The 57,671-nt window shown below is 65.0% G+C and carries 45 protein-coding genes (2 of these 45 cut by a window edge); 26 read left to right on the top strand and 19 right to left on the bottom strand.

The window, feature by feature from the left end; translation table 11 throughout:
- On the top strand, positions 1–1,440 hold the 3' portion of the coding sequence (locus tag GXY47_11850) for a molybdopterin-dependent oxidoreductase (GenBank protein ID NLV31833.1). 963 nt of this gene lie to the left of the window's left edge; the window shows 1,440 of its 2,403 coding nt (coding positions 964–2,403); its start codon lies off the left edge, out of view; it ends in the stop codon at positions 1,438–1,440.
- Positions 1,441–1,603: 163 nt separating this feature from the next.
- On the opposite strand, the gene GXY47_11845 is transcribed toward GXY47_11850, so the two are convergent.
- Positions 1,604–2,542: a hypothetical protein gene (locus GXY47_11845; GenBank protein ID NLV31832.1), complete on the bottom strand. Its 939-nt coding sequence runs from the start codon at positions 2,540–2,542 to the stop codon at positions 1,604–1,606.
- A gap of 290 nt (positions 2,543–2,832) precedes the next feature.
- Between GXY47_11845 and GXY47_11840 the strand changes: the two genes are divergently transcribed.
- Positions 2,833–3,813, top strand: coding sequence for a tetratricopeptide repeat protein (locus tag GXY47_11840; GenBank protein ID NLV31831.1), 981 nt, complete (start codon positions 2,833–2,835; stop codon positions 3,811–3,813).
- Positions 3,814–3,845: 32 nt separating this feature from the next.
- Here the strand turns inward: GXY47_11840 and GXY47_11835 are convergent, their stop codons facing one another.
- Complete coding sequence (locus GXY47_11835; protein NLV31830.1) at positions 3,846–4,328, bottom strand: tryptophan-rich sensory protein; 483 nt, start codon at positions 4,326–4,328, stop codon at positions 3,846–3,848.
- 172 nt (positions 4,329–4,500) lie between these two features.
- On the opposite strand from GXY47_11835, the gene GXY47_11830 reads away from it, so the two are divergent.
- The 4 genes from GXY47_11830 (at position 4,501) to GXY47_11815 (ending at position 8,881) form a co-directional block, all read left to right on the top strand.
- Complete coding sequence (locus tag GXY47_11830; GenBank protein NLV31829.1) at positions 4,501–5,451, top strand: hypothetical protein; 951 nt, start codon at positions 4,501–4,503, stop codon at positions 5,449–5,451.
- 26 nt (positions 5,452–5,477) lie between these two features.
- Positions 5,478–5,894 carry a hypothetical protein gene (locus GXY47_11825; protein NLV31828.1) on the top strand — a complete coding sequence of 139 codons (417 nt, stop codon included), beginning with the start codon at positions 5,478–5,480 and terminating at the stop codon, positions 5,892–5,894.
- A 63-nt stretch (positions 5,895–5,957) separates the two neighbouring features.
- Positions 5,958–7,265 carry an MFS transporter gene (locus GXY47_11820; GenBank protein ID NLV31827.1) on the top strand — a complete coding sequence of 436 codons (1,308 nt, stop codon included), beginning with the start codon at positions 5,958–5,960 and terminating at the stop codon, positions 7,263–7,265.
- A gap of 59 nt (positions 7,266–7,324) precedes the next feature.
- Positions 7,325–8,881 (top strand): carboxylesterase family protein, encoded by a 1,557-nt coding sequence (locus GXY47_11815; GenBank protein NLV31826.1) that lies wholly within the window; start codon positions 7,325–7,327, stop codon positions 8,879–8,881.
- Between the two features lie 43 nt (positions 8,882–8,924).
- Here the strand turns inward: GXY47_11815 and GXY47_11810 are convergent, their stop codons facing one another.
- On the bottom strand, positions 8,925–9,128 hold the full coding sequence (locus tag GXY47_11810; protein ID NLV31825.1) for a hypothetical protein: 204 nt from the start codon (positions 9,126–9,128) through the stop codon (positions 8,925–8,927).
- A 220-nt stretch (positions 9,129–9,348) separates the two neighbouring features.
- Here GXY47_11810 and GXY47_11805 point away from each other — a divergent pair, with 220 nt between their 5' ends.
- The 9 genes from GXY47_11805 (at position 9,349) to GXY47_11765 (ending at position 19,057) form a co-directional block, all read left to right on the top strand.
- Entirely contained in the window at positions 9,349–9,741 is a 393-nt protein-coding gene (locus GXY47_11805) for a nuclear transport factor 2 family protein (GenBank protein ID NLV31824.1), read from the top strand.
- Positions 9,742–9,903: 162 nt separating this feature from the next.
- Positions 9,904–11,985 carry an FAD-dependent oxidoreductase gene (locus GXY47_11800; protein ID NLV31823.1) on the top strand — a complete coding sequence of 694 codons (2,082 nt, stop codon included), beginning with the start codon at positions 9,904–9,906 and terminating at the stop codon, positions 11,983–11,985.
- A gap of 169 nt (positions 11,986–12,154) precedes the next feature.
- Positions 12,155–14,539: a xanthine dehydrogenase family protein molybdopterin-binding subunit gene (locus GXY47_11795; protein ID NLV31822.1), complete on the top strand. Its 2,385-nt coding sequence runs from the start codon at positions 12,155–12,157 to the stop codon at positions 14,537–14,539.
- Between the two features lie 97 nt (positions 14,540–14,636).
- On the top strand, positions 14,637–15,254 hold the full coding sequence (locus GXY47_11790) for a DUF3795 domain-containing protein (protein ID NLV31821.1): 618 nt from the start codon (positions 14,637–14,639) through the stop codon (positions 15,252–15,254).
- 68 nt (positions 15,255–15,322) lie between these two features.
- Positions 15,323–15,571 (top strand): hypothetical protein, encoded by a 249-nt coding sequence (locus GXY47_11785; protein ID NLV31820.1) that lies wholly within the window; start codon positions 15,323–15,325, stop codon positions 15,569–15,571.
- Between the two features lie 227 nt (positions 15,572–15,798).
- Positions 15,799–16,296, top strand: coding sequence for a hypothetical protein (locus GXY47_11780; protein NLV31819.1), 498 nt, complete (start codon positions 15,799–15,801; stop codon positions 16,294–16,296).
- 10 nt (positions 16,297–16,306) lie between these two features.
- Positions 16,307–16,693, top strand: coding sequence for a DUF2118 domain-containing protein (locus tag GXY47_11775; protein ID NLV31818.1), 387 nt, complete (start codon positions 16,307–16,309; stop codon positions 16,691–16,693).
- A gap of 14 nt (positions 16,694–16,707) precedes the next feature.
- Entirely contained in the window at positions 16,708–17,856 is a 1,149-nt protein-coding gene (locus tag GXY47_11770) for a sodium ion-translocating decarboxylase subunit beta (GenBank protein ID NLV31817.1), read from the top strand.
- 184 nt (positions 17,857–18,040) lie between these two features.
- On the top strand, positions 18,041–19,057 hold the full coding sequence (locus GXY47_11765; GenBank protein NLV31816.1) for a hypothetical protein: 1,017 nt from the start codon (positions 18,041–18,043) through the stop codon (positions 19,055–19,057).
- 65 nt (positions 19,058–19,122) lie between these two features.
- Here GXY47_11765 and creD read toward each other — a convergent pair whose 3' ends face one another.
- Positions 19,123–20,505 (bottom strand): cell envelope integrity protein CreD, encoded by a 1,383-nt coding sequence (gene creD, locus GXY47_11760; GenBank protein ID NLV31815.1) that lies wholly within the window; start codon positions 20,503–20,505, stop codon positions 19,123–19,125.
- A 470-nt stretch (positions 20,506–20,975) separates the two neighbouring features.
- On the opposite strand from creD, the gene GXY47_11755 reads away from it, so the two are divergent.
- Positions 20,976–21,617 (top strand): superoxide dismutase, encoded by a 642-nt coding sequence (locus GXY47_11755; protein NLV31814.1) that lies wholly within the window; start codon positions 20,976–20,978, stop codon positions 21,615–21,617.
- A 72-nt stretch (positions 21,618–21,689) separates the two neighbouring features.
- Here the strand turns inward: GXY47_11755 and GXY47_11750 are convergent, their stop codons facing one another.
- From GXY47_11750 to GXY47_11730, 5 genes are all read right to left on the bottom strand, one after another.
- A complete protein-coding gene (locus GXY47_11750; GenBank protein ID NLV31813.1) occupies positions 21,690–22,544 on the bottom strand; it encodes an SPFH/Band 7/PHB domain protein in 855 nt (284 codons plus the stop codon).
- A 23-nt stretch (positions 22,545–22,567) separates the two neighbouring features.
- Positions 22,568–23,014 (bottom strand): NfeD family protein, encoded by a 447-nt coding sequence (locus GXY47_11745; GenBank protein ID NLV31812.1) that lies wholly within the window; start codon positions 23,012–23,014, stop codon positions 22,568–22,570.
- A 252-nt stretch (positions 23,015–23,266) separates the two neighbouring features.
- Positions 23,267–24,202, bottom strand: coding sequence for a cation transporter (locus GXY47_11740; protein ID NLV31811.1), 936 nt, complete (start codon positions 24,200–24,202; stop codon positions 23,267–23,269).
- A 27-nt stretch (positions 24,203–24,229) separates the two neighbouring features.
- Positions 24,230–26,329: an FAD-dependent oxidoreductase gene (locus GXY47_11735; protein NLV31810.1), complete on the bottom strand. Its 2,100-nt coding sequence runs from the start codon at positions 26,327–26,329 to the stop codon at positions 24,230–24,232.
- A 159-nt stretch (positions 26,330–26,488) separates the two neighbouring features.
- Positions 26,489–28,144, bottom strand: a complete 1,656-nt coding sequence (locus GXY47_11730) for an arylsulfatase (protein NLV31809.1) — start codon at positions 28,142–28,144, stop codon at positions 26,489–26,491.
- Positions 28,145–28,272: 128 nt separating this feature from the next.
- Here GXY47_11730 and GXY47_11725 point away from each other — a divergent pair, with 128 nt between their 5' ends.
- Together GXY47_11725 and GXY47_11720 are read left to right on the top strand one after the other, a co-directional pair.
- Complete coding sequence (locus GXY47_11725) at positions 28,273–29,856, top strand: FAD-binding protein (protein NLV31808.1); 1,584 nt, start codon at positions 28,273–28,275, stop codon at positions 29,854–29,856.
- Positions 29,857–29,956: 100 nt separating this feature from the next.
- Positions 29,957–31,432, top strand: coding sequence for a hypothetical protein (locus tag GXY47_11720; GenBank protein NLV31807.1), 1,476 nt, complete (start codon positions 29,957–29,959; stop codon positions 31,430–31,432).
- Between the two features lie 39 nt (positions 31,433–31,471).
- On the opposite strand, the gene GXY47_11715 is transcribed toward GXY47_11720, so the two are convergent.
- The 3 genes from GXY47_11715 to GXY47_11705 form a co-directional block, all read right to left on the bottom strand.
- Entirely contained in the window at positions 31,472–32,227 is a 756-nt protein-coding gene (locus GXY47_11715; protein ID NLV31806.1) for an energy transducer TonB, read from the bottom strand.
- A 207-nt stretch (positions 32,228–32,434) separates the two neighbouring features.
- Positions 32,435–33,724: a hypothetical protein gene (locus tag GXY47_11710; GenBank protein ID NLV31805.1), complete on the bottom strand. Its 1,290-nt coding sequence runs from the start codon at positions 33,722–33,724 to the stop codon at positions 32,435–32,437.
- Between the two features lie 45 nt (positions 33,725–33,769).
- Positions 33,770–34,552 (bottom strand): hypothetical protein, encoded by a 783-nt coding sequence (locus tag GXY47_11705; GenBank protein ID NLV31804.1) that lies wholly within the window; start codon positions 34,550–34,552, stop codon positions 33,770–33,772.
- A gap of 195 nt (positions 34,553–34,747) precedes the next feature.
- Between GXY47_11705 and GXY47_11700 the strand changes: the two genes are divergently transcribed.
- Positions 34,748–34,942, top strand: coding sequence for a twin-arginine translocase TatA/TatE family subunit (locus GXY47_11700; GenBank protein NLV31803.1), 195 nt, complete (start codon positions 34,748–34,750; stop codon positions 34,940–34,942).
- Between the two features lie 33 nt (positions 34,943–34,975).
- Here the strand turns inward: GXY47_11700 and GXY47_11695 are convergent, their stop codons facing one another.
- A complete protein-coding gene (locus GXY47_11695) occupies positions 34,976–40,927 on the bottom strand; it encodes a hypothetical protein (GenBank protein ID NLV31802.1) in 5,952 nt (1,983 codons plus the stop codon).
- A 326-nt stretch (positions 40,928–41,253) separates the two neighbouring features.
- Here GXY47_11695 and GXY47_11690 point away from each other — a divergent pair, with 326 nt between their 5' ends.
- Positions 41,254–41,766, top strand: a complete 513-nt coding sequence (locus tag GXY47_11690) for a peptidylprolyl isomerase (GenBank protein ID NLV31801.1) — start codon at positions 41,254–41,256, stop codon at positions 41,764–41,766.
- Between the two features lie 94 nt (positions 41,767–41,860).
- On the opposite strand, the gene GXY47_11685 is transcribed toward GXY47_11690, so the two are convergent.
- Together GXY47_11685 and GXY47_11680 are read right to left on the bottom strand one after the other, a co-directional pair.
- Positions 41,861–43,813, bottom strand: coding sequence for a TonB family protein (locus GXY47_11685; GenBank protein NLV31800.1), 1,953 nt, complete (start codon positions 43,811–43,813; stop codon positions 41,861–41,863).
- Positions 43,814–43,849: 36 nt separating this feature from the next.
- The gene (locus GXY47_11680; GenBank protein ID NLV31799.1) at positions 43,850–44,236 is read right to left on the bottom strand and encodes a BlaI/MecI/CopY family transcriptional regulator; all 387 of its coding nucleotides are present in this window, start codon (positions 44,234–44,236) and stop codon (positions 43,850–43,852) included.
- Between the two features lie 375 nt (positions 44,237–44,611).
- Between GXY47_11680 and GXY47_11675 the strand changes: the two genes are divergently transcribed.
- The 3 genes from GXY47_11675 to GXY47_11665 all read left to right on the top strand — a co-directional run bounded on the left by GXY47_11675 (position 44,612) and on the right by GXY47_11665 (position 48,793).
- Positions 44,612–46,072 (top strand): carboxypeptidase regulatory-like domain-containing protein, encoded by a 1,461-nt coding sequence (locus GXY47_11675; GenBank protein NLV31798.1) that lies wholly within the window; start codon positions 44,612–44,614, stop codon positions 46,070–46,072.
- 195 nt (positions 46,073–46,267) lie between these two features.
- Positions 46,268–47,551, top strand: coding sequence for an FtsX-like permease family protein (locus GXY47_11670; GenBank protein ID NLV31797.1), 1,284 nt, complete (start codon positions 46,268–46,270; stop codon positions 47,549–47,551).
- Between the two features lie 12 nt (positions 47,552–47,563).
- Entirely contained in the window at positions 47,564–48,793 is a 1,230-nt protein-coding gene (locus tag GXY47_11665; GenBank protein ID NLV31796.1) for an FtsX-like permease family protein, read from the top strand.
- A gap of 17 nt (positions 48,794–48,810) precedes the next feature.
- On the opposite strand, the gene argA is transcribed toward GXY47_11665, so the two are convergent.
- On the bottom strand, positions 48,811–50,160 hold the full coding sequence (argA, locus tag GXY47_11660) for an amino-acid N-acetyltransferase (protein NLV31795.1): 1,350 nt from the start codon (positions 50,158–50,160) through the stop codon (positions 48,811–48,813).
- Between the two features lie 206 nt (positions 50,161–50,366).
- Between argA and GXY47_11655 the strand changes: the two genes are divergently transcribed.
- Positions 50,367–51,356 (top strand): hypothetical protein, encoded by a 990-nt coding sequence (locus tag GXY47_11655; GenBank protein ID NLV31794.1) that lies wholly within the window; start codon positions 50,367–50,369, stop codon positions 51,354–51,356.
- A 195-nt stretch (positions 51,357–51,551) separates the two neighbouring features.
- Here the strand turns inward: GXY47_11655 and GXY47_11650 are convergent, their stop codons facing one another.
- Positions 51,552–51,824 (bottom strand): hypothetical protein, encoded by a 273-nt coding sequence (locus GXY47_11650; protein ID NLV31793.1) that lies wholly within the window; start codon positions 51,822–51,824, stop codon positions 51,552–51,554.
- A 41-nt stretch (positions 51,825–51,865) separates the two neighbouring features.
- The gene (locus GXY47_11645; GenBank protein ID NLV31792.1) at positions 51,866–54,136 is read right to left on the bottom strand and encodes a glycosyl hydrolase; all 2,271 of its coding nucleotides are present in this window, start codon (positions 54,134–54,136) and stop codon (positions 51,866–51,868) included.
- Positions 54,137–54,304: 168 nt separating this feature from the next.
- On the opposite strand from GXY47_11645, the gene GXY47_11640 reads away from it, so the two are divergent.
- Both GXY47_11640 and GXY47_11635 read left to right on the top strand, forming a co-directional pair.
- The gene (locus GXY47_11640) at positions 54,305–56,092 is read left to right on the top strand and encodes an ABC transporter ATP-binding protein (protein NLV31791.1); all 1,788 of its coding nucleotides are present in this window, start codon (positions 54,305–54,307) and stop codon (positions 56,090–56,092) included.
- A gap of 58 nt (positions 56,093–56,150) precedes the next feature.
- Complete coding sequence (locus GXY47_11635; GenBank protein ID NLV31790.1) at positions 56,151–57,329, top strand: MFS transporter; 1,179 nt, start codon at positions 56,151–56,153, stop codon at positions 57,327–57,329.
- A 21-nt stretch (positions 57,330–57,350) separates the two neighbouring features.
- Here the strand turns inward: GXY47_11635 and GXY47_11630 are convergent, their stop codons facing one another.
- Positions 57,351–57,671, bottom strand: the end of a protein-coding gene (locus tag GXY47_11630) for an aldehyde dehydrogenase family protein (GenBank protein ID NLV31789.1). The gene runs 1,038 nt beyond the window's last position; only the last 321 of its 1,359 coding nucleotides appear in the window; its start codon lies off the right edge, out of view; its stop codon occupies positions 57,351–57,353.

The raw sequence follows: 57,671 nt of genomic DNA, 5'->3' as shown, positions 1-57,671 counted from the left end.
AAAGTCGGTGTGAAAAAGGACGGCACGATCACCGCCTCGCATTGGCATATGATCGGAATCCGAAACCCGGCCATCGAAAAGACCCATGTCAGCACCAGGATTCCCAATATTCTCGCCACCCAGGAATGGGCGCTGATCAACAAGGGGCACTCCATGTGTATCCGCCACGGAGCGCACACCTGTGTTCCGCACAACGTCATGTTCGATCGGGTCTCCGCGGAACTGGGATTGGACCCCACGGAGGTCGCGCTGAAAAACGACGGCTGTAACGGCCATGACTGGGATTGGGTTACGCGCTATCAGAGGGAAAATGGTTTCCCCCAGCGATGGAGTCTCCAGGAAGTCATTGAAAAGGGGAAGTGGGCCATCGATTGGGACAGGAACTGGCATGAGCCCGGAAGCAGGAGATTGCCGAACGGCAGGATGCATGGAATGGGTTTCATGCATGTCAATGAATGGCATTGGCATGCTCCTATCCCGGGGATCTCCTTTGCCTGCGTGACCCTGCGCCACGGCAAGGCCGCCATCATCGGCATCCGGAGCGATATGGGGATCGATACGGAATCCGGCGCGCGCAAATGCGTGGCGACGGAGATCGGCCTCAAGTATGAGGACACCGTGATGCAGGAGCGCCGGTCGGACAACACGAACTATCATTTATGGCAGATCGGCGGTTCCTTCGGCACGCCCTATATCACGACCCAGTTGGTTTTGGCCGCCAGGGAAATCCGCAAAAAAATCCTGGACTATGCCGTCCGGACGAAACCGGGCCTCTATAACAGTCCGGCCCAGCCTCCGCTTTTTCCGAATTTAAGGAGCGGGGATCTGGACATCCGGGACAGCATCGTTTTTGAAAAGGCAAATCCCGAAAACCGCAAGACGGTACGGGAAGTCGCCGATCCGTTTTGGGTGACGGATCCACCGATCTCTCATCCGGTAGCCGGAGTGCTCTATGGGCTGACGGTCGACGGCAAGCCTCATCCGGAGCTGTTGGCGATGGCACGGCAGGCGCATTTCATAGAGGTCGAGGTGGATACGGAAACCGGGCAGGTCGAGGTGACCCAGGTCGTCTGCGTCAATGACGTCGGCCATCTGTTCAATCCACGGGGAGCCGCGGCGCAGCAGTACGGCGGATCGATCATGGGGTTGGGAAGAAGCGCCACCGAGGAGCATGTCTACTGCCCGCGGACCGGCGTCGCCCTGAATTATGATCTGATCGGATACCATCTGGGCACCATGAACGATTACGCGCGGGCCCGCTGTCTGATCAATGAGAGCCATCTGGGATACGCCGCATACGGCTCCTATGGGCTGGGGGAGAATGTCGGCGCCGCCATGTCCGGGATCACGGTATCGGCGATATACAACGCCACCGGCAAATGGGTGCTGGATTATCCCACGACGCCGGACAGGGTTCTCAAGGCGCTGGGGAGGATCTGAGGCCGAAGGCGGCACCGTTGAAGAAGGAGCGGGGAAGGGGACGGAGCGGGGATTTTCCGGATCACGGCGGGGAGGAAGCGGCGCGCCCGCCGCTGCGGCGCGCGTATGGCTCCCTCCCCGCCTCAGGCTGAGCGGCGGGCGACTGCGGAATCGCCCGGCAGGGTCACCGTTTCGGCGCCGGGTTGTCGGCGTTGGTGCCGGTGGGGCCCCGGAAGTCGCTCATCTTGAGATGCGTCAGCGTGTGCACGTAGCGCAGCCTGCCGTTCTCCATCCGGAAGAGGTGGGTGTCGGGCGCGCCCGTCATGCCTCCCGGGCCGCCGGCGCCGAACGTGCACCAGACAACCACCGAGCCGAGCACTTCATCGACCACGAAGCGGCGGTTGGCGATGTTGACGCCGGCCGGCAGGCCGGCCTCGCAGGTGTCCGCGTCCGTACCCTGGGACGTGGTCATGCCCCCTTCGACCCGCACGCACGGATAGCCCCACGGGACCAGGTCGGTCTTCGCCTCGAGGAAGGCGTCGAGGTAGGCGGTGGCCCCGCGCACCAGTTCGGCTCGGCTGTTGCGCCGGTCGGCGGGGATGGGGCCCCAGTTCTCCTCGGACGTGTACTTCAGGTAGTTGTCGGCGTTGAACAGCCAATCCCCGGTCGTGGTCGTGATCAATTCGATCTCGGCGATCTTGTCGTGGTTGACGCGCAGCCGCACCCCGATTACGTGGGGATTGGCCTTGTCGGTCGCGATGACCTCGGTGAAGGTCTGGCACGAGGCGTCGTCGTACAGGCTCATGCTCTTGTCGATGACGAGGGGTTTGGTGAGGAAGCCGGTCTTGATGTCGGCGGGCTTCATGTTCTCCTGGTAGCCGAGCCCCGTGGCAAGCGGCAGGATGGAGATGTCGCCCCTGGCCTGAGCGGCCAGGTACAGCCGGACGGCGTGCTGCAGGCCGCCGCGCTGGCAGGATACCATCGGGACCTGGGAAGCCTGCACCCCCGGGGGAGGATCCCCCGGCTTCGGTTTGGCCTTCGCAAACTGCGCCTGCCCCAAAACGGGGAACAGCATCGCGGCACAGAGCGCGATGCACATCGTGACGAGATTCGTGCGTTTCACTGGATGTAGTCTCCTGATGATGGTTGTGTGGAATGGACAGGGCCCGCAGGCTGCGTTTTCATTCCCACCCCGTCGGGCCCCCGCTTCATGACCGCCCCATGTCGGATTCTTCGCTGCTTCATCGCGTCCCCCGGCCTGGATCAATGGCCGGAACCGCCGGACACGGGGATTCTACTACCGAACCGCCCGGCGCGGGTAAGGCATTTTCTCGGGCCGGGCCCCGCCCGGGGATGCGCGCTTCCCCTCTTTCGGCTGTTTGCGCCCCGCGGTCGGGCTGGTACTATCGGGTCATGAGGAGCCTTCGAATCCTTCCCCTGCTGCTCCTCGCCGGATTGCAGGCCGCCGGCGCCGTCGCGGCAGGCGAAGAGTATGAGCTGACAGGCAGGATCGTGTACGAGGAAGCCGCGTTTTCCCCGGACGCGACGCCCCTCGTGCTGCTGGAAGGAATCACGAAGCCTTTCGCCGCCCACACCCTCGCCGACCGGTCCGGAAAGTTCAGGTTCAGGAAGCTGCCGCCGGACCGATACACCCTGATCGTGTCGATCGCGCGCGTCGGCCAGTGCCAGCGGACGATCGAGGTCAGCCCCGGCCTGGCCGACTCCCGGGACAGGATCTCCGTGAAGGTGCTTTTTCGTCCGCAATCGAGAAGCGGCAACCTCGGGGGGGTGTCGGCGGCCGAACTCTCGGTCCCCGAAAAGGCCCGGAAGGAATACGAGAAGGCGTACCGGCGGCTGGAAAGAAGGGACCTGGCGGGGGCCGTCGCCCACCTGGAGAAGAGCGTGCGCCTGGCGCCGCAGTTCGTCTCGGCCTGGAATGTCCTGGGGACGCTGGCGTTCCAATCGGGAGAGTTCGCCCTGGCCGAAACCCGCTTCCGCGAAGCCCTGAAGCACGATCCGGAATACTACCCGGCCCTGGTCAACCTGGGCGGCGCCCTCCTGTCGCTGAACCGGATCCCGGAGTCGCTCGAGACGAACCTGGCCGCGGCGAGGGAAAGGCCCGACGACGCGCTGGCGCATTCGCAACTGGGGCTGAGCTATTATTTTCTCGAAAGACCGGTGGAGGCCGCCAGGCATCTGGAGCGGGCGATCGCCCTCGACCCCGCCCACTTCTCCTTCCCGCAGCTGCCGCTGGCCGACATCTACCTGCAGATGAGGGACCCCGTTTCGGCGGCGCGGGTGCTCCGGCAGTTCCTTGCCCTCCACCCCGACGCGGCCCAGGCGCCGGCCGTCAGGACGCAGCTCGAGGTGCTCGGCATCGGGACGCGGGAATAGACCCGCTCCCGGCAGCGCCCGTCGATTCCCGATCAGAGGGCGAACGCTATGGCGCCGTTGAGCGCGGCGGCGAAGGCGACCCAGGCCAGGTAGGGAATCAGCAGCGCCCCGGCAAGCGGCCGCACGCGCCAGAAGGCGATGACGGTGGCGAGGATGGCGAACCAGAGGACGAGGATCTCGACGAAGGCGGGGACGACGAGGCGCAGGCCGAAGAAGAGCAGGGACCACAGGCCGTTGAGCAGGAGCTGGGCCGCCCAGGGGGCGAGCGGCGGGGCGGCCGCCCGCAGGCTCCCCCGCGCGCGCCAGACGAGCCAGGCCGCGACCGCGATGAGGATGTAGAGGAGGGTCCAGACCGGGCCGAAAACCCAGCCGGGGGGCGTCCATGCGGGCTTGGGCAGGGTCGCGTACCAGCCGCCGCCTCCCCCGCCCGGCGTGAAGAGCGCGCCGAAGGCCGACACCGCGAAGGTAACGGCGAGCCAACCCGCCAGCCCGAGAAGCGAACGCTTGCGCCTCATCGGCCGGCCGGATGGTTCCATCCCGTGTCACCCCCTGCAATAAATGCTCTCAGGCTCATAAATCGATATTGATCGCCCCGATCTTCGGCTACAATGCCGGCAGAGTCAAGAAGAAGCGCCGCAGCCGGGGACGTTTGCCGGAACCGAAAAGGGGGGGAGTCGAAAGGGGCCCATGATGGCTGTCGATGACTATGAAAGGTATATGGTCAAAACGCCGGCAACGGTGGAGGAGCCCGATCCCGGTGTGAAGAACCGGACGTACCCGCCCCTGATCTACATGAGCAGCGGGCTGGTTCCCGGGGTCCGGTATAACGTGGAGTTCGGATGGGTATGGGGCATGCCCGAGCCCAATCCCTGCCTGGGGGAGGAGGTCGGCGGGCACGACGAGATCATCCTGAACATCGGTGGAGACTGCCGGGACCCGGAAGACCTGGGGGCGGATATCGAGTACACTCTCGGCGGCCAGAAGCTCGAAACCGATTCCACCGGGGCTCTGTTCGTGCCGAAGGGGGTCCCGCACGGGCCGCTGACCTACAAGGCTTACCGCCATCCGCACGTGCGCATCTCCATCCTGCTGGGAACCGGCGAGCGCGGGAAGGGGAACATGCGGAACCCGGAGGAGACGGGCCGGGGACCGGATCCGGGAGTCGACTATGCACGATACCTGGTCCGGAGGCCCACCTACGAGGTGATCGCGGGGACCCCCATCAAGAACCGGCAGAGTCCCTCCTCCATGACCTTCATGAACCGGAACCTCGTCCCCGAGTGCAACATTTACGTGGAGGGGGGCTGGGTGTGGGGGATGCCCGATCCCAACCCGCACATCCTCGAGCACGCCCACCGCGATTTCGAGGAGCTGGTGCTTCATTACGGGACGGATTACGAGCATCCCGAGGAGCTGTGCGGCGAAATCGAGTTTCCCGTCGGCGGCCAGATGCTCCGGCTCGATCGGACGTCGATGGTGTATGTCCCCAAGGGGGTGAGCCACGGTCCGCTGGTGTGGAAGAAGTACACGGCGCCGCATCTTGAAATTGCCATCATCCCGGGCGCCGGGAGTCTCGCGGAAGCCGACCCGGGCGGGCATCAGGAGAAGATCCAGAGGAACAAACACAACAGGTCCTAAGTCCTGGATAACCGGGGAGCGATACAATGGCGGAATCAAAATTCGGGAAGTACATCGTAACGGACTTGAACAGGGTGCCGGACGCCCTCGGCACCAGGGTCTACTGCATGCACGGCGGGGTGTTCGAAGGGGCGCCCTATGTCGACTGCGCCTGGTTCTGGCCGCAACCGAAGGAGGTGACGGTCGTGGACAAGGGTCACGTGCACGACTTCGGGGAAGTCGTGACCTTTTTCGGTTCCAATCCCGAGGACCCGACCGATCTCGGCGGCGAGATCGAATTCTGGCTGGAAGATGAAAAGCACACGATAACGAAGAGCTGCGTCATTTTCGTCCCGCCGGGCATCCGGCACTGTCCCTTGATTCTGAAACGCCTCGGCCGGCCCGTTTTCCATTTCGCCACGGCGACGGACAGGAACTACCGCGGCCCGCATGAAACGGAATAAGGCCATAGAAGGGGCCCGGGCCGGCGGGAGTCCTCCGCCCGGCCTGACCCACGTGGGGGATTCATGAAACCAGAGGAATCGGTCGGGCGGGAGCCGGAACGGGGAACGGGCGTTTCGCTGACGAGGGCCTACTACGTGCTCGTTCTCCTGACGCTGGTATGGGCGCTGCAGTTCGCCAATATCCAGATCGTCAATGTCGTGCTCGAGCAGATCAAGAACGATTTCCGGGTATCGGACACGGCGATGGGGCTGATCGCCGGGATCGTCGTCACCCTGCTGGGGTCGCTTCTTTCCATGCCGGTGGCGCGACTCGCCGACCGGAAGGGAAGGCTGGCGATCATATCGATCGGGGTCGCGTTCTGGAGCGTCCTGACCACGCTGGGGGGATTCGCGCAAAACGTCCTGCAGCTGGTCCTGGCGCGGATCGGGTTCGGCATCGGCGGCGCCGTGTCCCCCGCCCCGGGCAACTCCCTGGTCTCCGATTTCTTCCCCAGGGACAAACTGCCGATGGCGATGGCCATCATGTCCATGGCCCCCTGCATCGGCGGCCTGGTGGCGGCCTGGATCGGGGGGATCGTGGGCTCCTCGCATTGGGGGTGGCGCGGGGCCTTCGTCGCCGTCGCCATCCCCGGTTTCATCGTGGCCGCGCTCCTGTATTTCACCGTCAGGGAGCCCGTGCGCGGCATCCAGGACGGGAAACACGCCGATGTCCGGGAGTACGGGATCGGCGAGACGGTGCGCTTCTTTTTTGAAAACACTACCTACCTGCTGATCGTGATCGGGTTCACCTTCTCCGGCATCGCGGACCTGGCGCTGGCCACCTGGTTCGTCCCCTTCATGCAGCGGGTGCACGGCACCTCGCTGCTGGAGGCCAGCACGTTCGGGGGAACCTTGAACTCGGTCGCCGGCATCGCCGGGGTCCTCCTGGGGGGCGCCGTCATCGGCCGCCTGGGAAAAAGGGACGACCGGTGGAAGATCGTCGGGCCCGGCGTGACCTCGCTCCTGGCCGGCCCGGTGCTGATGGTGTTTCTCTTCGCCCCCCTGCCGTGGACCTACGTGGGGCTGTTTTTCGCCATGATCCTCCTGACGTTCCGCATGGGGCCGATTCTCGGCCTGGTGCAGAGCGTGGTCAAGGTCCGCATGCGGGCGTTCGCCGCGGCCACCCTGTTCATGATCGGCACCATCGTCGGCTCGGCCGCCGGCCCCCTCCTCATCGGGGTGCTCAACGACCTCCTCGAGGGCCGGTACGGCCCGCTCGCCATCCGGTACTCGCTCCTCTGCGTGGCGGCGTCGAGCATGCTGGGAGCCCTCTTCTACCTCTGGGCCGGGCGGCATGTCAGGGCCGACATCGGGAGAAGCCTGGCGGGGTAGGGCGCATCACCGCACCCCCGCCTCCGCCGAAGCGGGGACATTCTCATCAAGGAGTCGCCATGAGGCTACGACAGCGCCGGAGCTGGTTCGTGATACTCGCCCTGACATTCTGCGCGGCCGGATGCGGTTCCCCGGACCCGGTTACGACCAGGGTAACCGTGACGGGCGGCATCGTGGAAGGGGTGGCCGGGGACGGGATCCTTGCCTTCAAGGGCATTCCCTTCGCCGCGCCCCCGGTCGGCGCCCTGCGCTGGAAAGCGCCGCAGGCGGTGGTGCCGTGGGACGGCGTGAAGCGGGCGGACCGGTTCGCCCCCGGCCCGATGCAGGATACCGCCTTCGGCGCGCTGCTCGGCGGCCCGCAGGAGATCAGCGAGGACTGCCTCTACCTGAACGTCTGGACGGGGGCCCGGACCACGGACGAGAAGCGTCCCGTCATGGTCTGGATCTACGGCGGCGGCTTCGGCATCGGTATGACAAGCTCCCCCGCCTACGACGGCACGAGCCTGGCGAAGAAGGGGGTGGTTCTCGTAAGCGTGGCCTACCGCGTCGGCCCCATGGGATTCCTGGCGCACCCCGAACTGAGTGCCGAAAGCGGCGGGGGCTCGGGCGCTTACGGGATCCAGGACCAGATCGCGGGCCTCCGGTGGGTGAAGGAGAACATCGCCCGGTTCGGGGGCGACCCGGCCAACGTGACCCTCTTCGGGGAATCCGCCGGAGGCATTTCGGTCGCCATGCTGGCGGGATCGCCCGGGGCGGCCGGGCTGTTCCAGCGCGCCATTTCCCAGAGCGGCGGGTCGATGGCGCCGCCGCGCATGACGCGGGCCGCGGCCGAGGCGCAGGGGAAGGCCTACCTGGCCGCCCTGGGGGCCGGGGATATCCGCGCCGCCCGCGCCCTCGGGGCGGAGGAGATCCAGCGCAACACCAGGGGGATGGGGAGCTTCTGGCCCGTACCGGACGGGGAGACGATCGTGGCGGACCAGTACGAACGCTACCTGGCGGGCCGGTTCAACGACACCCCCATTCTCGTCGGCACCAACTCGAACGAAGGGGGGTTGTTCGTCACGCAGCCGGTGACGCGGGACGGGTTCGAGCGGATGGTGCGCGGACAGTACCCGGAGGGGGCCGACGTTCTGCTGGCCGCCTACCCGCACGCCACGGACGAAGAAGCCTCGCGGTCCGCCAGGGACATCATGCGTGATTCCACCTTCGCCTGGCCGACCTGGGCCTGGGCCACCCTGCAGGCCCGAAACGGGAGGCACAAGGCCTTCGTGTACTACTTCGACCACCGGACACCGGCGTCCCCCGACGGCGCCAACCACGCCGACGAGATCCGGTACGTGTTCGGCACGCTCGATACACCCGGGATGACCGGGGGGGGCGCCGGTCCCGGGGCCCAGGCCCTGGCCGAGAGGCTCCAGTCGTACTGGGTCCATTTCGCCCGGAACGGGGATCCCAACGGGCCCGGCCTGCCGCACTGGCCCGCCTTCGATGAAAAGGATCCCCGGGTCCTGTACATAGACGGCGAGTCGGGAGCGAGGAAACATCCCGATCTCGAAAAGATCCTGGCGTTCGACACCCACTTCGCCCGGGTCAGGGCGGCGCGGGCGGAACCGTGAGACGGCCTTCCGCCCCGCGGCGGCACGGACGGGCCGCGGCCGGCTACCGCGAGGGCGCGCGCCGGAGCCTTTCGACCAGCATCTCCCCGGCCGCGGCGGCGTTTTCGGGGGAGATGTCGTGAAACAGCACCACGATCGGATCCTTCGGTATGCCGGTGATCCTGCTGAGTTCCTCCGTGAAAACCCTGGCGATCTCCGCCTTCTTGGCGTACTCCTGGGGTGTGATTTCGACGATGACGACGGGCATGGCGTTTCTCCTCTGCGATAAGGTTGTCGCCCCTGATCATGGCACATCCGCCGCCGCGGGGGAACGTCCTTTGCCGCCCCGGGTCTTTCCGGGAACGGGCCCGGCGGCCCGCTGCCGGCCGCTCTCGGCGTAGAAAAGCGCGGTTGACATTGCAGGCTGCGCTTATACAATAAGTTAAGTTCAACCATCACAAGGAATAACCTGAAAGCGGAGAGAGGACATGACGCGCGAAGAATTCGATGTTTACCTGGAAAAATTCAACGGCAGGGATTACGACGGGTTCCTCGATTATTTCGCCGACGATTTCGAGATGATCCATGTCGCGGGTTCTCTCAAATCCCGGGAGGCGGTGAAGAAGTTCTATGCTTTTCTTCACGCCTACATCAAGGAGAGCGTGATCGTGGACCGTTTTGTTTCGGACGCGTCCACCATCGCGCTCGAGGCCAGGGTGCGGATCGAGGGTGTGAGGGAATTGTCCCCGGAAACCGTCGCCGCTTCCGACTATCCGAAGCTGAAGCCGCTGGCCGTCGGACAGACCGCCGTTATCCCGCAGTTCATCCATTACCATCTCGAGAACGGCAAATTCGTAAAAGTCGTTTGTGCCGAACTCTAAAGGAGCCCCCCGGCGACCCGGGAGTCCCATCCAGACCGCTGCCGAAGGCTCCGGCGGCATCGGACGGTTCCGCCGGGGAAGGCATCCCGATAACGGGCTCGTCAGATGTCGCCCGATTTTTTCAAAACAGGGCCGGAAGAAACCCCCGAAGGAGAAACGATCATGAGCGGGAAGGCGCCATTTGAGAAGCTGCTGTCCCCCTGCAACATCGGGAAGCTGCGGATCAAGAACCGGATCATCAAAACCGCCGCGGAAATGAACACCCATGACCCGCACGATTTTCACATGAACCAGAAAACCATCGACTACATCGAGGCGGTGGCCAGGGGCGGCGCGGGCATGATCATCCTGTGGAACGCCTACCTGGATTACCCCCTGGGCGCAAGGATAGCCGACGGGTTGCGCATCGACGCCGACGAATACATCGAGGGTTTCCGCAGGCTGGCCGATGCCGTCCACAAACATGGTTGCCGGTTGTCCGTTCAGATGATGCATGCCGGGCCCTGGTGCCCGGCGTCCCTTTCCGGGCGCCCGCCCATAGCCGCATCCGTGATGCGAGAGGAAGTGTACGGGAACTGGAGCGATGAAACCGTCGAGGCGAGCATCGCCGAGATCGAGGACATTCAGGAGAAGTTCGTCAAGGCTGCGGAGCGTTACCAGAAGGCGGGGATCGACCACCTGGAGGTCCACTGCGGCACGCAGCACCTGGGCAACACCTTCATGTCCCGCCACTGGAACAGGCGCGGGGACCAATACGGCCCGCAGAGCCTGGAAAACCGCTCCCGGTTCACGGTGGAGATCCTGAAGGAAATGAAGCGGCGCCTGGGCAAGGACTTCCCGATCGGCGTCCTTTACAACGCCGCCGAATACGGGATAGACGACGGTATCACCCCCGAGGAGGGAGTGGAGTTCGGCCGGATATTCGAAGCCGCCGGCGCGGACAACCTCCATCCCAAGGCCGACGGCTTCGGCCCGGTCTACTGCCTGATCAACTGGCCCGAAACGGTCTGCTACCCGGAGGTCCCCGATCCCCTGCCGGAAGGGCTCGACGGGAGAAAAAGCGGGGCGGGGTTCTGGGTGCCCCTGTCGGCCATGGTCAAGAAGGCGGTGTCCATACCGGTGATCGCCACCGCCGGCATCGACGCCGAAATGGGAGAGAGGATCCTTCTGCAGGGCCGGGCGGACTTCATCGGCATGACGCGGCAACTGCTGGCCGACCCCGAATTCCCCAACAAGATCGCCGCCGGGAGACTGGACGATATCGCCCCCTGCACGCGCTGCCTTTCCTGCATCGAGGCCATCCATACGCACCCGGTCGAGGGGAAGTCCTGCTGCCGCATCAATGCCGCCCTGACCAGGGAGCGCGAATTCGAGATCCGGCCGGCGCCCAGGAAGAAAAGGGTCATGGTCGTCGGTGGCGGACCGGCGGGAATGGAGGCCGCACGGGTGGCCGCCCTGAGGGGGCATGAAGTCGCGCTTTACGAGAAGGAGCATCGGCTGGGAGGGTCCGTACCCGTCGCCGCCACGATCAAGGGGCTCGAAATCGAAGACCTCCCGGCCCTGGTGCGCTACCTCGAGACGCAGATCGCCCGGCTGGGCGTCAGGATCCACCTGGGCAAAGAGGTGGACAGGGCGCTTGTGGAGCGGGTCGGGCCCGACGTCCTCATCCTGGCCACGGGAGGGGAGTATGCCGTTCCGGAGATTCCGGGTATCGAATCGGGCAAAGTGGTCCGGGCCGCCGCCCTGAACCGCCGGCTGAAGAAATATTTGAGGTTTTTCGGCCCCGGGCTGCTCAACCGGGCCACGAAAATATGGATGCCGGTCGGCAAGAGGGTCGTCATCATCGGCGGAGGCATCCATGGTCTCCAGCTGGCCGTGTTCCTGGTCAAACGGGGCAGAAAGGTGACGGTAGTGGACACGGCCGAGGAAATGGGGGAAGGGGTGATCGAGAATTACAAAGTCCGCCTCTTCTGGTGGTTGCAGCGGAAGGGAGTGCCCCTGTTGCCCGGCGTCCGGTATGAAAGGATAACGGATCAGGGGCTGACGGTGACCACCAGGGAAGGGGAGAGGAAGACCCTGCCGGCGGACACCCTGTTGCCGGCTCTGGCCATGGCTCCGGACGCCGACAGGGTCAGGAGCCTGGAGGGGACGGCGCCAGAGATCTACCAGATCGGCGACTGCGGGAACCCCGCCCTGATCATCGACGCGATCGGGGACGGCTCCCGCATCGGGCGCGCCATATAGGAAAGGCTGCACGGCCCCCGGCCGGGATGCGTCCGCGCCCCCGGCGCGATCGCCCGCCGATTCTGTACTTTTCAGACCGGAACTGCTTTAAAATGGGTCGGACGGGAGGGGATTTCCGCATCGCCGGGGATTCCGCGGTTCTTGAAGGAAAACGAGGGGAGTGCGGATTATGGCCGACCTGGAAGGCGCAAACGGAACCAGAAGAGATTTCAGGGTTGTCGGGAAACCGAACCTGCCCGGGGTATTGTCCTGGTCCCAGGTGACCGGGGTCGCGAAATTCGGGCTCGACTATGTCGTCCCCCACATGCTCGAGGCCAAGTTCCTCCGGAGCCCCTACGCGAACGCCTGGATCCGGTCGATCGACACCGCGAAGGCGAGGGCCGTCCCGGGAGTCGTCGATGTCCTCACCTGGGAGGACGAGGACGTCCGGAGCCTGCGCCTCGGGGGGGGATTCATGGGAGGCCCGTCCGAGCCCTTCCTGGATAACATCGCCGACCAGGAGGGGGCCGAGGTCGGCGTCATCGTCGTCGCCGAAAATGAGGACATCTGCGAGGAGGCCCTGCGCGCTCTCGAGGTGGACTGGGTGGTGCTGCCCCACGTCATCGACCTGCGCAAGGGACGGGAGCCGGAGGCGGCCGTGATCCGGCCGGCGCCCCCCTACCCCGGTCCCGACGGGGGAAGCGGCGGTCCGGGTCCGGCCGGCGGCCAGAATCCCCCCAGGAAAGGGAACGTCTCCTATTCCAACGTCAACGACGGGGACATCGAGGCCGGGTTCCGCGAGGCGGACCACATCATCGAATACGACGTCAATACGGCCGCCTTTTCCGGCCATATCCCCAACCCGACCGGTTCGGTCGCCTGGTGGTTCGACGACGCGGTCCACGGCGAGGGAAAGAACCTGCATATCGAGGGGATCCCCGCCTGGACCGAGGACTCGATCGGGGACCTGTACCACTTCCCCCCGGAAAAGATCTTCCGCGACGGAATGTTCCTGGGGGGGAGGTATTGCGACTGGGGGAACCGCAAGACTCAGCTGATCACCCCGCTGCTTGCCAGGAGGGCGGGCCGGCCGGTGCGCTGCGTCAACAACCGTTACGAGATGTACGACCTCAACCTGAGCCAGCGCTACGTGCACATGAAGGTCGGCTTCACAGGCGACGGAAGGATCACGGCCGTCGACGATTTCTCAGTCGCCGACGGCGGCGTCCGGGGCAGCTCCATTTTCGGCAACACGATGGACCAGACGTACGGCCCCTATTTCACCACCCGCTGCACGAATGTCCGGCAGAGGATGGAGGTCGTCGACAGCAACCGCGGCAAGATGTACGTCAGCGGTCAGCACAACCCGATGTCGTGGGATTCCCTGATGGTGGGGCTCTACCTGATCGCGGAGAAACTGGGGAAGGACCCGATCGAGATCGCGACGCTCAACCTGCACGGGCCCCGGTCCCAGGACGACCCCGACCCGGTCCCCAGCTATGAGGCGTGCGTGGCCGCCCTCAAGAAGAGGATGCAGTGGCGGTGGCACCCCACCGGGGCCGGAAAGCTCCCCGACGGGCGCCTGCACGGGGCGAGCTTCCGCTACAACCAGTGCCCGCGCCATTCCGGGATGACGTACAACACCAAGCTGGAACTGCGCAGGGGCCAGGTCGTCCTGGCGTCCCAGGGTCCCACCATCGGCCACTACGGCCTGGAATGCAACGCGATGGTCATCGCCGAGGAACTGGGGCTCGAATACGGGGATATCCGCATCGAGCTCGATTCCCAGGAGATCTACCGCCCTTACGGGGGGGGGAGCGACGGGTCTACGGCGTCCTCCTGGGCCATGAAGGAATGCGCCCATATCCTCAAGGAGCGGATCCTGGAAGCGGCCGTCACCGAGGCCAACGCCCCGGCGGCCGCCGGCGGCATCAGCATGGGGCGCGGCCCGGCCGCGCAGGCCCCGAACCCCTTCAAGGGGCTGAAGCCGGAGGACCTGGATATGCGGGACGGCAGGGTGGTCGTCAAGGCCGATCCGGGCAAGGGGCTTCCCCTGGCCCGGGCCGTCCGGGCCAACCTGTTCGCGACCTATTCGGGCCGGCCGCCGCTGGCCCTCTGGAACCAGCGCGGCAGGGCGCTCGACACGATGAACGTGGCGGCGTGCGAGGTCGCCGTGGACACCGAAACCGGGGAGGTCGAAATCCTCCGGTTCGGGGTCGCGGCGGATCCGGGGAAGATCCTGCGCCTGACGTCGCTCGAGAGCCAGATCGACCAGGTGATGGACTTCAGCGCCGGGTGTCAGCTCCAGGAGGAATATGTCTACGACCCGGCGACCGGGGTGAAACTCAGCACGAACATGTTCGACTACCGGAAGGTCTCGATGCTCGACATGCCCAGGGTGGACCTGGACCTGCTGGAAACACGGGCGGGGAACGCGTGTTACGGTGCCAACGGCATCAGCCACAGCCTGGCCAACACGCACCTGGTCATCATGGCCATCCACAACGCCACCGGCAAATGGGTCGAATCGCCGGCCACGCCCGAAAAGGTGCTCAAGGCGCTGGGCAAGGGATAAGGACCCGGACGGCGCGGCGGGCGGGATGGGACCGGATGGGGGGCGGCGCGGCGGGTGGCTGCGTTGCGAATTTTTTTATCGGGGGAGTGGAGGTCTCATGAGCACGGGAATGAAAAAGGGGACTTCGCGAAGAGAGTTCGTCCGGACCGTGGCCGGCGCCGCCGTCATCGGCTCCATCGCCGGACTGGACGTCCCGGCGGCCCGCGCTTCCGGCGCGCCGGAAAACAGGGAGTTGCTGGTCGCGCCCTGCGGGTTGTATTGCGGCGCCTGCCCCATGTATCTCGCCACCCGGGACAAGGACGAGGCGAAAATCAAAGCGCTCCTCGGGCAGTTTTCGGGCCGGGATTCCTCGATGACCCTGGCCGACGTGCAATGCGACGGCTGCATCGGCGGCGGACGGGTCGCGGCCTTCTGCCGGAAATGCTCCATGCGGGAGTGCGCCGAAACGAAACCGGGGGTGACCCGCTGCGCCGACTGCGGCGACTTCCCCTGCAGGCTCGTGACCGATTTCAACAACGACGGGATGCTGCACCACGCGGAGGTGCTGGAAAACTGCCGCGGCCTTCGGGAGAGGGGAATCGCGCGGTGGACCCGGCACGAGGAGGAGCGCTGGAGCTGCCCCGAGTGCCAGGCGCGCATTTCGTGGTACGACCCGAAATGCGCCCGTTGCGGGGCCGCGAGATCCGAACGGCTCTTCCCCCTCCGGCGGGGGTGACGCTCGGGCCGGCCCGGCATTCCAGGCGGAAGGGACGGGAGTTCAGGGTGCGGCCTGGGGAGGATGCCATGAAACGACGGGTGCTGTGCCGGGAATTCCATTCCCGGGCGGAAGCGGGAATCGTCCGGCAACTGCTGCTGGCGAACGGCATCGAATCCTACCTGAATTCCGACGACTGCGGGTCGGTCGACCCCGCCCTCGCGTTCGCGCGCGGGGTGCAGCTCTTCATCGGAGAAGAGGACGCCGCCCTGGCGGAACAGGTCCTGGCGGCCGCGGCGGAAGGCGGCGCAGGGGACGGGGCCCCCGGCCAGGATTAGGTCCGCGGGCCTTCGGCCACAGGCCGGAGGCCGTCCCGGGGAAGACCGGCGTCTTCGAGATGCGGCTCCTGGCTGCATATAGCCATTGGTTTCCACTCCGGGAGACATTATAATAACTAATTGGCGAGGGAAAAATATAAGCAAACAGAATGACCGCAGCCGTATGTTGTTTTGAATATGTCGCCTTCTTTGTTTTTTTAGAATACCGCTCTATGGACGCCTCCTCCTTGGGTCTCATTTCAGACCAGTTTCAAGTTAAAGTCCCGGCGCTCGCGGCGCAACCGTCGTGGGGCGAGGTTCTGGGTTTTCTGGTCCTGGGGGTGTTCATTGTCCTGACGGCGCTGGCCGGGATCAGCCTGTTCTGTACCGCCACCGGGTTTTTTTTCCAGCGCCTGGAGCGCGGCGGCCGAAGGCCTGCGGCACCGGGCTTCGTGCCGGTTTCCGCGGCAGACCCCCAGCGATCGCCCGCGACCTCCGGCGACCCGCTCCTCCCGGCGGTGATTGCCGCGGCGGTGGCGGTGGTGCTCGACGATCGGGCTTTCCGCATCCACCGGGTCGCCCCGGTCCTTGGTCCCTACGAGCAAAACTGGTGGGGGGGGGAAGGCCGGCGGCAGATCTTTGATTCGCATGCCTATTCCCAGCGCGGGGCCGTGCGCAACCTGAGGCCGCCGATCGGCAGGGCCCGCGTTCCGAGGCGGCGCCCGACTCTGAAGAAATACAGGTAAAGGATTCGCCATGTCCATCACACGACACATCCGTATCACCATCGCCGGCCAGGTCTATGACGTCACGGCGGAACTGCTGGACGATAACGCCGGTTACCCGCAGGCCGCGATCCCGGTGCAGCCACAGGCCCCCGTCCTGCACCCCCCCCGGCATGTCGCACCGACGCCGCAGCCGGCGGCCGAAGGTGGGAGGGTCCTGTGTCCCCTGTCCGGCATCGTCGTCACCGTCCATGTGGAGCAGGGGCAGCGGGTCAAGAAGGGCGACCTCCTGGTCATGCTTGAAGCCATGAAAATGAACACCCCCGTATGGGCGCCGCAGGACGGCGTGATCGCTTCGATTCAGGCACAACCGGGCATGCGGGCCGAGGAAGGCGCGGTTCTCGTAACGCTCGCATAAGGATGGACTTCGGCATGCTACAGGGTTTTGCCCGCTTTATGGCCGACACCGGCTTCGCGCAGGTATCGGGGGGCCAGGTCATCATGTGGGGGGTGGTGCTCCTCCTCCTCTATTTCGCGGTGTACAAGGAATTCGAGCCACTCCTGCTGGTGCCCATAGCGTTTGGCGCCCTGATCGCCAACCTTCCGACCCTGGGCGTGGTCAACCCCCCCCTTGTCCAGCCCGACGGCTCGATGGCGCCGGGAGGCCTGTATTACTACATTTCCAAAGGGATCGAATGGGAGCTCTTTCCGCCCATCATTTTCCTCGGTGTAGGCGCGCTGACCGATTTCGGACCGCTGATCGCCAACCCCCGAACGCTCCTGCTGGGAGCCGCCGCCCAGATCGGAATTTTCGCCACCTTCCTGGGATCGATCGCCCTCGGCTTCACGCCTGGAGAAGCGGCGTCCATCGGCATCATCGGCGGCGCTGACGGCCCGACTTCCATCTTCACGGCATCCAAACTGGCGCCCGACCTGATCGGCCCCATTGCGGTCGCCGCCTACACATACATGGCGCTGGTGCCGCTGATCCAGCCCCCGATCATGCGCCTGCTGACCACGGCGAAAGAACGGAAAATCCGGATGCGGTCGCTGCGCACGGTGGGCAAGCTCGAAAGAATGGCCTTCGCGCTGATCGTCTGCGTCGCGTGCATATTGCTCGTGCCTGCGTCAGCGGCCCTGATCGGCATGCTGATGCTGGGCAATTTCCTCCGCGAATGCGGGGTCACCGAGCGGCTGGTGAAATCGAGCCAGAACGAGATCATCAACGTCGTGACGATCTTTCTGGGCACCAGCGTCGGCTTCACCATGAGCGCCGACCGGTTTTTGACCCCCCAGACATTGAAAATCATCGCCCTGGGCGTCTGCGCTTTCGCCCTCTCCACCGCCAGCGGGATCCTGATGGGCAAGCTCATGAACCTGCTCTCCTCCAAAAATCCGCTCAACCCCCTGATCGGAGCTTCCGGCGTATCCGCGGTTCCCATGGCGGCGCGGGTGGCCCAGGTGGAAGGCCAAAAGAGCGACCCCTCCAATTACCTCCTCATGCACGCCATGGGACCCAACGTGGCGGGCGTCATCGGCACCACCATCGTCGCCGGCTATTTCATCACCCAGCTGGGATAGGACCGGGGACGGACGAGGGTCATTGCTGCAGATACAATGCCAGGCCGTAGGCCGAAAGTTCCGAACGGCATCCGGCTCCACAAAGGTACCGGATCCCCGCCCCCATCCAGCGACTGCAAAATACTATCCTGGAGTCCCATCCTTGCAGTAGTATTGCCTGATCCAACCATGAAGGGAGAACCGAATGAGATCAAGCCGATTCCATAGGGTATTTGTCGCAGCCGTGTTCCTGGCCGCCTGGGGGTGGACGGGTTGCGGGGTGAAGGTCGAAGAGTGCGACCGGCAGTGCCTCGACAACCTGATGCACCGGTATATCGAGGCGCTGGTCCAGCACGATCCCGGGAGCCTGCCCTTTGCCGACAGCGTGAAGTTCACCGAGAACACCGAAAAGGGGATCGAGGTCCTCGAGGTGGGGAAGGGGTTGTGGGAGACCGCTACCGAGGGGCCGAAGGACTACCGGATCTTCGCGGCCGATCCCGAGGGGCAGGCGGCCGCCTGCCTGGTGGTCATGAAGGAAAAGGACCAACCCGTCATGCTCGGGGCCCGCATCAAGCTCGAGGCGGGGAAGATTACCGAGGCCGAGCACCTGATCGTCCGGGGCGGCGGGAGCATGCCCATGAATTTCTCCGGGCCCAACCTCTTGAAGTCCCGCCCCGGCTTCGACGAGGACATCCCGGAGGCCGAACGGATGAAGCGGGAGGACCTGGTCCGGATCGGGTTGGCGTACTACGACGCCCTGACCTCCGAGGACGGCACCCGGGCCCCGTTCGCGAAGGAATGTGAACGGCGGGAGAACGGCATGGTCACGGCGGGCGGCCCGCCCCCCAAGGCCAAGGCGGCGCCCGGCGGCGCCATGCCCACCGGGGGGTTCGGGGGCGTCCCCACCGACTGCGAAGGGCAGCTCAGCGCGGGGGTTTTTTCCTATATCACCGAAATCCGGCCGCGCCTCGTCGTCGCCGACGTGCAGAAGGGGCTGGCGGTGGGCTTTTCGATGTTCCGCCACGACGGCACGCGGCGTCCGCCCAGGGAGGGCGTGACGGGGAACACCCAGACCTACGGGCAGTTCAACCTGGCCGCCGTGCACGTCTACAAGATCCGCAATGGCAAGCTTTACGAAATCGAGGCTCCCGGCGCGGTCCTGCCGTACAACACCCCTTCCCACTGGGAAGCGGAGGAGAAGGTCTACCCGCAACCGGAATGATTGCGAAGCCGTCCGCTGTCGGGGCCGGCGCCCGCGTGCCGAACGCAGGCGCCGGCCCTTTCCCGTTATCGGCCGTCCCGCTCGTACCAGTCGATGTTGCGCGTCACGAACATTGCGACGCCGAGCAGGAGAAACAGCCCCAGGGCGCCGACCAGGAGCGAGTAGTCCTGCAAACGGAGGATCACGAACAGGAACGCGTAGATCAGGGCGAGGCCGGCCGCGACCAGGGCGCCCGCCCGGGGGCTGTGGAGGACTTTGCCGCTGTACAGCGCGATCATCAGCGCGGCCAGGGCGGCGCCGATCCAGTACGCGGCTGCAAACGAGGTCACTTCGGACAGGGCCAGCAGCCCGAGATAGAACAGACAGAGGGCGATGCCGACGAGGGTGTACTGGAACGGGTGGATGCGTGCGGACGAGAGGATCTCAAACAGGAAAAACGCCGCAAACAGGAGCGCGATGAACAGGATGCCGTACTTGATGGACCGCTCCACGTACCGGTAGGAATCGATGGCCGGAACCAGGTCCACGCCGAAAAGTGAAGCGGCAAAGCCGGCGGCTTCGACAGGAGTGCGGTCCGTCCACTGTTGCGGGTAGGAACGGCCGTAGTAGGAAACCTGCCAGCGGGCGCTGAAACCGTCCCGATTCACGGTCCGTTCGGCGGGCAGGAATGCCCCCTGGAAGCTCGGATCGGGCCAGGTGGAGCGGATCGTCACATCGTTGTTCACCCCGACGGGTGCGAAGCGGAGGCCGCGGCTGCCGTTCAGCCCCAGCGACATCGCAAAAGGAATGGTGTCGATCGCGGCGCCGAGCCCCTGGATCCTCGCGTGGATGCCGTTTTCGAAGGCCGCCAGGCGGCTCCCCGGCCTCATCGGCGCCGCCCGCCCGGCCAGCGTGATCCGGAGGGATTCCCGGGTCCCCCGCAGGTCCGTAACCGCGAGGGCGACCTCCGCTTCGTCCCACAGAATCCGGGAGGGGTCCACGTCCCACTCTTCTAAGGAAGGCCTGGTGAAGCTGCCGCTGAGATCCAGGGTGCCGCTGTAAACGACCGTTTCATAGATCCCCCGGTGGCGCGGTTCCGGGCGGATCTGTCCATCGACCTTCAACTCCGAAGGAAGGAAATAGGCCTGACCCCTCAGGGATTGGATCCGCTCGACCCGCTCCCTCCGCCCTTCGATCACCTGTTCTTCCCAGCTCCTCTGGTCGAAGGTATAGGGAACGATCAAAACCGGCCCGGTGACGACCTGTTCCTTGCCCCAGGTGGAGGTGATCTCATCCACCGCCGCGTCCCGCCGGGCCAGGCGCTCCTCGAGGACCGAACGGACCATCGCCAGGGGGATGAGCAGGAAAAGGATCAAGAGGGCGATGGAAGCCATCTTCAGAGCGGTCGAGAAGCGGCTCTGAAGAGCCGCGGTCCGGGGAAGGGGGGATTTCTCCGTATTCAGGTTCATGGTGTCCTCCAGGGTCGGCAATCGGTTTGCGCACGCGTTCGTTCGGCTGCAATGCTAATCCATAATCAAGTACTTTGCAATATAAAGTATAAAAAAATGGGGACGGCCGGACCGTGAGTCTTCGCCCGCGCGTTCCGAGCCCTCGCCTCCGCTGGAAAAGGATGCCGCCGTGCCCCGAAACCGATGTCCAACGCGGTGATATTGGGGTAGAATGGCATCAACAACGGCATGGAGTGGTCTCAGGCGGGATGCCGGAGATATTCCCGACACCAGGCATTCGAGCAAAAGGCGATCGGGCGGGCCGATCCGGCCCGGATGCGGTCGGAGCGATGTCGACGAAGTCCTGAAAGGGGATGTCTGCCGGATCGACCCGGGACCTTCCACCGGAAGGATTCCTGTCCGCCCACCGGGGTTGCCGACGCCGGAGCGGGAGGTATCACGCAGTGCCCACCCACCGCAAGGAGACCAAAATGAGCGATAAAGACACAAGTCAATCCCCGGCAACGGCTGGAGCCGCGTCGCCCCATGTTCTGCCCCCTCTTCCTTATGCCGAAAACGCATTGGAACCCGTCATTACGGCCAAAACGGTGAGTTTTCACTACGGCAAACATCACAAGGCTTATGTGGATAACCTGAACAAGCTTGTTGCGGGAACGGAATATGCCGACCTGGCGTTGGAGAAGGTGATGGCCGAGACGGCCGGAAGGCTTGAAGGGGCGGCGATCTTCAATAACGCGGCGCAGATCTGGAACCATTCCTTCTACTGGAAAAGCCTGAACCCGAAGGGGGGAGGGGAGCCGCCGGAGGCGCTCAGGAAGAAGATGGTGGACGCTTTCGGGAGCGTCGACGCCTGCAAGAAGGAGCTCGCGGACGCGGCCCTGGCTCAATTCGGGAGCGGTTGGAGCTGGCTCGTCCTCCGCGGGGATTCCCTCAAGGTGGTCAAGACCGCCAATGCCGAAACCCCCTTGACGAAGGGGATGACGCCTTTGCTCACCATCGATGTCTGGGAGCACGCCTACTACCTGGATTACCAGAACCGTCGGGCCGACTACGTCAACGCGGTGCTCGACAGGCTGATCCACTGGGAATTCGCCTTGCAGAACGCCGGCTAGCGCCGGGCGCGCCGGGGTCCCGGTCGTGGGGGAGCGACCGGGGCCCATCGGTCCGGGGACGGCGCGGAACCCCTATTTCCTGACCGATATCTCCTTGAGTTCCTCCCCCAACCCCAGGACGTTGATCAAGCGGGATTGGTCGGAGATGACGAGTTTGGTGTTCTGCTGCAGGGCCGCCTGGGTGACCTCCAGTTGCTTCAGGATCTGGGCGTTGCCGACGAAGTACTCCCTGGCGGCGACCGATACGTTCTCGATGGCCTTGGCTTCCCCCTCGGCCCTCAGGATGGCCGACTGGCGGTCGCCCTCGGCGACCAGGATGGCGTTCTGCTTGTCCCCCTCCGCCTGCAGGATCTTCTTCTGCTTGTAGGCCTCGGCTTCCAGGATGGTGGCCCGTTTCTCCCGCTCGGCCTTCATCTGCTTGCTCATCGCCTCGGTGATGTCCTTGGGCGGCAGGATCTCCTTGACCTCCACCCTGGTGACCTTGACGCCCCATTTGTCGGTAGCTTCGTCCAGGGTGGTCCTCAGGGACGAGTTGATGCGTTCGCGCGAGCCCAGCGTTTCGTCCAGCGACATGTCGCCGACGAGGTTCCTCAAATTGGTCTGGGCCAGCTTGCTGACGGCCACGAAAAAGTTGGCCACCTCGTAGGTCACCGCCTTGGCGTCCGTCACGTAGTAGTACACGACGGCGTCCACCGTGATCCCGACGTTGTCCTTGGTGATCACGGCCTGGGGCGCGACGTCCAGGACTGTTTCGCGCATGTCGACCCTGGCGCGCAGACCGTCGATGAAGGGAATCAGCACCCGGAGACCCGGGTCGAGCGTTTCCTTGTACCGGCCCAGCCTTTCGACGATGCCCTTTTCGGCCTGGCGGATGATCACGATCGATTTGGCCAGTACGAGCAGGATCACCAGCGCCGGAAGGACCAGAAGTATGAAGGATCCCAATTCCATTAGTTGCCTCCTTGGCATTTTTGCACGCGAAGCGTGACTCCGCTGATTCCGGTGACTTCGATCGCCGCCCCCGGTTCGATCGCGGTTTCGGCCCGGGCCCTCCACTCCTCGTTGCCTACTTTCACCAGGCCGGTGCCGCCCGCAGGGATAGCCTGCAGCACGACCCCCTTCAGCCCGATAATACGATCGATGTTGCTGATCTCTTTTTTAACGGCGGACCACCGGTGGACGTATTTCCTGCCCAGGGCGATATAGGCCACGCAGATGGCCATGGTCGCCAGGAGGGCGAGAACCCACGAGTGAAACGGCCAGGAAATCAAGCCGCCCAGGATGAAGGCGGAGCCGATGAACACCAGGTCGAGCCCGGTGAACAGGCCCATCAGCAGTTCCAGCAGGACCAGGGCCAACCCGATGCCGATGAAGATCAACAAGTACGAGTCTTGCATAATGGTCACCTGCCTTTTGAGAGCCTGTCCGGTCTTCCCCAGGGACGCGATACGGCGGGCGGTGCCACCCGGCCTGGATCCGGAGACGCGTGATTTAGGGTGAACCCAAAGACAAAATCCTATCGGGGACACGCTGTCGGGAATGCCCCTGGGTGCAAGCCCCGATGGTCCTGAATCCCTGTAATATTACAACATACCGGTTGAGGAAGACAGGATCTCTTTGGATCGCCTGGATATCGATGCCTGAACAGTTCAGGACGGATCCCGGCCCGGCCGCGCGTCGTCCGGTTCCAGATGGGTGGAAACCGATGTTTTGGGCAGCCGGCGTTCAATCGCGGCCTCGATCCGTTCGCAGCAGTCGTGCCCTCGGGTCACGCACAGGTCGCCCGGCACCGTGACATGCAGCTCAACGAAACGCCGGGATCCCGATTTCCGGGTCCGGAGGCCGTGGTAGGCCGCGCCGGGATCGAGCGAGGCCCGGATCGCTTCCTCGACCTGCCGGATCTCGGTTTCCGGAAGACTGCTGTCCATGAGCCCGGCCATCGAACGCCGGATCAGGTCGGTGCCGGTACGGATGATGTTGAGGCCGACCAGGACCGCTACGATCGGGTCCAGGATCAGCCAGCGGGGAGGGGCGAAGGCCATGACGGCCAGGGCGGCCACGACGCCCGCCGAGGTCCAGACATCGGTCATGAGGTGCCGGGCATCCGCCTCCAGCGCGATGCTGTCGTAGTGCTTCGCCTTCCGCAGCATGAAACGCGAAACGCCGAAGTTGATCCCGGAAGCCGCCAGGGCGATGCCTATGCCCGCTCCAAGATCGGTGAGGGGCCTCGGGTCGAGAAAGCGCTGCACGGCCGCGTAGATGATGGCGATGGCCGCGACCAGGATCAGGGCGCCTTCCACCCCGCTGGAGAAATATTCCGCCTTTTCGTGGCCGTAGGCGTGCGACCGGTCGGCGGGACGGTCCGCGACGGCCAGGGCGAGGAAGGCGATGAGGGCCGCGGCGAGGTTGACGGTCGATTCCAGCGCATCGGAGAGGAGGCTGACGGAACCGGTGAAAGCGTAGGCGGTGATTTTGAGCGCCATGGTCACCAGCGACGCGGCGATGGAAAACAACAGGACCCGGCTGGCCGGGGCGGCCGCGCCCGATGCCTCCCGGCGGGGTATCCCTGCGGATTCCGTTGTCATAGCGCGCCTCGACAGGTCCGATCCCTGTTATACCGTCATCGCGGCGCGCAGCGCGGAGCCGACGGCATCCACGATCAGCTGCGGCTCGCCGCAATCCCCGATGAGATAGACCTCGGGGACGAAGTCCTGCAGTTCCTTCAGCATGGCCGGGTTGGGTTCGAGCGGAAGCGCGGGGATGATGGTGTCGGCCTCGAGCGTCACCGTCCGGCCTTCCCGGTCGACGAAGACCAGTCCCTTGTCGCTGATCTCGACATACTCCCTGGCCCCGGAGACGAGGGGCACCCGTTTCTCCTCGAACCAGCGGAAGAGCTGTTCCTTCATCGCCATGACGAGGCCTTCCCCCATCTCCTCCGCCCGGTCCACGACCGTGACGGTCCGGCCCCGTTTGAGAAGGAATTCGGCGAGCTCGCACCCCTGCACCCCGCCGCCTATGACGACGACCCTCCTGCCGATAGGCATGTAGATCCTGGAGAGTCGGTGCAGCGTCGCCGGCGCCAGGAACCGGGAGAAGAACTTCAGCCGGCGATGCAGCTCCGCGCCGCTGACCACGCTCGGCCGCTCGATGCCCCGGATATCCGGGACCGCGGCCAGCCCCCCGGTGGCCAGAAAGACCACGTCGGGACGAAGATTTCGGATCGCGGCGACATCCGCCTCCGTGCCGGGGTGCAGGGTCACTCCCAGTTTGGCCAGCTGATGCGTGAAATACCGGATGATGGCGGGCAGGTCTTCCGGGTGCGGTCCCTTGACCATGGCCGCCAGCGGGAGGAGGCCTCCCGGCTTGCGCGTCTTCTCCAGCAGGACCACCTGGTGCCCGCGCAGGGCCGAAACCCGGGCCGCTTCCATCCCGGCCGGGCCGGCGCCGACCACCACTACCCTTTTCCTTCTCTCGGCCCGCCCGACGGACGTGTGCGTGGTCCCGGCCAGCCCGTTGATCCGGCAGCGCCCCTGCCCCCCGAGACAGAAGGTGCAGCCGGTGCAGGGCGCGATCTCTTCCGGCCTGCCGTCGGCCAGCTTGTTGGGGAGCTCGGGGTCGGCGTGCAGCCGCCGGTTCATGGCGATGAAGTCCGCCTGCCCCTGTCGCAGGGTTTCCTCGCCCAGGTCGGGGCTCATCCGCCCGACGACCGTGACCGGAATGCTTACGGCGCTCTTGATCCCCGACGCCAGCCGGATGTTGGCCCCGGCCCCTTTGCGGCCGGCGTCGTATTCCTGCGGGAAATCGCGCAGGGGAACCGGGGGCTCCGGATAAAAAAGGAGATCGGGCAGGAATCCCGGAACGTGACGCCCGATCCAGTGGCTGCGCACCTGGATCGCGTCCGCGCCGGCGGCTTCGGCCAGGCGGGCGGCGGCGCGGCTGTCCTCGTGGGAAAAACATTCGGCCGCCCCGGCGCCGACGGCCAGACCGATCTCGATGCCGTTCAGGATGATGGACACGGGAAAATCGCGCCCGGCGCGGTCCTTCATCGCCCGGATCGTATCCGTCAGCAGCCGGGCCCTGTTCCGGATGCTGCCGCCGTAGTCGTCCTCTCGCTTGTTCCAGAAGGGGGAGAGGAAGTTGTGGAACAGGTGGCTGCTGGCGGCGTTGATGTCCACTCCGTCGAACCCCGCCTTGCGCGCGCGCAGGGCGGCGGCGGCGAACTTTTCCACGATCCCTTCGATTTCGGGGACCGTGAGGGCGCGCGGCCGCTCGTTGTGGTGGTCGCAGGGGTGGGCCAGCCACGTCGGGGAAGCGGCGACGGGGGGGCCGGGGTAGAGGGGGTTCTGTTCGTTCCCCCAGTGCACCTGCCAGGGGCCGTCGTGGTTTACGGCGAGAAAGGTCGGGCAATCGTGCCTGTGGATGACGTCGGCCAGTTCGGCGAGCCCGGGGATGAACCGGTCCTCGTCGATCCGGTAGCGGTTGCGGTAGCGCGCCCCCCAGGGGTAATCCACGGTGACCGCTTCCACGATCACGAGCCCCACCCCCCCGCGGGCGAAGCGCTCGTAATGGGCCTGGACCTCCTCCCGCATGTGAACGTCGTCTTCATGCCACATGAGCATGCCGGCGCCCGACTTGATGATCCGGTTCCGGGTCCTGATCCGGCCGATCGTTCCCGGTTCCAGGATCCGTGCGTACGATTTCCGCCGCGCCATGTCTTTCCCCTTTCAGCCTCCGCAGGCAGCATTATAGGGGAGATCCGGGACCGGAGACCACGCAATTCGAGGGTGCTCCGGGGCGGGACCGGGCCGGCGGACGGGTCCGGAAACCCGTCCGCACGTTACCGGGAGATCGGGACTAAAGGGTGCGGGGCCTTAATAGATAACCCCGTTTTCGCGGGCGTAGGTGTCCCAGTGGGCCATCATCTCGCCGTATTTTTCCGGCCGGGTCCCGCTGAGATCGTTCTGCTCGAAGGGGTCTTCGGCCAGGTTGAAGAGGCGCCATCTCCTCTCCTTTTCGGGGAGGGCCTGGTCCCAGACCAGCTTCCAGTCCCCCTGGCGGACGCCGCGGTGGCCGTGCAATTCCCATCCCAGGATTTCGTCCGCGTCACGGATCGCTTCGGCCTTTCCGGTGATCAGCGGGATGAGGGACCGGCCCCTGACCGGCAGCACTTCCTTTCCCTTGTAGGTCGTTCCCGGGTGCCGGGCGCCGGCGAGTTCGAGCAGGGTGGGGTAGACGTCGATGACGTGCCCGATGCCGTCGCTGCTTGAGCCCGGGGCCACCATTTTGGGGTAATGGACGAAGGCGGGCACGTGGATGCCCCCCTCGAACGCCGTCGCCTTGTGCCTGAAATGCGGGGCGGCCGAGGCGCTGGCCCAGTTCCTGCCGTACATGACGTAGGTGTTGCCGCGCCCCAGGTTTTCCAGGCTGTGGTCGTATTCCTTCCCCACGTGATCGGCGATGAAGGGGGCCAGGTCGAGCCGGCTCGATTCCGCCCCGTTGTCGGACATGAACATGATGAAGGTGTTGTCCAGTTCGCCGATCTCCTCGAGGTAATCGATCACCTTTCCGACGTAGGTGTCCAGGTCGCTGACCATGGCCGCGTAGATTTCCATCTTGCGCGCCTCGACCTTCCTCTCATCCGCGCTGAGGGCGTCCCACGCCGGCTCGAACCGTTCATCGCCGATCGGTTCGGCGTCGGGCGCCACCAGACCGAGTTCTTTCATGCGCTCGAATCTCTCATGGTACAGGGCCTGGTATCCCTTGTCGTATCTCCCCCTGAACCGGGCGATCGACTCGTCCGGCGCCTGCAGCGGCCAGTGCGGGGCGGTGTAGGCGAGGTAGGCGAAAAAGGGCTTGTCCTCGGCGCGGTCGGCTTCGATATACCCGAGCATCTTTTCGGTGTAGACGCGGGTGCTGTAGAAATCGTCCCCCACCTGGACCAGTTCCTCCCCGTCGCGGTAGTTGGCGGGCTGAGGCCCCCGCCAGTCCCAGCCTCCCAGGTGGGCGGCGCCGTCGAGGGAGACGAAGGAGCGCCGGAACCCCCTGGCCACCGGGCCGTTGTCCACTTCCATGCCCAGGTGCCATTTGCCCGCTATATAGGTGTTGTACCCGGCGTCGCGGAGGACCTCCGCCAGGGAGACGACGTCGGAGTTCAGGTAGCCGACATATCCGGGCTTGTCCTTGTGTTCGGGCCGCGACGGCCCCCCCATCACTCCCACGCCGGCCAGGTGGTTGTCGGTCCCCGACATCAGCATGGCCCGGGTGGGGGAGCAGGTCAGGCCGGAGTAGAAGTTGGTGAGCCGCATCCCCCCCCGCGCGAGGGTGTCCAGCCGGGGCGTGGGGATCTCCCCGCCGAACGCCCCCAGGTCGCCGAAGCCCAGGTCATCGGCCAGGATGAAGAGGATGTTCGGCCTGGCCCCGTCCGTGCCCTGCCTTGAGGCGTCCCCGCCTTTTTTGCAGGACGAAACCAGGCCCGCCGCCAGCAAGGAGACGGATAATACGATGGCAATGCGAAGTGCGCGCGGCATCATGCCCTCCCGGATGAAGAAAATATGCTCAGCAATGCCACGATCTTCGGGTAAAATGCCGCCATAGTCAAGCATAGTCCAGAGGGGGGCCGTCCCGGGCTGATGTTCATCATTTAGGGAGGGGAAGAATGACCGAGCGGAAACCGACCAGGGAGATGAATCGTCGCGGATTTCTTAAAGGGGCCGCCGTAGCCGCCCCGGCCGTCGCCGCCGCCGGCGCGTGGGACGCCTGGGGCCAGCCCCGGGGGCGGCAGACGCCCCGGTGGGACCGGGAGGCGGATGTCGTGATCCTGGGGACGGGATTCGCGGGGCTGGCGGCCGCCATTACGGCTCATGACGCCGGCGCCAAGGTCCTCGTCCTGGAGAAGATGACGCGGGAGCATGAGGGAGGCAACAGCCGCGTGTCGGGGAACATGTGGTGGACGCCGACGAACCTGCCCGAGGCGCTCCAGCACATGGAGGCGCTCAGCAACGGGCTCACCGACAAGGAAAGCATCCGTGCCCTGGCCGAAGCCATGATGGGGCTGAACGAATGGCTCGCGAAGATGGGGGTGAAGGCCGCGCCCCTGGGCATATTCCAGCCGGAACACCCGGAACTGCCGGGCGCGGCGTGCGTGCGCACCTGGAGCAACAGCGGGGCCGGGGACGGCAAACTCTGGATCCCGATCCGGGGGGAGGTTGAGAAGCGGGGGATCGAGGTGCTGTACGAAACGCCGGCGGTGGACCTCGTCCTGTCCCCCTCCACCCGCGAGGTCCTGGGAGTCCGGGCGACGGCGGCGGGAAAACCGATCGCCATCGGGGCGCGCAAAGGCGTCATCCTCGCGTGCGGCGGGTTCGAATTCGACTTCGAGATGCAGAAGCAGTTCCTGCCGGGATGGCCCACCTACGGGCGGGGGACCCCGGGAAACACCGGGGACGGGATCCGGATGGCGCAGAAGGCGGGCGCGGCGCTCTGGCACATGAACAACTCTCTCGCCGGCATCGGGTGCATGATGGTGCCGGAGTTCGAGCCCGTCCTGATCCCGGCGTCCATCCCGGGGAACGGGTACATCCTCGTCGACAAGACCGGCCGACGCTTCATGAGCGAACTGCGCGACAACCGCCACGGGTTCGGGCACAAGGAGCACCTCCTCTTCTTCGACGGGGTGATCGGGGACTTCACGCGGATTCCGTGCTACGCGATCTTCGACGAGACGACGCGGCTGCGGGGCCCGGTCGTCGGCGGCGCGGGGTGGAAGTTCGGCTGGTTCGGCTGGTTCGGCAACTACCAGGCGAGCCGCGACAACTCCAAGGAGATCGAAAAGGGGTGGATCGTCAAGGGGGAGAGCCTCGCGGACCTGGCGGAGCGGCTCGAAATCAAGCCGGCCGAACTGGAGGCGACCGTGGCCAGGTACAACGGGTACTGCGCCGACAAGCTCGATCCGGAATTCGCCCGCCCGGCCCGGAGCCTCGTGTCGATCGAAAAGCCTCCCTTCTACTGCGTCAAGATGTACCCGGCGACCTACAATACCCAGGGGGGACCCAGGAGAAACCCGAACTGCGAGGTGGTCGATCCCGACGGCCGGCCGATTCCGCGCCTGTACAGCGCGGGCGAACTCGGCTCCTTCTGGGGATGGATGTACAACGGCGGCGGGAACAACTCCGAGGCCCTCTGCACCGGCCGGATCGCCGGCGGGAACGCCGCCGCCGCAGAGCGGGTCAAGGAATCGTAAGATAACCGGGACGTCCCGGTGCCGCCGGGCGCCCCGGCTGTAGAGGATCGACACGTATACCGTCTTGGGACATCAGAGGGTTTCATAAAGGGAGAGAGCGATGGCGAACGGGCACTGTGGCTGCATTCACGTGGGAAGACGCGATTTTATCAGGACGACGGCCCTGGCGGGCATGGCCACCGCCCTTCCGGAGGTGATGGCCCGACCTTCCACAGGCATGCGCAGGCGCGCCTACGCGGGGAAGGGGCGCAAACTGCTCCTTCTGAGCGACGCCCCCCAGTCCTACGAGCGGCTGATCCAGTCGGTGAAGGCCATAAGGGAATTCGAGTTTTCCGTGGTCACGGCCAGGGCCGATTACCAGAAGCCGCAGGAAATCACCCGGGCCATCCGGGCGGAGGACCCGGACATCCTCTTCTTCGGGTTGCCGCGTACGATGCTGAATGCCGGGAACCTTCCCGTGGAACTCGACCCGATCGACGTCCCGATGATCCTGCTCCCCCCGGTCCCGGAGCTGATCATGATGGAGGCGAACGCCGCCGCGGGGTTCCGGGTCAAGGGCGCGAACGCCCTCCTGGCCAACTCGGAGGCGCACGCCATCGAGTTGATGAAAATCCTGGCCGCCCCCAGGCTGCTCGAGGGGAAGCGGGCCGTCATCTACGGCCGGCCGTTCGATTCCTCGAGCGTGCCGTCGCGCGACCTGACGGCGGAGATGGTTTACAACCGGACGGGAGTCCGCCTGGAACACCGGCCGGTGGAGCAACTGGCGGACCTGCTGGGGGGCGTGAGCGCGGGGGACGCCAGGGGGGAGATGGAGCGGTGGAAGAGGGAAGCGGCCGCCGTCGTCGAGCCCACGGACGACGTGCTCCTGGAAGCCTCCAGGATGTACGTACTCCTTCGCTCGATCGTGGAGAGGGAGGGCCTGGCGGGGCTCTCGATCGACTGCCTGAGCTTCTCCTTCGACGCCAAGCGGAAGGTGCCGGTCCCCTGCCTGGCCTTCACCCGGTTGCGTGACGAAGGGTACGCCTTCCCGTGCGAGGCGGACGTGTGCGGCATGCTGACCACCATCGTTCTCCAGGAGATCAGCCGCAAGCCCTCCTATTTCTGCAACGTCTCCTCCGTGGACCTCGAAAAATCGAGGACCGTGCTGCGCCACTGCGTCGCCCCGCTGCGGTTGCTGGGGCGGGAGGCCCCGGCCCTCCCCTACAAGCTCCGGGACTACCATGGGATGGGGGGCGTCACGCCCCAGGTCTCCTTCCCCGCGGGCCTCGAGGTGACGTTGGGCGGGTTCAGCAAGGATCTCGGGACGTTCGTGGCCTGGCCGGGAAGAACGCGGGAGGGGATCGACGACACCGCCCAGCCTTCCTTCGAAAACCCGCCCGCCGGGATGGAAGAAATGCGGCGGTACTGCTCCAACCGGGTCGAACTCGAGGTCCGCGACGCCGATGTGTTCCTCCAGAAGATCATGGGGATCCATCACGTGATGGTGGCCGGGGTCTACACGAAGGCGCTGCGTGAGGAAATGATGCGGATGAACGTGGATTTCATCGGCCCCATAGACTCGTCGTCCCCCGCGTAATGGAACGGGGACGGCCGGAATTCCGGACGTCCCCGTTTTTCACTGAATCCGGAAGGTCACCAGGATCCGGGCTACGACCCGCATCGGCTCGCCGTTCAGGATGGTCGGGGAATATTTCCACTGCCGCACCGCTGCTATCGCCGCATCGACCAGGAGAGGGTGCCCGCTGACGACCGCGAGGTCCGAGACATTCCCCTCCTCATCGATGACGGCTTCCAGCTCGACCGTTCCCGAGGTACGGGTCGCCCGTGCCAGATCCGGATACATGGGACTCACCTTGTAGAGGATCCTGGATGCCTGCAGGCTGCCGACCACGGGAATCGGGGCGGGTTTTTCCGGGCGTGGGGGAAGCGGCATCTCCTTCGGTTTGAGGCTTGACACATAATCCGCGATCGCGGACCCGTCCCCGGCCTCCTGGACGACGATGCCCGGTCCCGTTATGCCGCGCTCCCATCCGAACGGAGCCGGTCCCCCCTCGCGCGGGGGCTCCACGGACCGGCGCAGAATCTCTCCGGGAATGGCCGCGGGCGCATAATCGATGGTGCGGTCGGTCGCCGCTTCCCCGCGCGGTGCGCTCCCGGTTGCCGGCGGCGCGGGAAGCGGCGGCAGGACCGGCGGCCCGGGAGCGTCCAGGATGAAAAACACCGACTCCCCGGGCTGCAGCGCGCCGGAGAACAGCAGCGGCAAGACCACGATCACCCCGAGGATGGTGCCGTGGACACAAAGCGAAAGGAGGAAAGAGGCGAGGCTTTGAAGCGGGTTCCTTCGGTCTTCGCGATTCATGGATTCGAACATAGACACCTCCCCCGATTTCTGCGTCGGTTCCGAGTTCGATGTTTCAACCACAAATCCGGAAGGTGGCGGGGACCTGGACTTTCAGGTCTCGTTGCTTCTATCTACATGGACACCGTTCATGCGCAGGAGTTCCCCGGGTGAGGCTGCATGGGTGCGGGAGGCCGCCGATTTTCAGGCGGCGCCTTCGATGATCGGGATCGATCCGGGCTAATTTCGGGGCACGGCCTGGCCGCCCCCCCCTCCGCCCGAATAGCCGGACGGGGAGGCCGACGGAGAAGGAGCCGCATTCCCGCTGGAACCGGACCCCCCGCTGGATGACTGCGCGGACACCGCGGCCCCCCCGCCCGAAGAGGGCACGCGCACGGTTCTCGTGGAGGGCGCCGCGGCTCCGTTGCGGGGGACCGCCTTCGGGGCGCCGTCACGGGGGGTGATCCTTACGTACCCGCGTTCGGCGGAAAGCCGGCCGCCCGAGGCCGGGGGGGGCGTGTCTCCGCCTCCGCTTCCTCCGCCGACGGGTACCGGGTAGACGTAGAGCGGATAGCCCCACCAGAAGGGGGAGTGGCTCCAGTAGGATCCCCAGGGATAACCGTAGAGGCGGTAAGGGACATAATACGCGTAAGGGTCGTAATAGGGGTCTCCCGGATAGACATAGGCCGTGGAATAGCTTCGAGCGGCCGGAGGGGGGGACGCCAGGGCGACCCGGCCGTTCCGGCTGATCTGGAATTTTTCCGGCAGCGCGAGGGCGACCAGGAGGTCTACGACCGGATCCGGTACCCCGGCGGCCTTCATCCGCCTGAGCGATCCGGCGTCCATCCGGACCTCGACATCCCTCTCGAGCAGTGCGGCCTGCAGAACGGGGGCCTCTATCGTTTTGGATAGATGCAGGACATCTTCGAGGCCCCAGGGGGCGCTCAACGCCGAACGCAGGGCCCATCCGGCCTGGTCCGGAAAAACTCCCGCTTCCGATGCCAGATCCTTTTCGAAGACGAAGCGCCGCACGGCTACGCGCGTCTGTTCCGGGGCCTTTATGGCCAGGATGTCCGTCATCCGGCCGGGGGCCGTCATCATCTTGATGTTTGAAAGAGCATAACCGGGGGAATCCCCGCACCGGATCTCGGAATTTCCGATGAGAAGGCCGGTCTGCCGTTCCCATCGGTAGGTCCGGGTTGCGGTGCAGGTGTCGGTCTCATCGGTATGGGAACTCCCATCGGGAATGATGGTCTCGCTGACCGGTTTTTCGGCTCCCGCGCGCGTGATCTCCAGCCCCCTGCCGGCGGCAGCGGGCCGAATCTCCAAAACGCCCGGTTCCGCCGCTGCCGAGCCGTCCGATGCCGCCGGTTCATCGACCGCCCTCCAGGCGCCCAGCCATGGAATGATCGATGGATCCGGATCTGCGGGTGTGCCTGCCTGGGCGGCCGATATTCCGGGGACCAGAAGCAGCCAGAGCACGAGCAGGCAAATACCGCGGATTTTCTCGAAATCATTGATGGTTTTCATGTGCGCCTGCCTCTCCAATACCCATATTCATATACGACCTTCTTCTCAGAACCGGAAATACACCCCCCCGAGCAACCGGAACCCTCCCAGGTCGATTGGCTGGAACCCGGTGAAATCGCTCGACAGATCGGCCCCGGCCCAGCTGTAGCGGGCCTCGCCGTTCACGAAAACCCGGGGGGTGAGACTCACGTCCATCCCGGCGGCCACGTGTTCGGTGTCGGTGAGGCCCGAGGACTTCAGGTCCGCGTCGAAGATATCCAGGGTGTTTCTGTCCACAAACCGTCCATATTGCGAGAAATCATAATGGAGGATGCCGGCCCCGGCGCCCAGGTAGGGGTTGAGCCGGGTAGGGATCCATGCAAAGCTGCCGACCGTCTCCCCCAGTTTCCTGGGGTAATAGCGCAAGGTCACCGTCAGTGGCACCTGGCTCAAGCGGGTGGTCTGGGTTATCGGATCCCCATTGGACTCGATGAAATCGCGGGATTCGGAACGGCTGGTGGAGCGGGAATATCCCAGGCTAACCACCGCGGCGAAATGGGAGGCGAAGGGAATTCCGAAATCCCCGCCGACGGTGGCGGCGCGGAAATCGCTTTTGTCCAGCGTCAATTCCCGCGTGATCATGTCATAGAGGTCGCTGTCGGCCCGCGGGGCGAACAACCCGAGGTGGCCGCCGAGAAAGACCCGGGGTCGCCCCAGGGCGAAGCCGGAGGGGGAAGAAGCCGACGCGTCGTCCTGCGCATGAAGCGGGGCCGGCAACGCCAGGGCCGCGGCGGTGATTATCCATCCTGCCAGGACGGCGGCAAGCTTCATCGGTCGACTCGGTATCATGGCGGAATCCTCCCATAACCATTAGACGACAGGACCCGAAAAAGGTATCAGAGTCCGGGACGCGCCCATTTCACGGGCCGCCCCCACTCGCAAATGGGTATCCTGTGCGACCCTCTTCGGGTACAATCCGGTTCCGCCCGGGTCGGCGGCGGAACCGGCGGTCCGGTATGCGAAGGAAAGGGAGGTGGGGAGAATATGTTTGGACTCGGAGCGACCGAATGGATCATCCTGGTTTTTATAGCCCTGGTCATCGTCCTGCCCTATTGGAGGATATTCGCGAAAGCGGGCTTTCCCGGGTGGTTGAGCCTTACGATGATCATCCCCGGCGTCAACCTGCTGGCGCTCTTTTACCTGGCCTTCGCGGAGTGGCCCGCTCTCAGGAAGCCTTGAGGAAATCCGGAATTTCTTCCCCGGATCCTCTTTTCAGGGCGACACTCTCAGGGTAGCCCCCGTGCTGTAGGCCGCGAATTCGGGAGCGTACATCGGCTGCACCGTGGCCGGGGCGACCTTGAAGGTCCCGGCCGTGGCCGCCCGGATCCGGTAGCTGAAGGCGTACTCCCCCTGAGGCACTCGCTCGAAGAAGAAGTTCGTGCCGGAATCGCGGATCTCCTCGTACCAGGCGATCCCCAGGTCCCATTTGTGCCGCGACAGGTTGCCCGACGGCTCGAACCCGGCGCCGCGCGGGTCGCGCAGGTGAACGTACTCCATCGGGTGTCGGCTCGTCAGGGACAAATGGACCTCCACCTCGTCGCCGGGCGAGAGCGCGGCCCCGTCCCCGAGCGGCCGCAGTTCGAACGATGTTCCCGTGTTCACCCTCTTGAAATAGGTGCGCGTCAGGCGCAGGGCGTCCCCCCGCTCCTCTTCCGGCAGCCGCTCGGTGGAGAAGTGCCACGTCGCCGAGGCCAGAAGGTACCCCTTGCCCGACTTCTCGACCGTCACGCGGGAGGTCGCGGCGGGGTCGATCTCCTCCCCGGGGACGACGACCTGGTTCTTCTTCCCGGTGTATCGGTCCGGTTCGAACAGGAAGGTGGTCTTCCGGCCCCCCACCGTCACGGTCGCACCCTCGCGGATGCCGAGCTGCCCGGTGTTTTTGAGATAGTGCGCCAGCGAGTAGATCACCTCCGCCGTGGCGCGGGTGGACTTCCAGTGGTTGAGCTTCTTGTTGAGGAAAAGCCAGAGCGCCATGCCGTCGAGCTTCGGGTCGGCGGGGGTCAGCTCCATGGCGGTCCGGAGGGCGAAGGCGTGGGTCTCGATCGTGTCGTTGTACCAGAGCCAGGCGCGCTCTTCGGGCGCCCAGAAGGTGCCCTGGTCTTCGGTTGTCCGGGCGGAATCGATCACGCTCTCCCACACCAGGCGGGCGTCCTCGGGCCGCCCCATGCGCTTGAGCGTGAGGGCGAGATGCCCCTTCAGGTAAGGGCTGTGCCTCGTCCAGTGCCTGAATCCGAACTCCAGCATCGTCTTGCGGTCGGCGGGAGTGAAGGTGTTCTCATACCAGGAAGGGTCGGGATAGTTCGACAGGACGTAGTTGACGAAAGTGACCAATTCCCAGCCGGCGTCGTCCCTGGTCATCTCGCGGACGACGTCGTCGAGATAGTGCCGGTGCAGGTAATTCCAGGCCGCGAGCACCATGTCGCGGGGCACCTCGACGCCGAATTCCCGCGCCTTGGACAGGCCGTAGAGGGTGTAGAGCGTCATGTAGGGGGACGGGGCGCCGCCGGAGAACCAGGGGAAACCGCCGCTCGAGGTCTGCGCCTGGCCGAGTTTCGCCAGCGCCGATCGGCGCTCTTCTCTCGCGATGCGCGAGTCGAGTACGTTGATGAGGTCGGAGGGGCCGGCTTCCCCCCCCTTTGCCTCCTGGAGCCACGGCGTCTCCTCGAGCGCCATCTTCCGGTTGGGATCTTCCGCGTCCCACTGCTCCAGCTGCGTCTGCCGCGAGGAAAACTCCCGCGCCATCTTTTCCACGGCGGGGTACCGGCCGTAGAGCGAGGTGAGGATGCCGGTCGAGACGAAGCGGTTGAGCGTCTGCTCGGTGCATTCGTAGGGGTAGTTCACGAGGTAGGGAAGGGCCGAAAGGACCGAATAGAAGAGCTGCGAGTCGAGCGTCACCACCATCCGCTCGTCGATCCGCGTCGGGTCGTCGTCGCGTGCCAGGTCCTCGAAGCGGAGGATGCGCTCCCCCGGCTCCCGCAGCGCGGCGAAGCGCGACTGCGCGAGGTGCACCCGTCCCGGCAGGACCGAGAGCGGCCGCAGTTCGCCATCGGAGAAGTCGCCCGAAGTCGCGGTGACTTTGAAGGCGATCGGTCCGACCTTCGCAGGGGTCCGGATCGGGAAGGTGAGGTTCGTCCCTCCCCCCGCGGGGGCGGTGAAGGGCTTTTCCCCCGCCCCGGCCTCACCCAGCCCGAACCGTTCGAGGAGGCTCCGGTCCGTATCGGGGTCGATGATGTCGAACGCGAGCGTCCCGGTCAGTTCCCGGTCGGACGCGTTGTTGACGACGACCTTGATTTCGGCCAGGTCCCCCTCGCGCAGAAAGCGCGGCAGGTAGGGGCGCACCATCAGTTCCTTGACGCTCCTGGCTTCGCGCGTGACCGAGCCCGACTGCAGGTCGCGGGTGATGGCGTGCACCCAGACGTTCCAGGAGGTGACGGAATCGGGGACCTTGAATTCGAAGGTGACCGAGCCGTCCGGGCCGTTGAGCAGGTGCGGCTCCCAGAAGGCGGTCTCGCTGAAATTGCTGCGCAGTTCGACGGCGGCTGGCGTTCCGTTTTCCTGCCGGTCTCCCCGGGCCATCTCGGCATCCACCGGTTCCAGCACCATCTTGAATTCGCCGATCGCTTCGGGATTGAGGGCCATCGGAGTGACTATGCCGGAATTGTAGCGAATCTCATTAGCGGTGATCCGGTCGCGCTGAACGTTAATTTGCTCTGCAGCAATGCCGGCAAAACTGCCAGACATCATCCTCCTGCCCGGTCCGCCGATGCCGTATCCGTCGTAGAGCTCGAGAACGTCTCCCGCAAAAGTCGGCGGCAAAGGCCCCCGGCTGAAGCCCCTGCTGTCGATCCATTGCTGATTCGCCTGACCGAGATTGGCGCGCGGGTGGAGGGCACGCGCCCGGTAAGGGTAGAGTGACAGGGGATCGGGTGTCGAATGGGGCCCGAACGCGTCGAGGCTGCGGTCGTACATGTACGCCAGCAGTTCGGCCGCCGGCACGGCGACCTCCGCTCCCGCGGGACCGGAGACCCTGACGCTCCATTTCTCCTGCCGCCCGGGACGGAGCCGGTCGCGGAAGGTTGAGAATTCCACTTTCAGTTCCTTGTTGTCCCAGGGAACGAGCAGGGATTGCTCGAAACGGAGGAACTGGTGGTCGCGGACAATCGTCATGACGACGGCGAGGCCCCCGCGGTCCGCTTCCGTGATCGGGATTTCCACCAGCGAGGAATCGATGCCGGAGCGGACCTCCTGCCTCCGGATGCGTTTCCGATCCCGGTAGATTTCGAAAACGGCCGTCTGATCGTCGAGCCCGGAGTGGACCAGCACGCGCGCCGTTTCCCCGACTCGTATGGAAGGCGTCTCGACCTGGAACAAAGCGGGGAGGGGGAGCTTCATGGAGGGGGCGGCGACGATGAAGTTCTCCCGAAGCTCGCATTTCGCGCCGAAATCGTCGGCCGTCGCATAGACAAGGCGGTAGGCCCCGGGCGCCAGTCTGCCGGCGGAGATTTTTCCTTCCCCGTTTTCGGAATGAATGACGGTTCCGGATGCCCGCACGGCGCCCTCGGCCCACCCGAGCAGGACGGCTTCCGTGTCGTAGCCGGGGTTCCAGCGCTCGCGCTCCAGGTCTCCCGGTGTCTGATAGCCGCGGTTCGCCTGGACCTCCCCGGGGACGAAGAGCGGCTGTTCCGCGGGGAGCAGCGCGCGTTCCGGACCGGTCAGGGAAACGATGCGCCAGCTCCCTTGGCCCGCTTTGGGCGTCCCGTCGAGACTGGCGCGCCGGAGGGTGATCCCCACCGGGTCGGTCTCCAGGAAAAAGGCCTTGTCCATGATGGCGGAAGCCTCGACCGAGACGAAACCGAGCCGGAAGGAGCGCGCGGTGGAGCGCGTTTCCCCCCCTTCGTCGGTCACGTCCGCCTCGACCGAGTAGCGATAGGAGACGTCCCTGTTTTTCCCGAGCCGTTCGTCGATTCCGGGGGTGAAGCCGATGGAAAAGGTGCCGTCCTGATCGAGCGCAGTGCTGCCGCTCGCCACCACCTGGGAGCGGGGCGAGGCGAACGCCCCCCACCCGCCGTAGCGCCACCACCAGGGGAACACCGGCTCGCGGCGGACCAGCCATCGGACCTGGCCGCCGGTGACCGGGAGGCCGAAGTAATATTTCGCCTCCCCTTTCAGGAGGGCGGTCTGATTGAGGCGCAGCGGCTCCTCCGGGTCGAGCATTTTCGCCTCGAAGGTGGGCCGCTTGTATTCCTCCACCCGCACCGGGGTCTCCCCGCCGGCGGAACTCGTGATCCGCCACTCTCCCAACGCCCTCCCGGGCGGAATGGTAAACTCGCCGGAAGCCGTCCCGAAACCGTTGATCGTCACCGTTCTCGAGTTGACCTCTTCTCCGTTGATATCCCTGAGCGTGACCGTAACGGTGCTTCCGGGCGAGGTCTCGAACCGTGTTCCGTCGCCGCGGTAGAGCACCGCTTTCCAGAACATCTTCTGAAGCGGCCGATAGATGCTGCGGTCCGTGAAGAGCAGGGTCGAAGAGGTGTCGGGCCGGCGGCCCTGCCGGTAGGTATACAGCTGCTGCGGGTCGAAGGCGACCTGGTCCCCCTTCCGGGCCACCAGGAAATACTGGACGTTTTGCTGCGCCGTGCGGAACTCGACGAGGCCGCGCGCGTCGGTGAGCCTGGTCTCCGCCCGCCGGTGGCGCTGGTTATAGCCGAACTGGTAAAGCATCACCTCGGCATTCGCCACCCCCTTGCCGGAGGCGCCGGAAAGGACCGTGACTTCGGCTCCGGTCCCTTCATGGCGCGTGACCATCACCAGGTCCCCGATGGTCAGGTACAGGCCGGCGATCCTGTTGTCGTTCTTCCCGAAGTCCGGCCGGGCGGAGGCGACGATCAGGTAGGTCCCGGCGCGCTCGAGCGGCGGGGTCACGAAGGTCTTGTGCATACGGTAATCGGGGGTGGCCGGCAGGGGGGTTTCCCACTGCCGGACCGGGGCATTTCCCGTCATCCATTTTTCGAGTTCACGGCCGGAAGGGAGGAGGTTGTAATCGTCGGAGGTCTCGACGGCCTGCAGGAGATCGACCGCATAGGCCCTGAAATGGACCTTCTCCAGGTTCTTGTGCGTGACCAGGAGCGATTTTTTGAGAAAATTGTCGTTCTGCATCCCGGCGAGGGTGAATTCCGGCGCCTCGATCTGATGCTCGATGGCGAGGCAATGCTTTCCACCGGGCGAATCGGGGAAAGCACTTCTTCCCCTGATGGCGCGCTCGCGCGCGCGGTTCATCGAATCGGGCTCGCTGCCGCCCCGGATGAATTCCGCCAGCTGGGCCATCCCCTCGGCCCACCACGGGACCCCCCTGTATCCCTCGAGCCGATGTTCCAGGTCCTCCTGGATGCGCTTTTGGTCCTCCGCTTCCGTGAAATGCCGATGCAGGTGCCGGCAGCGTTCCAGCCGGGCTTCCAGGGCGGCTTCCGGCTCCCCCTTCTGCGCGTGCCGGTTTTCCAGGTCGGCCAGGACGGCGCCGATCTTTTCGAGCGGGTGCCGGGCGGGGTCGACGAGCGAGATTCCGTCGGCATCCCCCGCGATCAGGCTTTCAAGGTCCAGGCGGAAGATCTCGTTGAGCTCGTCTGGCCGCCAACCGTTGGTGTCGGCCAGATTGTGGACGCGCAGGTAGGACACGGCGTCGCGCAGCGTCGGGCGCACGCCGCGCGGGTAGGTGTTGGGAGTCAGGAATTCCTTCCACTCGTCGACAGGCTTTTCGAGCCGGTCGCGCACCTGCCACACGGCCTCGAGCGCCTTCTCCACCTCCTGGTAGATCTGCTCCCGCGTCCACACCTCGAGGTCCGCGACCCCGCTGGTCTCGAGCTTTTCGCGCTTGTTGATCTCCCAGGAATGGGTGCGCGCGTAGTCGGTCAGGGCGTGCGCGTAGTACAGGTTCAGGATGGAGGACCCTGCCAGGTCCTCGGGCCAGGGCTGCTCTTTCAGGAAGCGGACGGCCGTCTCGTGGCCGGCAAGCGCGATGCGCAACCGGGTGACCCGGACCAGGCAACGGGTCCACTCGGTGTTGTCCTTTGCGCCGCGGGCCTTTTCCAGCATCCTTTCCACGAGCGACGCCGCGGCTTCGTACTTCTGCTCCTTGACCAGTCGATCGTGACTTTGCCACCCTTTCATGAAGTCCCCGTCCCACTCCGCGGCTTGCGCCTCCGGCGCCTGGGGTGATGTCTGTCCCGCCATGAAGCCCATACTCAAGACGATGAAGAGTGAAACCAGGAGCGCAATCCGGTATCGGGTCTGGATCATGGCAATTCCGCCTCCGTGTATCTAGTAGACGTCGTTCCCCGGTCGTTTCTTAGGGAAAAGTGTAGCATCCGCCGGCAATTTCCGGGGATCGATTCGGCGCCCGGCCCGCCACCCGGTCTGGATTTTTGCGCCTAAACCCCCTATCATGAAGCGAATTTGGTTGATTCTACAAACACCCCTTGATTGGAGTCTTTCGCATGAGCGCAGCCGAAAATCCCAAGCTTCCCAGATGTTTCATGGATATCACCGCCGATGACGCCCCTATCGGGCGGGTCGTGTTCGAATTACGTTCCGACGTCGTTCCCAAAACCGCCGACAACTTCCGGGCCCTCTGCACCGGGGAGAAGGGATTCGGGTTCAAGGGATCCGGGTTCCACCGGATCATCCCGGAATTCATGTGCCAGGGGGGCGATTTCACCCGGCACAACGGCACCGGGGGGAAATCGATCTACGGGGAGAAATTCGCGGACGAAAACTTCTCCCTGAAACACACCGGCCCCGGCGTCCTCAGCATGGCCAACGCGGGCCCGAATACAAACGGTTCGCAGTTCTTCATCTGCACCGTGAAGACCCCCTGGCTCGACGGCAAGCACGTGGTGTTCGGATCGGTGGTCGAAGGGATGGACGTCGTGGAAAAGATGGAAGGCTACGGCTCCGGCTCCGGCAACCCCCGGGCGAAGATCATGATCGTTGACTGCGGAGAATTATAGAGGCATCGATACCGGCGTAATAAGGCCCCCGCGGGAAGGCCGGTCGGCCTCTCGCGGGGGCCTTCTTTGGATCACAACACTATTAGGCAATGGTTTAGCGCGGGCCGGCCCCGGAGGCGACGGAGTAACGGGTCAGGGTCCTGGCATAGGGGACCGGGCTGCCGTTGAGCAGCGCCGGCTCGACCCGGGCGCGCAGGACGGCATCCTCGAATTCCGGGTAGGCATCCCCGCCCAATTGCTCCATCCCGTCCACGGTTCCGGCTTCATTGATGAAAATTCGGTAATTGATCCTGATCGGGTTCCCCTCCCCGGCCGCCAGGACCGATCCGAAAGCGTCCATGATCGCATCCCGGGAGAGGGGATTCACCGCGCGATCCACCGGCCCCGAAAGATAGAGTTTTCCCCGAAAGAGGAAATAGGGCCCGCCCGATAACTGCAGCCGCCGAATCCCCCTGTCGATGAGAGCGCGCACCGCTTCCTGTGCCACGTCATAGGGGGTTCCCTGCTCCACAGCAAGATACACTGTGCCCGGCGTCTGCACGATTTCGTCCGGCTCTGGATTCAGGTCTCCGGACCTGGCCATGGACACCATAAGATCTTCGGGATTCCGCAGGTTATAGGTGACGTCCACCTGCGCGATCACGGGGACGGGAACGCCGTTGAGCAGGGTGGGATGATATTGCCATTGCCTCACTGCAGCGACGGCCGAGTCCACCAGCAACGGATGCCCTTCCGCCACCTCGATATCCCACACCCACCCTTCTTCGTTGATCGTAACCACGAGCCTGACGGTACCCGTGACGCGCGTCTTCCTCGCCAGGGCCGGGTATTCGGGGATGACTCGATGGATCAGGCGCGACTCCTGGACATTGCCGCCGACGCGAATGGGATTGCCGCGGGGCGCCTCGATTTCGGTTCCGGGCGTCTGCGCCACGGCTGCAACCGCCGCCGTCGCGACGACCGGCGGGGCCTGCAACTCCGCAACCTGGGGACGATCCGGCGCAGGGGAATCCGCGCGCCCTGGCTCCGACGCCGGTTCCGGCGCCTGTGCGAGAATCGGTTCCTGCCGAAGGGCGGGAGCGCCGGTCAGGGGGAAGGATCCCGCGGCAAAATGGAGCGTGGCAAGCATCAGTGTGGAAATTCCGATCATGCTGAAAGCAAGACGGGTCCGATTCATGGAAACCTCCCTCAACAGCAGCGCCACGCGTTGTACGAGATGGCGCTCGCTCAGGAAAAGCGGTGCCGGAGCCGCCTGGAGACGCCGGTGCGTCCGCGCGAATTCCAGCAGTGAATCCAAATAAGGTTGTTTGTCCCCCATCAACCGCACCACTTCCTGATCGACCACCTGTTCCCGGCTCAGCCGAATCCGGCCCAACAGCCACCAGACGGCCGGATGGAACCAGAGGAGCGAACGAATGCTCTCTTCGGCCAGGATCGCGATCCAGTCGCCGCGACGCACATGAATCAATTCATGGCAGAGAACCGCGCGTTTGCACGGTTCGCTCAGACTTCTGAACGATAAAGGCAGGATCACGGTGGGGGACCGCCACCCGAAAGTCACCGGACCATGGACGGCCGGGGAGAGGAGCACCGCCGCCCGCACTCCCGTGCGCCGCTGCATGTCCTCGATGGCGGGACGACCATCGCCAAATGCCCGGGATTTCCGCCTGAACCGGCCCAGGCGCAGGAATCCGATGAAGAGCCACAAAAAGCGCAGGAGGATGCCGCCTCCGAGAATCTGGGGGACGTACTTCCATGGGATGGGCTTTGGCGGAGGCGATGCTTCGCCTGTCGCGATTTCAGCCACCGCCTCGCCGGCGACCTCTGCGGCCAGGAGCGCGGGCGGGCCAGGAAGTATCCGGGGATGCTCCCAGGGCTGCAAACAGGGAAGCAGCAGGCACACGAGCAGCAGGCCCTGCCAATACAGGAGCGCGACGCGCGGCACGCGCAGGCGGAACAGGTAGAGAAGCAGCGTGCCGACCGAAGCCAGCACGGCCAGCTGCAGACTGAATGCGATCAGGTTCTGTAACCAGACAGGTAAGGCCACGGCGTCCTCCTTCACGCTGCCGGCAGCGGCCGCCGGTTACTGCGCGGGGTCGTTCTTGCTGCGAATCATCCTGGCGACCTTATCCAGGTCTTTTTGCGACAGCCTGCGTTCCTGCACGAGATGGGCGAGCAGGGGCTCGGCGGCGCCGTTGAACACCTTGTCCAGAAAGTCTCCGACGATGCGGCGGAGCGCGCTGCTTTGGGGTTCCACCGCCTGGTAGACAAAAGCGCGTCCTTCCACCCGTTTGCGCAGGTGTCCACGCGCCTCCATGGTTTTCATCATCGTCATGACGGTGGTATAGGCGATCGAACGCTTCGTGCGCAGTGCCTCATAGACGTCGCGCACCGTAGCCTCCTCCAGGCGCCATACCTCCTTCATGATTTCCAGTTGCGGCACGGTAAGATGCGTTGTTTGCGGTCTCATAGTACTAACGAATAGTACTTGTATCGAATCATGTCAAGAAATATTTATCGCCGGACTTTCCGCTCGCATCTCCTCCCGGCCGGGATCCCTGGAATGGAGCCGGGAATCCGCCCGCACGGCCCATCCCCCGCCCACGACCTCCTTAGGGAATGGGATATTGCTTTTTCCGCTCCATTGATGAAAAATTGACCCTGATCCATCTGTCTGGCATTCGGGGAAATCGCAGGTGACGGACCTCTGCCGGCTTGGGCCCAGGGTCGGAATGGACCGGAACCGGATGTCCTGCGAATGATTCGGGGAAACCTGGGCCGAGGTACGCGGCCCCGTGGTCAGCGGCTCATCCGAAAACCGAGGATCATGGCCGGGAGGAATTCCATGCGGGCGATACCGTTGCTGATCTGTGCCGCCCTGGCATCCTGTTTTGCCGTCAACGACGCCATGGCCTGCACCTGTCTGGCTGGATCGTCCCCCTGTTCCGGCCTGGAGCAGGCGGCCGCGGTCTTCGTCGGGAGCGTGAGGTCGATCGAGGTGACCAGGGCGACCGTAGAGCGACGCGGCAAGACGGAAGAAGTCCTGACCGACATGCTCGCCCATTTCAGCGTGGAACGGAGCTTCAAGGGGATCCCCGCGGGGCGGCAAACCGCAGACGTGGGCTCCTTCGTTTTCAGCAGCTGCGGCTACCACTTTGAGGAAGGCCGGCGATACATCGTTTACGCCGGCGCTGTCGGCCCCGACGATGAGCGCCAATTTCGCGGGGGCGACCTGAAGTACGACCTGGCCGTCAATGGGTGCTCCCGTACCCGGCCGTTGCCCGACGGGCAGGACGACGTCGACCTGGTCGAAGCGATGCTTGGCGGCAGACCCGAGTCCAGGATCTTCGGAAAAGTGGTGCTCGTCGAAAGGGATTTGCGGAAAGGGCTTTTCGCGAAGGGGGAAATGAGCGGCGTCCCGGGGGTGAAGATCGTCGCCCGCGACGGGGCGAGGGTTCATGAGGCCGTTACCGACGAGAGCGGCGGGTTTCGAATCCTCGCCGTCGCGCCCGGCCGCTATGAGGTCCGGCCGGTCCTCGGGGCCACGCACAGCGGCTACCTGGGAAGGGATCCGGTCGATGTCGTGGAGATCCGCCCCCCCGGCCTCTGCGGCAGCGATTCCATTTTTCTGCTTCAGGGCAGCGGAGTGATCAGGGGGCAGCTGTTCGACGGGGAGGGGAGGCCGGCCCAGCCGAACATCGAGGTTTCGCTGGTGTTCGCCGATTCCGCGGGAAAGGGGCTGGGGGCCTTCGAGGGGGCCTCCGTCTGGACCAAAGACGAAGGCCGCTACGAATTCAACGGGTTGGGGCCGGGGGACTACATCGTGGGGGTGGGGCTCCTCGAGCCGCCGAACTGGCGTTCCCCGTATAGCGCCGTCTACCATCACCCGAGTGCGGCGCCGGGCGGGCCCGAAATCCTGCATCTTCGTGACGTGACAACGCTGGAGAACATCGATATCCACCTGCCTGCGCCAATACCGTCATTCGTTATCCGGGGCGTCGTCGTCGACGGCACGGGCAGACCCGCGGCGGGAGCCCGGATCGAAATCGTGGATGTGGAATATGGAAAGGTCGCGGACAAGCCCGAGAAGCTGTTTCAGACCGGTGCCGACGGGATGTTCGCCGTAACGGGGATCGCGGATCGAAAATACCGGGTCCGGGCATTTGTCGCCGAAAACTACCTGGCCGGAACCGGGACCCAGTCCGAACCGGTGGGGATCGTAACGAATGCGGCGATGGAGCCGATCACGCTCACCCTCGGCAAGCCCGGGATCGTCCCGGAGGAAACCGGCCCCCCGGGGCCGTGACGACGCCGGAACGGGGGACGCCCGGCCCGCCGACAAAAAGCACCCGAAAAGCGTATTCGCTCCTCACGCGACCCGCTTATGCGGTAAAATTCCGTTTCCTGGTTTTCGACATTCAACGACAGCCGTGAGGGCGTCCGCGGGGCAGGGCACATTGGCAGCCACCCGCCCCCGGATCCCCCGTACAGGACACAGATCATGCCGACCGCCCGCCCCACGGGGAAAGATCCGGACCCCCGGAAGATGCGCACGAGCGCCGCGCTCTGGGAAGCCTTCCGGATCGCCGTCGATTCCATCTGGACCCACAAGTTGAGGTCCGTGCTCACCCTGATCGGCATCATCATCGCGATCGCCTCGGTCGTGACCGTCGGGGGCGCCATCGAGGGGGTGGGCGACTACATCTGGAAACAGCTCTCCTCCACCTTCGCCAGCAACACCTTCATCGTGGCGCGGATCGTGCGGGCGGCCTCCATGGAGGAATTCGAGGAGAAGATCCGGCGCAACAAGAACCTGTACCCGGAGGACATGAAGGCGGTGGAGGCCCTGTGCGACGGTTGCGAGGCGATTTCTCCCATGCTGCAGGGGACCGACACCATCAAGAGGGGCAACAAGATCTTCTATGACGCCTCGATCTCCGGCATCAGCGCCGATCTTCCCAAAATCCAGGCCGTCGACCTTTACGAGGGGCGGTTCATCGCGGAGATGGACGTGGCGCACGCGAGCCCGGTCGCCGTCATCGGGTGGAATGTGCGCGAGGAGCTGTTCGGGCCCCTGAACGCGCTGGGCAAGCAGATCAAGATCGGGGGCGAAAATTTCAGCGTGATCGGGGTCGAGGAGCAGAAGGGGAGCAGCGGCATAGGACAGTCGGCGGACAACTCCCTCTACATCCCCTATACGGCCTTCCTGAAAAAGTACGGGTCCCGCCAGTCGATCGCCTTCCAGGTCCGGGCCTCCTCGGGGGAGACCATCCAGGGCACCGAGGACGAGGTACGGATGATCCTGAGGGCTCGGCACAAGCTGAAGCCGCAGAAGGCGGACGATTTCGACATGCTCACCAGCAGCGCCATCCAGGAAACCATCGACGGGATCATCGGCATGATCGCGGTGGCCATCATCCCCATCACCCTGGTCGGCCTGGTGGTCGGCGGGATCGTGGTGATGAACATCATGCTGGTCACCGTGACGGAAAGAACGGTCGAGGTGGGAATGCGCAAGGCGGTCGGCGCCCGGCGCGCCGACATCCTCCTGCAGTTTTTGGTGGAATCGGCGCTGCTGGCCACCCTGGGAGGCGTGCTCGGCCTCGGCCTGGCCTACGTTCTCTGCGCCGTCATCGAAGGCGCCGTCGGGTTCCCGATGCGGATCACGGCGGGCTACGTCCTGCTCGCCATCTTCACCTCCGGCGGGGTGGGGATGATCTCCGGGATCTACCCGGCGTACCGCGCATCCAAACTGAGCCCGATCGCCGCCCTGGCCCGGGAATAGGAGAGAGCGAGGATGGACTACCGCGAGACCTTCGGCATGGCTTTCGACACCCTCCTCACCCACAAATTCAGGAGCTTCCTGACCGTGCTGGGAATCGTGGTCGGGGTGTCGGTGGTGATCGTCATCGCGTCGATCCTCTCGGGGGTCAAGCAGAACGTCCTTGCGGAAATCGAGTCGCTCGGGGCCAACAACATCCTGGCCTACCACCGGGACATGATGCCGAGCGGGCGCCCCACGCGCGAGGAGAGGATGCGGCGGCCGCTCACGGTGGCCGACGCCAAGGCCATCCGGGATCAGTGCCCGTCGGTCCAGGACGTGTGCTGGATCGGAGTCCCCACCAGGACCCGGATCACCATCCGCAACGAGAAGACCTCGGTGCGGGGGGGGGATTTCATGGGCGTTTCCTATAATTACGCGAACATCTATGACCTGAAGCTGGCCAACGGGCGCTTCTTCACCCAGGCGGAGGACGACCACCGCATGCCGGTCGCGGTCCTGGGCCCCGAGACCGCCAAATCCCTCTTCGGGGAGACGGATCCGGTAGGGAAGCGGATCCTGATCCTGGGGCGCCCGTTCACGGTCCTGGGGGTGGCCGAACAGAGCCGCACCGGATCGATGCTCGGGGCGGCGGACAACTACGTCTATATCCCCTACGGCGCCTTCCACAAGCTCATGCCGTGGGAGGAGGACCATTACCTCTACATCCAGGCCCGTCCCGGCATGAGAACCCAGGCGCTCGACGAGAGCGAGAGCCTGCTGCGACTGCGGCGCAAGGTCGGGCACTCCGAGCCCAGCAACTTTTCGCTGACCACCCCGGACATGATCATCAAGCAGCTCAATTCCATCACCGCCATCTTCGGCCTGGTCGTCATCGCCGTCTCCAGCGTCGGCCTGCTGGTCGGGGGGATCGGCGTCATGAACATCATGCTGGTGTCGGTCACCGAAAGGACCAGGGAAATCGGCACGCGCAAGGCCCTCGGCGCCACAAAACGCGATATCGTGCTGCAGTTCCTGTTTGAAGCGATGACCCTGACCGGTATGGGAGGGATTTTCGGCGTCCTCTTCGCGGTGGCCATCAGCCTTGTCGTCGTCGCCCTGGTGCCGAGCCTGCCCGCCACCATTCCCCTGTGGGCGGTCCTCACGGGCCTGGGCGTGTCGATCGCCGTCGGCCTGGTCTTCGGCGTCTGGCCCGCGCGCAAGGCCGCCCTGCTCGACCCCATCGACGCCCTCCGCTACGAATAGGGTTCCGGTCCCGTCGGCTAGAGGAGCTTCGACCTGCGGCGGGAGAGCGTCTTCCTGTATATCCGGGACTGCCGCTTCCTGTCGTAACTCCTGCGGCGCTGCGGGGGCAGATTCTCCACCGTCGCGGGGACGAAGCCCAGCTGCTGGAACCAGTCGGAAGTCCGGGTCGTCAGGACGAACACCGCTTTCAGGCGCAAGGCCGACGCCCGGTCTATGAGGTACTCGATCATCTTCCGCCCGATTCCCATGCCGGCGTAGGTGTCATCCACAACGACGGCGCAGATTTCCCCCTGGCGGTCCGGGAAAACCTCGAGTGCGGCGCAGCCGTGCAGGGTGCCGTCGACCTCGTACACGCAGTAGTTGTCCACCTTCTCCTCGAGGTCGGCCGCGGTCCTCGGGACCAGGACGGCGTCCTCGATGGCGGGTTGCATGAGGCGGAGCACGGCCGGGACATCGGTCCGCGTCATGCGCCGGATGTTTTCGTGCTGGTTGGAGTAGATCATCGTCCCGAGCCCTCGGTTGGAGAAGATCTCCTTGAGGATCATCCCGTCGGCGGCCCCGTCGATGATGTGGACCCGGTGGACGCCGTCGCGGCAGGCGCTGAAGGCCAGGTCCACCAGCGTCAGGAGAAAATCCTCCTTCTTGCCGGCATTGAGATCGACGAAGGTCCCGGCCATATCCACGGTCATCTGGGTGATGGTCCCGTCTTCCGCCACGGGCACCTCGTCGGGAACGGTGTAGGCGTCCGCGGACAGGGTGCGGCGGTTGGTAAGGAAGAAGAGCTTGGACGCCTTGAGCAGGACGCTGATGGTGGCGGCCAGTTCATTGGAGGAGAGGTTGTAGGGTGTTCCCCGGGCGCTCCACCCGATGTTGGGGAAGATCGGTATCATCCCCTCATCGAGGACCTTCACCAGGACGTCGGTCTGGAGCTTGTCGACGATCCCGGCGCTCTGGTAATCGACCCCGTCCCGGACTCCGATGCTGCGCGCCCGCACCCAGTTGCCGATCACGGCGTTGGCGCCGAATTCCGCCAGCACGGTCATGATCCTGTTGGAAACGTCGAAGGCCGCCATCTGGATGAAGGGGATCGATTCGGGCGGGGATATGCGTATCCCGCCGAGGCGGCGGCACGCCACCCCGTAGGTGGCCAGCACCTCGTCGATCCTGCTCCGCGCCCCGGGAACGAGGATGATCCTGATCCCCATGCGGTGAAGGAGCACCAGGTCCTTCAGGAGCACCGGGATGAAGGGACTGGCGATGAGTTCGCTGGAGATCCGGATGACAAAGGTCTCGCCCTTGAACCGCTCGATGTAGCCGAAAGCCTGCCGGATTATCTCGACCTGCTCTTTCAGACTGTTCTTGCCCATGGTTTCTCCGGCTCAGGTTTCCAGGCCGATTGGGATGGGGGATCGACACTCCACGGGCTCCCGGGCGCCGTTCCTGTCCATCGTCGTATGGCGCGTATCATAGCACGGGCTTAGCGGGCGGGTCAAGCGCAAAAATTTTGTAAAATATAGATAAATAAGGGGATGCGACTGAGTTGTCATGGTATAAGTTCAGTCGGGGGGAAACCATGATCCATCCGATGGCACCGGCGGGCCGACAGTTGCTGGACCGCATTCTGGATCGACCCGATCTCGCCCGGGCCATCCGGAGTCTCGAGCCGAGAGTCCTGAACCAGCTCATTCGACGATGCGGGCTCGAGGACTCGGGCGAAGTGATCGCGCTGGCGTCGTCCGGGCAGCTCATGCACCTCTTTGACGAAGATCTGTGGCAGAGCGCGCGGGCGGGGGAGGAGGAACGGTTCGACGCGGAGCGTTTCGGGCTGTGGCTGGAGGTCCTGGCCGGAATGGGGCCACACGTCGCGGCGGAGAAGATCGCGGGGATGGACCTCGATTTTGTGACCGGAGCGTTTTCCCGGCATGTCCTGGTCCTGGACGAAGCGTGGACGGCGCTGCGGATGATGGCCTTTTCGGACGGCTCAGACGTCGACCCCTCCGAATGGGAGCGGGCGGAATGGGCCGAGAAGGCGCTCGAAGGGAGCCTCAGGCACGAATTCAGCGGCTACACGGTGGTTTCGAAGAGTGATGCGTTCTGGGACGCCGTGCTGCTGGTGCTCCTCGAACTGGAAGATGGCTACCCCGGGTTTTTCGGGAAACTGATGGAGGGGTGCGCGCGGATCGATGCCGGACAGATCGACGGCGACGATGGACTGTACGAGCTGCTGACCGAAGGCGAGCGGGTGATGTCCGATATCGCTGCGGACCGGGAGGCCCGGCGCGCGCGCGAGGGGTACGTGGATCCGGTCGGGGCGGCGGCCTTTCTGGCGTCTGCACGGCAATGGAAGCCGGGCCGCCCCGGGAGCGCGCGCGACGCCTTTGCAGACACCGTGAGGGAAAACTATGTCCGGTCCCTGAAGGATCGGGCCGGCCGAGGGGCCGGTCGCGGAGAGGGAGCGCCGGAGTTCCGGGGGACCGCTTCGACCGGGGAATTTATAGCCGGCATCGCCCAGATCAGGGCTGTCGAGCGTTTTGTCGCATCCCTGCCGCACCTCCTGCTGTAGCGCCACCATCGGTCACTTTTCATGTGACCCGCACGGGGGAGTCCGGGTCTAAGCCATTTGAAGGGTCCCGCCCCGCGGGTTCCGGCCCTGGAGACGGTTCAGGACCTCGGGGTGCGGATCGGGGGCTGGCGACGAGCGGTGCCGAGGGGTCGGCGTCGCCAGCCCTCACTGCGATCGGCCGGAGGGGGTTTTCCGCTAAGGGTGTGCCCGCCCACCGGGGTCAAGACAGCCGCGGGGGAGCGACCCGTCAGCTCTTCCGGTTGTTTCCAAATAACTCGCCTTGACCCAGTTCCAGTTCAGGGAGAGGTGCAGGAGGACCCCTCCCGCCAGCAGGACGCCGCCGGTTTTGTGGAGCGTTTCGAAGATTTCATCTCCCAGTGTGATCATGAGCAGCGCGCTGCAGACTTGGCAGAGCAGGAGCAGGGCGATGACGGGGTTCACGATTTTAAGGACGCTGGTCTTTCCCATTTTCGTCTCCCATTCTTATCAGGACACTGCGCCCCCGGGCGCTACCGGAGCGTGACCCGTTTTTTCAGCCGGATGTCGCCCGCCGAGGGGCCGACACGCAGTTCGATCATGCACGGGTCGTCGTCCCAGGACCGGGTGCTTTCGTTCCAGTAGCGGAGGTTCGAGACCGGGACTTCCATTCCTATCTTTCTGCTCTCGCCCGCGCGGAGGGTGGTTCTCGCAAAGGCCTTGAGTTCCTTCTCCGGCCACTCGACCGACGGATCGACGCGGTGAACGTAGAGCTGGACCACCTCGTCCGCCGTCGTTTCCCCCGTGTTTTTCAGATCGAGTGTCACGGAAATGACGTCGTTTTTGCCGTAGCTCTTCCGGTCGGTCTCGAGACCGGCGTACTCGAAAGAGGCGTAGGTGAGGCCGTGCCCGAAGGGGTACATTACCGGGATCTTCCGGGTGTCGAACCAGCGGTATCCGACCAGCGACTCCTCGGAATAATGCGCCGCATTCGGGTCCCTTGCGGGTTTCTCGCGCGCCTCTGCGGCCGGCGCCGCTTCCGCTTTGGCCACCAGGCGCGCGAACACGTCGGAGCCCGGGCCCCCCTGGGGATAGTTGCCCAGGGCGTAGGCGGGGGAGTCTTCGAGCTTCACCGGGAGGGTGAAGGGTAGCCGGCCCGAGGGGGAGATCGTCCCCAGCAGCACGTCGGCCAGGGCGTTCCCCCCCTCCGATCCGTTGAACCAGGAGAGGACGAGGGCCTTCGATACCCGGTTCACCACGCCCAGGTCGTTGGGGCCGCCGCTCGTCAGCACGGTGACGATGTTGGGGTTCACCGCGGCGATCCGGCCGATCAACCGGTCCTGCCCCGAGGGGAGGAAGATGTCCCGGCGGTCGCTCCCTTCGGTTTCGACGGCGCGGTTGTTCCCGCCGACAAAGAGGACGATGTCGGCCCCGGAGGCGGCCTCGATCGCCTCGAGCGCCAGGGCTTCGGCGCGCAGCTCCTTTTCGCGCGCCTCCTTTTCCAACTCCGCCGGGGCCTTTTTCCTGAACCCGCCGAAACCCGCATACTCGACCGGCTCGTACCCGCGGGCGTGCACGATCCTCGCCCTTTCGCCGACCCGGTTTTTGAGCCCCTCGAGCGGCGTCACCTCGTACAGGGCCTTTACCCCCGCGCCCAGGCCCCCCGTGGCCATGGCCTGGGTGGCGTTGGCGCCGATGACCGCGATGAGCGGCCGGTTCTTCAGCTCGAGCGGGAGCACCCCGTCGTTTTTCAGCAGCACGATCGATCTGGCCGCCACGTCGTAGGCGACTTTCTGCTGCGCCGGCTGGGACGTCACCGCCCGGTTCGCCTCGGAGTCGGGGACCGGCTTGACGGCCAGTCTCACGCGCAGCACCTCGCGCACCCGCCGGTCGACGAGCCCCTCGGAGACTTCCCCACGGGCTACCGCGTCGAGCAGCGCCTTCCCGAAAAACTGCTTCCCCGGCATTTCGACGTTCAGGCCGCTCCGGATCGCGTCGACCGTGCTGTGCGTCCCCCCCCAGTCGGAGACGACCAGGCCGGCGAAACCCCACTCGTCGCGCAGGATCCGGTTGAGGAGCCGATCGTTTTCCGCGCACCATTTCCCCCCGACCTTGTTGTAGGCCGCCATGACCCCCCAGGCGTCCGCTTCCTCGACCGCCGCCCGGAAGGGGGGGAGGTAGATCTCGCGCAGGGCGCGTTCCCCCACGATCACGTCGACCGTGCTGCGGTTGTTCTCCTGGTTGTTGAGGGCGAAATGCTTCAGGCAGACGGCCACCCCGTTGTCCTGGACCCCCCGGGTATAGCCGACCGCCAGCCGGGCGCTCAGGAAGGGGTCCTCGCTCAGGTATTCGAACGTCCTCCCGCCGGTGGGGATCCGCTGGATGTTGATGGCCGGGGCCAGGATCATGTCCTTTCCCCGCAACCGGGCCTCCCGCCCGAGCGCGGCGCCGTAGGCGTAGGCCAGCTCGGGGCTCCAGGTGGCGGCCAGGGCAGAACCGGTCGGGAAGAAGGTGGCCTGGTCGTTTTGCCACCCCAGCGGCGTCCAGCTGTCGGGCTCCATCTCCTCGCGCACCCCGAAGGGCCCGTCGGCGTATTTCAGGTCGGCGATCCCGAGCCGCTCCACCCCGGCGGAGACGAACATGTGCTTGGCGTGAAGCATGTTCACCTTTTCCTCGAGCGTCATTTTGCCAAGGAGGTCGTCGATCTGCCGGTCGTACCGAAGCAGCGCGGAGGTGCGCGACGAGGGGAAGCCCAGCCCCGCCAGCAGGAGCGTGAGGGCCGCCAGTGCGAATATCCTTTTCATGACTATCCCTTTTCCTTTGCGATGAGGTGCCGCCGGGTGCCGGTGACGGACCGACGTCACGATCTTGGTGCAAAAGCCCGCCCGGAGTCAAGGTGAAGCCGTCGGGGGACGGGGGCGGACCCGGGTTTCCCCGGCCGCGGCGCTCCCCTTTGTGGTAGATTGTGCCGGATGAACATCTGGCAGATCATCCGGCGGCTCTTCCCCTTCGTCCGGCCCTGGCGCGGGCTGATAGCGGCGTCGCTGATCCTGACCACGCTGGGAGCCCTGGCGGCCCAGGTCAATCCCCTCGTGCTCCGGTACACCGTGGACACGGTGGAGCGGCTGCTGGGGGAGGGGGTCCCCGCCCGCCAGAGCAGCTCCCTGCTCCTGTTCATCTCCATGGTGCTGTTCCTCAAGGAACTCGCCAACATCGCCGTCAAATACGGACAGAGCATGGTGGGGGAAAGGCTGCGCGTCAACCTGACCGGTGCGCTGGCGCAGCACGCCGTCGAGCGCATCCTGACCTACAAATACGCGTTCTACACCTCCGAGGAGAACGCGACGGGCAAGCTCCAGACCAGGATCGACCGGGGCGTGGAGAGCCTGACGGGCTTCGTCCAGAACATCTTCATCGAACTCCTGCCCCTGTTCGCCAACTCCGCGCTGGCCCTCGTGCTGATGTTTCAGGCCAACGCCTATGTCGGCCTGATCGCCTTCATCATCCTGCCCGGCTATTTCCTCCTCAGCTGGCGGCAGGCCTTCATGCTCCGGGGGGTCAGGCGCGGCCTGCGGGCGCTGCGCGAGGCCAAGATCAACGGGCTGTTCAACATCATCGAGTCGATCGTCGTCATCAAATCCTTCGTCAGGGAGGAATACGAGGCCGGCAAGCAGTACCAGCTGCAGCAGAACCTGATCCGGTCCCAGTTGAAACTGCGCAGGACCAACTACACCTTCGACGCCCTGAAGTCGTTCGTGGAGCAGGTGGGCGTCACCCTCGTCATCATCCTCACCGCCTACCTGGTGCTCGACCGGCAGATGACGATCGGCGCCATCATGTTTCACATCCTTCTCTTCAACAACGTCTCGGCCCCGATCCGCCAGCTGCACCGCATCTACGACCAGATGAACGAAACGCTGACCTACGCAGAGGGCTTCTTCGAAATCCTCGACGCCGACGGCGCGGTGGAGGAGAGCGGCCTGTTCACGGCGGAAAAGCCGCGCGGCGAATTCGTCCTCGAACACGTCGACTTCAGCTATCCCAACGGCACGAGGGCCATCCGGGACGTCAGCATGACCATTCCCGCGGGAAAGACCGTCGCTTTCGTCGGCCTCTCCGGGGCGGGCAAAACCACGCTCATCAACCTGCTCTGCAAGCTATACCCCCCGGGCGGGGGGCGGATCCTGCTCGACGGGCGGGACCTCGGGCAGTTCGACACCCACGCGCTGAGGAAGAACATCGGCCTGGTGCTGCAGAAGAACCACATCTTCAGGGGGTCCGTCGAAGAAAACATCCGCTACGGCAAAATGGAGGCCACGCAGGGCGAGGTCGTGGCCGCCGCGAAGCAGGCCTACCTGCACGAACAGATCGTCGGGCTGCCGGAGGGGTACGCCAGCGAGGCGCAACTGCTCTCTGGAGGGCAGCAGCAGCGGATCGCCATCGCGAGGCTGTTCCTCAAGGACCCCCCGATCATCTTCCTCGACGAGCCCACGGCCAGCCTGGACGCCATCGCGACGGAGCAGATCAAGAACAGCCTGGACGCCATCAAGGAGAACCGGACGGTCGTGATCATCTCCCACAGCATTTCACAGATCATCGATTCGGACGTGATCCATGTCCTGAAGGAAGGGAGCCTGGTGGAAACGGGCAATCACGGGGAGCTGTACGCGAGAGGGGGAGCCTATTTCGAGATCTTCAACGCCTCCGCCCGCAGCCTCAACCTCGACAAGATCTCCGGCACCCTGAGCCGCCTCCGGTAACGGCGCCCCGGGCGGCCGTTTGCATTCTCAGGGAAGATTCCGCATACTTACGCTTCTTATGAAAGCCACGAAACAACGACCCCCGTTATGGACCCTGGGCTTCCTGAACGTCTGCATCGCCAATTTCCTGATGGCGTGCTCGTTCAACCTGCTGATGCCGTCCATTCCGCTCTACATCACCGAGCAGCTGGGGGTGCCGCAGACGCAGACGGGGATCGTGCTGGCCTCCTACGCCCTGGCCGTTTTCTTCATCCGCCCCTTTTCCGGGTTCCTGGTCGACCTCTATTCGCGCAAGAGCATCCTGCTCGTCAGCTTCGTCTGCTACGTGGCGATCTTCACCGGGTACTTCTTCGCCACCACGGTCCTCTTCTTCGTGATCATCCGCTTTTTTCACGGCCTCGCCTGGGGCGGTTCCACGGTCTCCTCGAGCACCCTGGCGATCGACGTCGTCCCCACCGAACGGCGCGCCGAGGGGATCGGCTATTACGGCACCTTCATGAACGTGGCGATGGCGGTGGGGCCCTTCATCGCCATCCACATCTACCAGACGGCGGGGTTCCAGACCCTGCTCGGGTACGCCATGGGGATGGGGGTTCTGGGGATCGTCGCCGTTCTGCTGATCAAGGCCCCGGCGCGGCCCAGGGTGGCCAGGGAGAAGATTTCGCTCGACCGCTTCTTCCTGCTTCCTGCCTGGCCCATCTTCCTGAACCAGCTCCTCCTCTGCTTCGCCTGGGGCACCATCGGCGCCTTCGTCGCCCAGTACGGCAAGAGGATCGAGATCCCGAACGCGGGGATTTTCTTCCTCTTCTGGGCGGGCGGCATCATGGTGTCCCGCATCTTCTCCGGGCGCCTGGTGGACAGGGGGCACATCCACCTGGTGAACGCGGTGGCGATGGCCATCGTCGCGGTCGCCTTCCTCGTTTTCGCCTCCTTTCACAACATCTACGCCTTCTGCCTGTCGGGGCTCTCGATCGGTGTCGGCTTCGGGATGATGTTCCCGGCGCTGCAGACGCTCTACATCAACATGGGAGAGCACAGCCAGCGCGGGACGGCCAACTCCACCTACCTGGTCGGGTTCGACCTGGGGCTGTCGCTCGGGATGCTGGCCGGCGGCTACATCTCGGGCACCTGGTCCTTCGAGGCGATGTATCGGACCGCTTCCACGCTGTGCGCCCTGAGCATCCCCGTCTACTGGACCGTCTCCCGCCCGCGCTTCGAGAGGATGCGGTTGCGCTGACCCGGGGCGCGGTTCCTCCCCTCAGACCGCCGGAATCCTCACGAACCTGACGTTCGAGAATTCCCGCAGCCCTTCCCGGGAGCGGGTGCGCCCGATGCCGCTCTCCCTGGCCCCTCCCCACGGGGCGCCCAGCGGGGGGACGCCGTGGGCGTTCCACCCCACCACGCCGACGTCGAGCCGGGAGGCGATGGCGCGCGCCAGGGCGACGTCGTTCGTCCAGATCGAGGCGGTCAGCCCGTACCGGGTGGCGTTGGCCAGGCGCACCGCCTCGGCCCAGTCGTCCACCGGGGCGACCGGCAGCAGGGGCCCGAAGGGCTCGTGGTTCATGAGGTCCATTTCGGG

The sequence above is a fragment of the Acidobacteriota bacterium genome, assembly GCA_012729555.1.
GTDB lineage: Bacteria > Acidobacteriota > UBA6911 > UBA6911 > UBA6911 > UBA6911.
This window is presented reverse-complemented; position numbering and strand designations above follow the sequence as displayed.

Bases quoted from the DNA above. Each gene is read 5' to 3' on its own strand.
- GXY47_11765 (NLV31816.1), top strand. From the start codon at position 18,041: ATGAGATCAAGCCGATTCCATAGGGTATTTGTCGCAGCCGTGTTCCTG.
- GXY47_11680 (NLV31799.1), bottom strand. From the start codon at position 44,236: ATGAGACCGCAAACAACGCATCTTACCGTGCCGCAACTGGAAATCATG.
- GXY47_11800 (NLV31823.1), top strand. From the start codon at position 9,904: ATGAGCGGGAAGGCGCCATTTGAGAAGCTGCTGTCCCCCTGCAACATC.
- GXY47_11820 (NLV31827.1), top strand. From the start codon at position 5,958: ATGAAACCAGAGGAATCGGTCGGGCGGGAGCCGGAACGGGGAACGGGC.
- GXY47_11705 (NLV31804.1), bottom strand. From the start codon at position 34,552: ATGATACCGAGTCGACCGATGAAGCTTGCCGCCGTCCTGGCAGGATGG.
- GXY47_11715 (NLV31806.1), bottom strand. From the start codon at position 32,227: ATGTTCGAATCCATGAATCGCGAAGACCGAAGGAACCCGCTTCAAAGC.
- argA (NLV31795.1), bottom strand. From the start codon at position 50,160: ATGGGCAAGAACAGTCTGAAAGAGCAGGTCGAGATAATCCGGCAGGCT.
- GXY47_11735 (NLV31810.1), bottom strand. From the start codon at position 26,329: ATGGCGCGGCGGAAATCGTACGCACGGATCCTGGAACCGGGAACGATC.
- GXY47_11840 (NLV31831.1), top strand. From the start codon at position 2,833: ATGAGGAGCCTTCGAATCCTTCCCCTGCTGCTCCTCGCCGGATTGCAG.
- GXY47_11790 (NLV31821.1), top strand. From the start codon at position 14,637: ATGAGCACGGGAATGAAAAAGGGGACTTCGCGAAGAGAGTTCGTCCGG.
- GXY47_11650 (NLV31793.1), bottom strand. From the start codon at position 51,824: ATGGGAAAGACCAGCGTCCTTAAAATCGTGAACCCCGTCATCGCCCTG.
- GXY47_11740 (NLV31811.1), bottom strand. From the start codon at position 24,202: ATGACAACGGAATCCGCAGGGATACCCCGCCGGGAGGCATCGGGCGCG.
- GXY47_11830 (NLV31829.1), top strand. From the start codon at position 4,501: ATGATGGCTGTCGATGACTATGAAAGGTATATGGTCAAAACGCCGGCA.
- GXY47_11710 (NLV31805.1), bottom strand. From the start codon at position 33,724: ATGAAAACCATCAATGATTTCGAGAAAATCCGCGGTATTTGCCTGCTC.
- GXY47_11770 (NLV31817.1), top strand. From the start codon at position 16,708: ATGCTACAGGGTTTTGCCCGCTTTATGGCCGACACCGGCTTCGCGCAG.
- GXY47_11720 (NLV31807.1), top strand. From the start codon at position 29,957: ATGGCGAACGGGCACTGTGGCTGCATTCACGTGGGAAGACGCGATTTT.
- GXY47_11665 (NLV31796.1), top strand. From the start codon at position 47,564: ATGGACTACCGCGAGACCTTCGGCATGGCTTTCGACACCCTCCTCACC.
- GXY47_11785 (NLV31820.1), top strand. From the start codon at position 15,323: ATGAAACGACGGGTGCTGTGCCGGGAATTCCATTCCCGGGCGGAAGCG.
- GXY47_11810 (NLV31825.1), bottom strand. From the start codon at position 9,128: ATGCCCGTCGTCATCGTCGAAATCACACCCCAGGAGTACGCCAAGAAG.
- GXY47_11745 (NLV31812.1), bottom strand. From the start codon at position 23,014: ATGCAAGACTCGTACTTGTTGATCTTCATCGGCATCGGGTTGGCCCTG.
- GXY47_11795 (NLV31822.1), top strand. From the start codon at position 12,155: ATGGCCGACCTGGAAGGCGCAAACGGAACCAGAAGAGATTTCAGGGTT.
- GXY47_11645 (NLV31792.1), bottom strand. From the start codon at position 54,136: ATGAAAAGGATATTCGCACTGGCGGCCCTCACGCTCCTGCTGGCGGGG.
- GXY47_11835 (NLV31830.1), bottom strand. From the start codon at position 4,328: ATGAGGCGCAAGCGTTCGCTTCTCGGGCTGGCGGGTTGGCTCGCCGTT.
- GXY47_11755 (NLV31814.1), top strand. From the start codon at position 20,976: ATGAGCGATAAAGACACAAGTCAATCCCCGGCAACGGCTGGAGCCGCG.
- GXY47_11700 (NLV31803.1), top strand. From the start codon at position 34,748: ATGTTTGGACTCGGAGCGACCGAATGGATCATCCTGGTTTTTATAGCC.
- GXY47_11825 (NLV31828.1), top strand. From the start codon at position 5,478: ATGGCGGAATCAAAATTCGGGAAGTACATCGTAACGGACTTGAACAGG.
- GXY47_11635 (NLV31790.1), top strand. From the start codon at position 56,151: ATGAAAGCCACGAAACAACGACCCCCGTTATGGACCCTGGGCTTCCTG.
- GXY47_11815 (NLV31826.1), top strand. From the start codon at position 7,325: ATGAGGCTACGACAGCGCCGGAGCTGGTTCGTGATACTCGCCCTGACA.
- GXY47_11730 (NLV31809.1), bottom strand. From the start codon at position 28,144: ATGCCGCGCGCACTTCGCATTGCCATCGTATTATCCGTCTCCTTGCTG.
- GXY47_11655 (NLV31794.1), top strand. From the start codon at position 50,367: ATGATCCATCCGATGGCACCGGCGGGCCGACAGTTGCTGGACCGCATT.
- GXY47_11805 (NLV31824.1), top strand. From the start codon at position 9,349: ATGACGCGCGAAGAATTCGATGTTTACCTGGAAAAATTCAACGGCAGG.
- GXY47_11690 (NLV31801.1), top strand. From the start codon at position 41,254: ATGAGCGCAGCCGAAAATCCCAAGCTTCCCAGATGTTTCATGGATATC.
- GXY47_11675 (NLV31798.1), top strand. From the start codon at position 44,612: ATGCGGGCGATACCGTTGCTGATCTGTGCCGCCCTGGCATCCTGTTTT.
- GXY47_11725 (NLV31808.1), top strand. From the start codon at position 28,273: ATGACCGAGCGGAAACCGACCAGGGAGATGAATCGTCGCGGATTTCTT.
- GXY47_11670 (NLV31797.1), top strand. From the start codon at position 46,268: ATGCCGACCGCCCGCCCCACGGGGAAAGATCCGGACCCCCGGAAGATG.
- GXY47_11695 (NLV31802.1), bottom strand. From the start codon at position 40,927: ATGAAAGGGTGGCAAAGTCACGATCGACTGGTCAAGGAGCAGAAGTAC.
- creD (NLV31815.1), bottom strand. From the start codon at position 20,505: ATGAACCTGAATACGGAGAAATCCCCCCTTCCCCGGACCGCGGCTCTT.
- GXY47_11640 (NLV31791.1), top strand. From the start codon at position 54,305: ATGAACATCTGGCAGATCATCCGGCGGCTCTTCCCCTTCGTCCGGCCC.
- GXY47_11775 (NLV31818.1), top strand. From the start codon at position 16,307: ATGTCCATCACACGACACATCCGTATCACCATCGCCGGCCAGGTCTAT.